The sequence below is a fragment of the Pseudomonas petrae genome, from assembly GCF_021728295.1.
Lineage (GTDB): Bacteria > Pseudomonadota > Gammaproteobacteria > Pseudomonadales > Pseudomonadaceae > Aquipseudomonas > Aquipseudomonas petrae.
In genome coordinates, this window is record NZ_JAKJXE010000001.1 from 692,060 (window position 1) to 749,730 (window position 57,671).

Annotated in this window: 46 protein-coding genes and 4 pseudogenes (2 of these 50 running past the window's edge); 20 read left to right on the forward strand and 30 right to left on the reverse strand. The window is 56.6% G+C overall.

Annotation, left to right across the window (positions count from 1 at the left end):
- Positions 1–1,891: the start of a phosphoribosylformylglycinamidine synthase gene (gene purL / locus L4G42_RS02950; protein WP_237260494.1), read on the reverse strand. The gene continues 2,009 nt to the left of window position 1, outside the view; only the first 1,891 of its 3,900 coding nucleotides appear in the window; it begins with the start codon at positions 1,889–1,891; its stop codon lies beyond the left edge, outside the window.
- A 213-nt stretch (positions 1,892–2,104) separates the two neighbouring features.
- Between purL and mltF the strand changes: the two genes are divergently transcribed.
- The gene (gene mltF / locus L4G42_RS02955) at positions 2,105–3,565 is read left to right on the forward strand and encodes a membrane-bound lytic murein transglycosylase MltF (protein ID WP_237251183.1); all 1,461 of its coding nucleotides are present in this window, start codon (positions 2,105–2,107) and stop codon (positions 3,563–3,565) included.
- A 34-nt stretch (positions 3,566–3,599) separates the two neighbouring features.
- On the opposite strand, the gene tadA is transcribed toward mltF, so the two are convergent.
- Positions 3,600–4,082, reverse strand: a complete 483-nt coding sequence (gene tadA / locus L4G42_RS02960; protein WP_237251184.1) for a tRNA adenosine(34) deaminase TadA — start codon at positions 4,080–4,082, stop codon at positions 3,600–3,602.
- Entirely contained in the window at positions 4,082–5,455 is a 1,374-nt protein-coding gene (locus L4G42_RS02965; RefSeq protein WP_237260497.1) for a multicopper oxidase family protein, read from the reverse strand. Before L4G42_RS02965 ends, tadA begins: the two co-directional genes overlap by 1 nt.
- Positions 5,456–5,735: 280 nt before the next feature.
- Between L4G42_RS02965 and L4G42_RS02975 the strand changes: the two genes are divergently transcribed.
- Positions 5,736–8,558 carry a membrane-targeted effector domain-containing toxin gene (locus L4G42_RS02975; RefSeq protein ID WP_336886402.1) on the forward strand — a complete coding sequence of 941 codons (2,823 nt, stop codon included), beginning with the start codon at positions 5,736–5,738 and terminating at the stop codon, positions 8,556–8,558.
- A gap of 229 nt (positions 8,559–8,787) precedes the next feature.
- Here the strand turns inward: L4G42_RS02975 and L4G42_RS02980 are convergent, their stop codons facing one another.
- Positions 8,788–8,940: a hypothetical protein gene (locus L4G42_RS02980; protein ID WP_237251187.1), complete on the reverse strand. Its 153-nt coding sequence runs from the start codon at positions 8,938–8,940 to the stop codon at positions 8,788–8,790.
- 45 nt (positions 8,941–8,985) lie between these two features.
- Between L4G42_RS02980 and L4G42_RS02985 the strand changes: the two genes are divergently transcribed.
- From L4G42_RS02985 to L4G42_RS03025, 10 genes and pseudogenes are all read left to right on the forward strand, one after another.
- Positions 8,986–9,627 carry a POTRA domain-containing protein gene (locus L4G42_RS02985; protein ID WP_237259172.1) on the forward strand — a complete coding sequence of 214 codons (642 nt, stop codon included), beginning with the start codon at positions 8,986–8,988 and terminating at the stop codon, positions 9,625–9,627.
- Entirely contained in the window at positions 9,614–9,862 is a 249-nt protein-coding gene (locus L4G42_RS02990; RefSeq protein ID WP_237251189.1) for a hypothetical protein, read from the forward strand. The genes L4G42_RS02985 and L4G42_RS02990 overlap by 14 nt, the downstream gene beginning before the upstream one ends.
- A gap of 81 nt (positions 9,863–9,943) precedes the next feature.
- On the forward strand, positions 9,944–10,480 hold the full coding sequence (locus L4G42_RS02995; RefSeq protein WP_237251190.1) for a hypothetical protein: 537 nt from the start codon (positions 9,944–9,946) through the stop codon (positions 10,478–10,480).
- Between the two features lie 847 nt (positions 10,481–11,327).
- Entirely contained in the window at positions 11,328–11,879 is a 552-nt protein-coding gene (locus L4G42_RS03000; RefSeq protein ID WP_237251191.1) for a DUF6990 domain-containing protein, read from the forward strand.
- 119 nt (positions 11,880–11,998) lie between these two features.
- Positions 11,999–13,447, forward strand: a pseudogene (locus tag L4G42_RS03005) (hemagglutinin repeat-containing protein); the annotation flags it as partial.
- Positions 13,448–13,687: 240 nt separating this feature from the next.
- Positions 13,688–13,914, forward strand: a pseudogene (locus L4G42_RS26190) (HNH/ENDO VII family nuclease).
- Positions 13,915–13,938: 24 nt separating this feature from the next.
- Positions 13,939–14,358, forward strand: a complete 420-nt coding sequence (locus L4G42_RS03010) for an SMI1/KNR4 family protein (protein ID WP_237255078.1) — start codon at positions 13,939–13,941, stop codon at positions 14,356–14,358.
- Positions 14,359–14,448: 90 nt separating this feature from the next.
- Positions 14,449–16,308: pseudogene (locus tag L4G42_RS03015) on the forward strand (hypothetical protein); the annotation flags it as partial.
- Positions 16,308–16,859, forward strand: a complete 552-nt coding sequence (locus L4G42_RS03020; RefSeq protein WP_237260502.1) for a DUF6990 domain-containing protein — start codon at positions 16,308–16,310, stop codon at positions 16,857–16,859. The pseudogene L4G42_RS03015 and the gene L4G42_RS03020, both read left to right, overlap by 1 nt.
- 141 nt (positions 16,860–17,000) lie before the next feature.
- Positions 17,001–17,267, forward strand: a pseudogene (locus L4G42_RS03025) (hypothetical protein); the annotation flags it as partial.
- Between the two features lie 246 nt (positions 17,268–17,513).
- Here L4G42_RS03025 and L4G42_RS03030 read toward each other — a convergent pair.
- The 6 genes from L4G42_RS03030 to L4G42_RS03055 form a co-directional block, all read right to left on the reverse strand.
- Positions 17,514–17,717: a hypothetical protein gene (locus L4G42_RS03030; protein WP_237260504.1), complete on the reverse strand. Its 204-nt coding sequence runs from the start codon at positions 17,715–17,717 to the stop codon at positions 17,514–17,516.
- 81 nt (positions 17,718–17,798) lie between these two features.
- On the reverse strand, positions 17,799–22,691 hold the full coding sequence (locus L4G42_RS03035) for a DEAD/DEAH box helicase (protein ID WP_237260506.1): 4,893 nt from the start codon (positions 22,689–22,691) through the stop codon (positions 17,799–17,801).
- A 213-nt stretch (positions 22,692–22,904) separates the two neighbouring features.
- A complete protein-coding gene (locus tag L4G42_RS03040; protein ID WP_237260508.1) occupies positions 22,905–24,740 on the reverse strand; it encodes a hypothetical protein in 1,836 nt (611 codons plus the stop codon).
- A gap of 2 nt (positions 24,741–24,742) precedes the next feature.
- Complete coding sequence (locus tag L4G42_RS03045; protein ID WP_237260510.1) at positions 24,743–25,249, reverse strand: ABC-three component system middle component 2; 507 nt, start codon at positions 25,247–25,249, stop codon at positions 24,743–24,745.
- Entirely contained in the window at positions 25,246–26,382 is a 1,137-nt protein-coding gene (locus L4G42_RS03050; RefSeq protein WP_237260512.1) for an ABC-three component system protein, read from the reverse strand. Before L4G42_RS03050 ends, L4G42_RS03045 begins: the two co-directional genes overlap by 4 nt.
- A gap of 357 nt (positions 26,383–26,739) precedes the next feature.
- Positions 26,740–27,111 (reverse strand): plasmid mobilization protein, encoded by a 372-nt coding sequence (locus L4G42_RS03055; RefSeq protein ID WP_237260514.1) that lies wholly within the window; start codon positions 27,109–27,111, stop codon positions 26,740–26,742.
- Positions 27,112–27,614: 503 nt separating this feature from the next.
- Between L4G42_RS03055 and trbJ the strand changes: the two genes are divergently transcribed.
- The 4 genes from trbJ (at position 27,615) to L4G42_RS03075 (ending at position 31,374) form a co-directional block, all read left to right on the forward strand.
- Positions 27,615–28,406 (forward strand): P-type conjugative transfer protein TrbJ, encoded by a 792-nt coding sequence (trbJ, locus tag L4G42_RS03060; protein WP_237260516.1) that lies wholly within the window; start codon positions 27,615–27,617, stop codon positions 28,404–28,406.
- Between the two features lie 181 nt (positions 28,407–28,587).
- The gene (gene trbL / locus L4G42_RS03065) at positions 28,588–30,198 is read left to right on the forward strand and encodes a P-type conjugative transfer protein TrbL (RefSeq protein ID WP_237260518.1); all 1,611 of its coding nucleotides are present in this window, start codon (positions 28,588–28,590) and stop codon (positions 30,196–30,198) included.
- Between the two features lie 2 nt (positions 30,199–30,200).
- Positions 30,201–30,494 carry a hypothetical protein gene (locus tag L4G42_RS03070; RefSeq protein WP_237260520.1) on the forward strand — a complete coding sequence of 98 codons (294 nt, stop codon included), beginning with the start codon at positions 30,201–30,203 and terminating at the stop codon, positions 30,492–30,494.
- Between the two features lie 589 nt (positions 30,495–31,083).
- Positions 31,084–31,374, forward strand: a complete 291-nt coding sequence (locus L4G42_RS03075; RefSeq protein WP_237260522.1) for an addiction module antidote protein — start codon at positions 31,084–31,086, stop codon at positions 31,372–31,374.
- A gap of 974 nt (positions 31,375–32,348) precedes the next feature.
- Here L4G42_RS03075 and L4G42_RS03080 read toward each other — a convergent pair.
- Complete coding sequence (locus L4G42_RS03080) at positions 32,349–33,605, reverse strand: helix-turn-helix domain-containing protein (protein ID WP_474001583.1); 1,257 nt, start codon at positions 33,603–33,605, stop codon at positions 32,349–32,351.
- Positions 33,606–33,809: 204 nt separating this feature from the next.
- The gene (locus tag L4G42_RS03085; RefSeq protein WP_004878789.1) at positions 33,810–34,034 is read right to left on the reverse strand and encodes a helix-turn-helix transcriptional regulator; all 225 of its coding nucleotides are present in this window, start codon (positions 34,032–34,034) and stop codon (positions 33,810–33,812) included.
- 109 nt (positions 34,035–34,143) lie between these two features.
- Between L4G42_RS03085 and L4G42_RS03090 the strand changes: the two genes are divergently transcribed.
- Entirely contained in the window at positions 34,144–34,971 is an 828-nt protein-coding gene (locus tag L4G42_RS03090; protein WP_237260524.1) for a hypothetical protein, read from the forward strand.
- Between the two features lie 10 nt (positions 34,972–34,981).
- On the opposite strand, the gene L4G42_RS03095 is transcribed toward L4G42_RS03090, so the two are convergent.
- The 4 genes from L4G42_RS03095 to L4G42_RS03110 form a co-directional block, all read right to left on the reverse strand.
- The gene (locus L4G42_RS03095) at positions 34,982–36,202 is read right to left on the reverse strand and encodes a tyrosine-type recombinase/integrase (RefSeq protein ID WP_237260548.1); all 1,221 of its coding nucleotides are present in this window, start codon (positions 36,200–36,202) and stop codon (positions 34,982–34,984) included.
- Between the two features lie 308 nt (positions 36,203–36,510).
- Positions 36,511–38,088: a glutamine-hydrolyzing GMP synthase gene (guaA, locus tag L4G42_RS03100; protein WP_237251194.1), complete on the reverse strand. Its 1,578-nt coding sequence runs from the start codon at positions 38,086–38,088 to the stop codon at positions 36,511–36,513.
- Between the two features lie 98 nt (positions 38,089–38,186).
- A complete protein-coding gene (gene guaB / locus L4G42_RS03105) occupies positions 38,187–39,656 on the reverse strand; it encodes an IMP dehydrogenase (RefSeq protein ID WP_065989989.1) in 1,470 nt (489 codons plus the stop codon).
- Between the two features lie 127 nt (positions 39,657–39,783).
- Positions 39,784–40,332, reverse strand: a complete 549-nt coding sequence (locus tag L4G42_RS03110; RefSeq protein WP_237251195.1) for a sugar ABC transporter ATPase — start codon at positions 40,330–40,332, stop codon at positions 39,784–39,786.
- A gap of 136 nt (positions 40,333–40,468) precedes the next feature.
- Between L4G42_RS03110 and xseA the strand changes: the two genes are divergently transcribed.
- The 3 genes from xseA to leuA all read left to right on the forward strand — a co-directional run bounded on the left by xseA (position 40,469) and on the right by leuA (position 44,817).
- Positions 40,469–41,848, forward strand: a complete 1,380-nt coding sequence (gene xseA / locus L4G42_RS03115) for an exodeoxyribonuclease VII large subunit (protein WP_237260526.1) — start codon at positions 40,469–40,471, stop codon at positions 41,846–41,848.
- Between the two features lie 3 nt (positions 41,849–41,851).
- A complete protein-coding gene (locus L4G42_RS03120; RefSeq protein ID WP_237259176.1) occupies positions 41,852–42,694 on the forward strand; it encodes a peptidoglycan DD-metalloendopeptidase family protein in 843 nt (280 codons plus the stop codon).
- 437 nt (positions 42,695–43,131) lie between these two features.
- The gene (gene leuA / locus L4G42_RS03125; protein WP_237251197.1) at positions 43,132–44,817 is read left to right on the forward strand and encodes a 2-isopropylmalate synthase; all 1,686 of its coding nucleotides are present in this window, start codon (positions 43,132–43,134) and stop codon (positions 44,815–44,817) included.
- Positions 44,818–44,883: 66 nt separating this feature from the next.
- On the opposite strand, the gene L4G42_RS03130 is transcribed toward leuA, so the two are convergent.
- The 14 genes from L4G42_RS03130 to iscX all read right to left on the reverse strand — a co-directional run.
- Positions 44,884–45,291, reverse strand: coding sequence for a hypothetical protein (locus tag L4G42_RS03130; protein WP_237251198.1), 408 nt, complete (start codon positions 45,289–45,291; stop codon positions 44,884–44,886).
- A gap of 282 nt (positions 45,292–45,573) precedes the next feature.
- Complete coding sequence (locus L4G42_RS03135; protein ID WP_237251199.1) at positions 45,574–46,011, reverse strand: hypothetical protein; 438 nt, start codon at positions 46,009–46,011, stop codon at positions 45,574–45,576.
- 58 nt (positions 46,012–46,069) lie between these two features.
- The gene (locus L4G42_RS03140; protein WP_237251200.1) at positions 46,070–46,861 is read right to left on the reverse strand and encodes an amidohydrolase; all 792 of its coding nucleotides are present in this window, start codon (positions 46,859–46,861) and stop codon (positions 46,070–46,072) included.
- Positions 46,849–47,997 (reverse strand): pyridoxal phosphate-dependent aminotransferase, encoded by a 1,149-nt coding sequence (locus tag L4G42_RS03145; protein WP_237251201.1) that lies wholly within the window; start codon positions 47,995–47,997, stop codon positions 46,849–46,851. The genes L4G42_RS03140 and L4G42_RS03145 overlap by 13 nt, the downstream gene beginning before the upstream one ends.
- A 119-nt stretch (positions 47,998–48,116) precedes the next feature.
- Positions 48,117–49,589 (reverse strand): ribosome biogenesis GTPase Der, encoded by a 1,473-nt coding sequence (gene der, locus L4G42_RS03150; protein WP_237259177.1) that lies wholly within the window; start codon positions 49,587–49,589, stop codon positions 48,117–48,119.
- Between the two features lie 150 nt (positions 49,590–49,739).
- Positions 49,740–50,891, reverse strand: a complete 1,152-nt coding sequence (gene bamB, locus L4G42_RS03155; protein WP_237251203.1) for an outer membrane protein assembly factor BamB — start codon at positions 50,889–50,891, stop codon at positions 49,740–49,742.
- A complete protein-coding gene (locus L4G42_RS03160; protein WP_237251204.1) occupies positions 50,884–51,525 on the reverse strand; it encodes a tetratricopeptide repeat protein in 642 nt (213 codons plus the stop codon). The genes bamB and L4G42_RS03160 overlap by 8 nt, the downstream gene beginning before the upstream one ends.
- A gap of 38 nt (positions 51,526–51,563) precedes the next feature.
- Positions 51,564–52,853, reverse strand: coding sequence for a histidine--tRNA ligase (gene hisS / locus L4G42_RS03165; protein ID WP_074886323.1), 1,290 nt, complete (start codon positions 52,851–52,853; stop codon positions 51,564–51,566).
- A gap of 21 nt (positions 52,854–52,874) precedes the next feature.
- Entirely contained in the window at positions 52,875–53,984 is a 1,110-nt protein-coding gene (ispG, locus tag L4G42_RS03170) for a flavodoxin-dependent (E)-4-hydroxy-3-methylbut-2-enyl-diphosphate synthase (protein WP_237260528.1), read from the reverse strand.
- 3 nt (positions 53,985–53,987) lie between these two features.
- Entirely contained in the window at positions 53,988–55,022 is a 1,035-nt protein-coding gene (locus L4G42_RS03175) for a RodZ domain-containing protein (protein ID WP_237251206.1), read from the reverse strand.
- Positions 55,022–55,780 carry a type IV pilus biogenesis/stability protein PilW gene (pilW, locus tag L4G42_RS03180; protein ID WP_237251207.1) on the reverse strand — a complete coding sequence of 253 codons (759 nt, stop codon included), beginning with the start codon at positions 55,778–55,780 and terminating at the stop codon, positions 55,022–55,024. The genes L4G42_RS03175 and pilW overlap by 1 nt, the downstream gene beginning before the upstream one ends.
- Positions 55,781–55,806: 26 nt before the next feature.
- Entirely contained in the window at positions 55,807–56,955 is a 1,149-nt protein-coding gene (gene rlmN / locus L4G42_RS03185; RefSeq protein ID WP_237251208.1) for a dual-specificity RNA methyltransferase RlmN, read from the reverse strand.
- A gap of 27 nt (positions 56,956–56,982) precedes the next feature.
- The gene (ndk, locus tag L4G42_RS03190) at positions 56,983–57,408 is read right to left on the reverse strand and encodes a nucleoside-diphosphate kinase (RefSeq protein WP_007916882.1); all 426 of its coding nucleotides are present in this window, start codon (positions 57,406–57,408) and stop codon (positions 56,983–56,985) included.
- Positions 57,409–57,498: 90 nt separating this feature from the next.
- On the reverse strand, positions 57,499–57,671 hold the 3' portion of the coding sequence (gene iscX / locus L4G42_RS03195) for a Fe-S cluster assembly protein IscX (protein WP_237251209.1). 28 nt of this gene lie beyond the right edge of the window; the window shows 173 of its 201 coding nt (coding positions 29–201); its start codon lies off the right edge, out of view; the stop codon is at positions 57,499–57,501.

Sequence of the window (57,671 nt, forward strand, 5' to 3'; positions counted from 1 at the left end):
TGTCGAGCGCGCTCGGGTCGAAATCGTCGCCCAGCTCGGTTTCACGCTCGGCCGAACGGTGCATGCGCGGGGCCTTGCCCAGCAGCACTTCCAGCGGCATGTCGACAGGGTTGTTGCCGAACTGGCTGTCGGTGACGGTCAGTTGCGGGTCTTCAGTCGCCTCACCGACCACCGCGAACGGACAACGCTCACGTTCACAGATGGCTTTGAAGCGTTCGAAATCAGGGGCGCTGACGGCCAGAACGTAACGTTCCTGGGACTCGTTGCTCCAGATTTCCAGCGGCGCCATGCCGGGCTCATCGTTCGGCACGTTGCGCAGCTCGAAGCGGCCGCCACGACCACCGTCGTTGACCAGTTCCGGGAAGGCGTTGGACAGACCGCCCGCGCCGACGTCATGGATGAACGCGATCGGATTGGCTTCGCCCAGCTGCCAGCAGCGGTCGATGACCTCCTGGCAACGGCGCTCCATTTCCGGGTTTTCACGCTGTACCGAGGCGAAGTCCAGGTCAGCCGAGCTGGTGCCGGTGGCCATGGAGGAAGCCGCGCCGCCACCCAGACCGATCAGCATCGCCGGGCCGCCGAGCACGATCAGCTTGGCGCCAACGGTGATTTCGGCTTTCTGCACGTGCCCTTCGCGAATGTTGCCCATGCCGCCTGCGAGCATGATCGGCTTGTGGTAGCCGCGAACTTCTTCGCCGTGGGGCGTGCTGATCGACTGCTCGAACGTACGGAAATAACCGGTCAGCGCCGGACGACCGAACTCATTGTTGAACGCCGCGCCACCCAGCGGGCCTTCGATCATGATGTCCAGCGGCGTGACGATGCGCTCGGGTTTGCCGTACGGCTTTTCCCAAGGCTGCTCGAAGCCCGGAATGTTCAGGTTGGAGACCGTGAAACCGGTCAGGCCGGCTTTCGGCTTGGCACCACGTCCGGTCGCGCCCTCGTCACGGATCTCGCCGCCGGAACCGGTGGCTGCGCCGGGGAACGGGGCGATCGCCGTCGGATGGTTATGGGTTTCGACCTTCATCAGGATGTGCACCGGCTCCTGAACCGCACCGTACTCGCGGCTTTCAGGATTCGGGAAGAAGCGACCGGCGACGCTGCCGACGATCACCGAGGCGTTGTCCTTGTAAGCGGACAGCACGCCTTCGTTGTGCATCTGATAGGTGTTCTTGATCATGCCGAACAGGCTTTTTTCCTGGCTCTGGCCGTCGATGTCCCAACTGGCGTTGAAGATCTTGTGACGGCAGTGCTCGGAGTTCGCCTGCGCGAACATCATCAGTTCGATGTCGTGGGGGTTACGCTTGAGGCCGACGAACGCGCTGACGAGGTAGTCGATTTCGTCTTCGGCCAGGGCCAGTCCCAGTTCGACGTTGGCTTTTTCCAGCGCCGCGCGGCCGCCACCCAGTACGTCAATTGCGATCAGCGGCTTGGGCTCGGCGTGGCTGAACAGGCTGGCGGCCTCTTCCAGCGCGCCCAGTACGATCTGGGTCATGCGATCGTGCAGAGCGTCGGCAATTAGCTGTGCATCGGCGTCGCTGAACTGGCCTTCTACATAAAAGGCAATGCCGCGCTCAAGACGCTGAATCTTGGTCAGGCTGCAATTGCGCGCGATGTCGGTGGCTTTGCTCGACCATGGCGAAATGGTGCCGAAACGCGGGAGGACCAGGAACAGGCGGCCCGCAGGCTCCTGAACCGGCACGCTCGGACCGTATTTCAGCAGGCGGGCAAGGACTTGCTGCTCGTCTTCGGTCAGAACGCCATTGACCTCAGCGAAGTGGGCGAATTCAGCGTACAGGCCACTGACAGCCGGAACTTTATCGTTCAGCTGCGCAAGTAATTTCTTGTGGCGGAAGGCGGAAAGGGCGGGAGCACCACGCAGGATCAACATCGTCGGGACAGCCTCGGGAAGGGGGTGTGCTTTGAGGCCGTGCATTCTAGCCTAATCAGTCTGCGTCGGCACCCGAAACCACGGCATGGAATGTACCCGAATGTCGGCTCCGGACGCTTGCCTGCGCCGGAAGGTAAAAAATCCTCTGCTCTATCAGACGCGACCCGCGCTGTCGAGATATGGCGGTATGGCTCCTTTGCGTATACTGCACCGATGTTTTCCCAATCAGATTTCCGCCCACGCTGTGCCAAGTGGCTCATCGCAACCGGAATCTTCCTGCTGCTCGGCGCGTGTGTGGAGAAACCCAACACGCTGGAACGAGTCAAGGAGGATGGCGTTTTGCGCGTCGTCACCCGCAACAGCCCGGCGACATATTTTCAGGACCGCAACGGTGAAACCGGTTTCGAGTACGAACTGGTGAAGCGCTTCGCCGACGATCTGGGCGTTGAACTGAAAATCGAAGCCGCCGACAACCTCGACGATTTGTTCGATCAGATGGGCAAGCCCGGCGGCCCGGTGCTGGCGGCAGCGGGCCTGGTGAGCAGCGAAAACCGCGCGAAGCAGGTACGTTTTTCCCACTCCTATCTTGAAGTCACCCCGCAGGTCGTTTACCGCAACGGCCAGTCGCGCCCGACCGATCCGGGCGATCTGGTCGGCAAGCGCATCCTCGTGCTTAAAGGCAGCAGCCACGCCGAGCAGCTGGCAGCGCTGAAGGTCAAGTACCCCGGCATCAACTACGAAGAATCCGATCAGGTAGAAGTCGTCGACCTGTTGCGCATGGTGGATGAGGGGCAGATCGACCTGACACTGGTGGATTCCAACGAACTGGCGATGAATCAGGTGTATTTCCCCAACGTGCGTGTCGGCTTCGACCTCGGCGATGGCCGCGATCAGCGTTGGGCTGTGGCGTTAGGCGATGACAACAGCCTGCTGAACGAGATCAACGCCTATCTCGACAAGATGCAGAAGAACGGCATGCTGCAGCGGCTCAAAGACCGCTATTACGGGCATGTTGACGTCCTCGGTTACGTCGGCGCCTACACCTTCGCCCAGCATTTGCAGGAACGCCTGCCCAAGTACGAAAAACACTTCCAGACCGCCGCAAAAGCGGAGCAGGTGGACTGGCGGCTGCTGGCGGCGATCGGCTACCAGGAATCGTTGTGGCAGCCGGGCGTTACGTCGAAGACCGGCGTGCGCGGCTTGATGATGCTGACGCAGAGCACGGCGCAGGCCATGGGCGTCTCCAATCGGCTCGACGCCAAACAGAGTATTCAGGGCGGCGCCAAGTATTTCGCTTACATCAAAGAACAGCTCGACGATTCGATTCAGGAGCCGGATCGCACGTGGCTGGCGCTGGCGTCCTACAACATCGGCAGCGGACATCTGGATGACGCGCGCAAGCTGGCGGAAAGCGAAGGGCTTAATCCGGACAAGTGGCTGGACGTGAAGAAGATGCTGCCGCGTCTGTCGCAGAAGAAGTGGTACAGCAAGACCCGCTACGGCTATGCCCGGGGTGGCGAACCGGTCAGTTTCGTCGCCAACATCCGCCGTTATTACGACATCCTGACGTGGGTGACGCAGCCGCAGATGGAAGGCGGTCAGGTCGCGGAAGGCTCGTTGCATGTGCCCGGAGTCGACAAGACCAAGCCGTCTGAAGAAAAGGCACCGCTTTAGTCAGCCGCCAGAATCCGCTCGCCGTCGCACTGAACTATCCCCTCGCCCGCCTCATCCTGAAAAACTCACTCAGCATCGTCCCGCACTCCTCCCCCAGCACCCCGCCTTCAAACAGCACGCGATGGTTCAGGAAAGGCTGTGTGAAGAATTGCCCCTGACTCTGCACCACACCCGCTTTCGGCTCAGTCGCGCCATACACCACACGGCTAATGCGCGAATGAACGATCAACCCCGCGCACATGCTGCAGGGTTCCAGCGTGACGTACAGCGTGCTGCCCGGCAGACGGTAATTGCTGACGGACTGCGCCGCCGCGCGAATGGCGACCATCTCGGCATGGGCGCTGGGATCGCTGCCCGTAATGGGGCAATTGAAGCCGCGACCCACGATTTCGCCGTCATGCACGACCACCGCGCCGACCGGCACCTCGCCCAGCAACGCACCCTCCGCCGCCAGCGCCAAAGCTTCGCGCATGAAGTGCTGATCGCGGCTGCGATCGATGATGGGCGGCTGACGCATCAGGAAACCTCGATAGCGGCCATGAGACCGGTTTCCATGTGATCGATCACATGGCAGTGGAACATCCACACGCCGGGATTATCCGCCACCAAAGCGACGCGCGCGCGCTCGTTGCGCCCCAGCAGGTAAGTGTCGGTGAAGTACGGAATCACGTCCTTGCGATTGGAGGCGATGACTTTAAAACTCATGCCGTGCAAGTGAATGGGGTGCTGATACTGCGTCATGTTCTTCAGCTCGAAGATGTAACTCTTGCCTCGTTCAAGCTTGGCGATCGGCCGGTCGGCGCAGGTCTTGTCGGTGATGTCCCACGCCTGGCCATTGATCTGCCACAAGCTGGGCGGCTTGCCGTTGTCGACATTCACCGACACCGAGCCGACCCACTCGAAATTGAAATTGAGCTTCTCGGCGTTGGCCAGATCAGGCTCGGCGACCGGATTCGCCGGCAGCTCAGGCGGCCACTCGCCCGGCGTATCGTTGCTGGCGACCGAGCGAAATGTGCCCAGCCGCACGGGGCCGTTGCGCAGGGAAATCTCTTCACCGGCGGCAGGCGCCTTGATCGCCAGACAGATGCGCATGCCCGGCCCCAGCCAGTAATCCTTGCCCAAAGGGCGCGGTTTGACCGGGTTGCCGTCCAGGGCGTAGATCATCGCCTCGGCGCCCAGCAGGTTCAGGCGATAGGTCACCGTGTTGTCGAGATTGAGAATGCGCACTCGGGTGATTTGGTCGGCAGGCAGCTCGACGACGCCTTGTGGCACGCCATTGATTGTCGACAATCGCCCGGCCGTGCCTTCGCGTGCGGCTTCGCGAATGACGCTGAATTCAGTGAAAGCGCCCTCCTCGTCAACGTGCCAGCTCTTCAGGCTGACGACGCGTTCGTGGGCAAACCCGGTCGGCTCGCGCTCCTCGACGATCAGCGGCCCGACCAGCCCGCGGCCCAGTTCTTCGCTGCTGCTGACATGGGGGTGGTACCAATAGCTGCCGGCGTCCGGCACACGGAATTTATAGTCGAAGTACTCGCCGGGCTTGACCGGCAATTGCGAGACGTAAGGCACGCCGTCCATCTCCAGCGGGAGCCGAATGCCGTGCCAGTGAATCGTGGTCTCAACGGGCAACTGATTGATGAAGCGCACCCGTAGCCACTCGCCCTGCCTGACGCGCAGTTCGGTGCCTGGCGCCGAGCCGCCGAATGCCCAGGCTGGCGTCTGGTGCCCGGTCACCAGTTCAACGTCCAGCGGCGCGGCGATCAGTTCGTAATCGTGCCCTTCGCCCGGCCCGCGTTTGCCCAGCCAATACCTTGAGGCGCCGCCCGCGCCAAGCCCGACCACGGCAAGACCGGCCAGACCTCCGAGTATCTGTCGACGGGTGAAAGACATGTACGAAAAAACCTCAACAACGACTGACCGCATCCGGGAACGATGCGAGGGCGGACACGATACACCTGCACTTACAGAAATTTAAGGCAACTGCGTACGCAATACATATTTAGTGCCAAATGAATCAGCAATCGCGCCAAGCTTGTCTTCCCATTCATCAAGGAAGACGAATATGCCCCCTGCACCCAAACACGCGCCCGCAGCAGCTCTAATCCAGGACCGAACCACGCTCATCAAAATGAGTGAGCGTCTGGTTGAGGCCTGCCCGGACATGCGCGAAATGGCCCGCAGCATCGCGCGAGAAATCCTCCTGCGTCATACCGGTCACGACACCGAGCCCGACACGGTTTACTGGCACCGCTTCCACAGGGCAGTGAACAGTCCGCGATCATTCAATGGTTGGCAGCACCGCGACGCGCCCTATCAATCGATGACCCTGCCGCAGTTGGTCATGCACCGTTTCAACCCCCACGATCAGGACAACGCCGACACCCTGCAGATGCTCAGCGGGTTCTACAGCGCCGGCGCCGATGCCACCGCGTTCGATGAGCACAACGAAATCAGAATGTTGCCCGCGCAGGTCATCAGCGACTTCTGGGCGGCGGATTTCAAATCCCGCTATCAAGAGAAGCTGAACGCGTTCTGGCGGGACTTTGCCGACGATTTCCGCACCCTGGCCAAAGCCAACTTCATCGCCAGTGCCTTTGAAGACCTACAAGCCGGCTGGCTCAGTGAAGAAGATCTGCGAACCGTCTTACGTGCAGCTAATGTTGAGCCGTCCGTTGTACCGAGCCTGCAAACCCTGCAGGCCAGTGCGCCGGCCAGTGTTGAGGCGAAAGTCTGGACCTTCGATGTGATCGGCTATGAAGCCAGCGATGTCTTGCGCATCGTGACCTCGGGCGGTCGGCAGATTCTCTACACGCCAGGCGAAGTGCAGGCTTTTCATGGGTTCGCGACATCAGAAGAATTGCACTGGTGGCTCCTCTCGCAAAACAACCGAACGGAGCGACGCGCACGTTTCATGGGCCACTTCCCGCTGTCGGCGCACGGCGAGGTGGATGAAAACGTCGGGCTGTATCACGGCCTCGATGTGCTCTACACCACATGGGGATCTGCTCATCCCGGCGTAATCAATCAACACAGCCAACCTGTGTCAGGCGACCCGTTCACACATCTGCGCGACGCGATCCGAGCGCGGATGTTTGCCGACGCTGACCTGGCGCTGCATTCCAACAGCGACCTGCGCAAACAGATGTGGATCGGCTATCTGCGGGCTTTCTCGCAACTTTCCGGTGCGCTGGCGGCGATTGACTGGCCGGTTGCGCTGGCAGCCGTGGGCGCCGGCATCGCCGACATGGGCCTCAACATCGATCAGGCCTTGAACGGCGCGAGCACGGCTCAACGCAAGGCGGGGGTCATCGGCGCCGTGACGGCAAGCATCGACGTCCTGTTTAACAGCACCTTTCTTGTCGGCGGTGAGGCGGTGCCGGAAGGCGAGATGCTGCAGCCTGAAGAGGGGGGGCCAGCAATCGATGTCGATGAGTCTGTTGACGCGTCCGTCGAAACTCCGGGCTTCGAACCCGACTCGGTTTACCCCTTCGAGCGCAACGATACGCTGGCCTCTTTCGAGACCAACATGCTGCTGGATGCCTTCGAACCCGTGCGTGAAGAAGGCCGCATGAAAGGCATCTGCCTGACTGATCAGGGCGAAACCTTTATCGAGATCGATGGCTTCGCTTATGCCGTTCGCTACATCAACGAGCTGAAATCCTGGGCCATCATCGACCCGGCAAACCCCTACTCGTTTTATCGAAGCATGCCTGTGCGCCTCAACAGCGCTGGAGTGTGGGAGCCCATCAACCGCTTGAACCTGCTAGGTGGCGGCAAGGTGCTAGGCAAGATGGGTTCTGCTCATGGGGACAGGGTTTACCCCCAAACGGCCACCCTCCCCAGCCCATACGAAGTACCGGCTGCGTTGAAGCCAGAGGTCATGGATGGCGCGCAAAATGGCGGGCGCTTTGTCAGCGACCGCTATCACAGTCAAGACTTTGACAAGCCCGATCCCTATGACGATTTCAAGCGCATCCGTCGCAATCTGCGCGACGACGCCAACGCATTCTTCAACACACTCGAACTGCCCAAGCGTCCGGAAATCCCGGAGCTGCCCGCAAATGCGCCGCTCAAAAGTTTTCTAAAGACGGTGTTTAAACGCTCAGCTGGCCTGGTCATCGGCGAAAGCCATGCGGCGATAGGGAGCAAACAGTTTCTGATCGAGCAGATGCCGTTACTCACCAAGCTCAAGGTTAAAACCCTGTACATGGAGCACGTGCTCACCGACTTCCATCAGGTGGATCTGGATGCGTTTTCGAGGACGGGCACTATGTCGCCTCAGCTCGAGGACTACATCAAGACGCTGGACAAAGGCCATCGAACTGACCCGACCGGCAAGTACACCTTCATGGCTGTGTTCAAAGCCGCGCGAGAAAACCGCGTACGCATCCGGGCTATCGACTGCATGGCGAGCTACCGCGTCGACGGCATGGACGGCGCGGAGCAAGCACTGCGCCAGAAGATGATGAATTATTACGCCAAGGGCGTCATTGAAGCAGACCAGGCGGCTCGCAGCGGTGGTAACTGGGTGGCGCTGGTGGGCAATTCCCACGCTAATACCTACCAGGGCGTTCCCGGTGTCGCAGAACTGGAAGGTGTCATCGGGCTGCGCATTGAGGACGTTCGTGTGTCTCAGTCAGCGGGAATAACGCCAGACCCCGGCGTTGAAATGACCGACACGATGGGCCGCCCTGCCGGACGCGTGCAGAGTGATCTGCGTCTGCAGGTTCTCGTCGTCGCGCCCCGGACGGAGCTCAACCTGGAAAACAAACTGCTTCGACCGGGCATGTTCACCCTCGATGAAAGTGATGGTCAGTTGACCCTCGTTCACCGCAGCAATGAAGGCGTGGCGGTTCGTACCGAGATCAAACGGGAGGGCAAGCGCGTCTATATCGATCGGCCGAAATGGCGGCGGGTCAGCGGACGTCGATTTGAGACGTTGGCGGATCTGACGACTGCGCTGGAGCTGATGGGGATGACGTTGGTGCGTTGATACTCAGTGCACAAGAAGCCTAGGGAGTCATCGGGACCTCTCTGCTTTCTGGAACGATGCGGGCTCAACAACTCGATCCGGCCCAATGCCGTGGTTGGCCATTACTGAGCCCGTTACTTCTGCGTCAGGGGCAGTCTGTCTTCCCAGCCAGGCACCAACTCATATTTGCCGCGACAAGGTGAAGGGGCTCGCCTGTTGTCTTGCGACAGGTGCATCCATGTGAAGGGCGTCACATTCCCTGACCTTTGTTATCACGCTGCCTCCCCGTCATGGAACTTTCGAACCAAGCCGCCATCGGAGCGTACGCCTGGATGTAGGAAATTTCTTTCCGTGCGTCGAGATCGTTATCTTTTTCCATTTTCTTAGTGCGGTTGTTGTTCAAGTCGGCACATTTATTACGCTTTGATTCGGTCCACAAGGATGTGAAATGCACTCGGATGCACGCTGCTCGCTGCTCAAAATTCGCGCCGCTCGACGTTTCGTGGCGGTGACCCGCTTTGCGGCATTGAATGCCAAACATCTCGTTCTGACTGCGCTGGCAACATGCACACTCTTTGTGGCTGCAGCGGCTCAGGCCGCAGGCCCTGAAGAAGAATTGCTGAAGCAGCAGGAGCGTGAGCGGGTGCTGCGTGATCAGCTGGAATCCCGGCCCGATGTGCGGCTTCAGGCACCTAAGCTGGACGAAGGCGGGGCTCGTTTGCCGGCCAAAGAAGCACCCTGCTTTGCCATCAACGACATTCGCCTCATTGGCGACGCATCCGAGCAGTTCCAATGGGCGCTGAAGGCCGCCAACCCCAAGGATGATCCTGCCGTCGGCCGATGCCTGGGTGGCGCGGGCATCAACATGACGATGAAGCGCATGCAGAATGCGATCATCGAAGCGGGCTATGTCACCACTCGCGTCCTCGCCGAAGCGCAGGACTTGAACAGCAGGATTCTGGTGCTGACGATAGTGCCGGGCCGCATCCGCGAAATTCGTTTCGCCGAAGGCACAAAACCTTACGCATCTCACCTTGGGCGCGTGATTAAGGCTTTTAAAACTAGGGAGAACAACGATGAAAAATCTTAAAAAAATCATTAACGCACACCGACAGTGGCTGTTTAAATCAAGCGACCTGGTAACAGAGGAACTTAAGTATATTCATGAAGATATTGAAAGCAATTCGCTGGCTGGATTCAACAATGTAGCTGACTCACTGGGTATTATTGCGTCATATTATGGCAACAAGGGAGAAGTCGCTATTTATGACGAAGATAATTCGGGCTGGCAAGATATTTCCAAATCAATCATGTACAGATATTAGGCTTTAAAACTTAAAGCAAAATCTTTCTCAAACACTCAGTTTCTTAAAAACGTTAAGCCTGCACCTAACTTAACTAATCAGATGAGCAATGCTGCATGCTTATTGGCGACATTCATATCAACTGATCAACGTGATTTATCTTCAAGCGTTGCCGATATTTTGACAGATATGTTAACTATTAAAGGCGCGATCGACCAAAGTTATGTTGAAGATCGACGATTTGAACCCTTCATGCTGTGGTTAAATGCCATTTACGCAGGCACTAACGCACCGCCTCAAGTGACGGATAGGGATTTTGGCGTCTATAACGAAGTAGTGAATAACTGGGGGAATGGACAAAATCTTAGCGCCGCGCTTGAAGCAATTTGCGTTTATCATTTGGCAAACTCAGAAGATAAAGGTGGGCAATGGAATCCTGAGTTCAAAAAGCCCCCCTTTGATTTGTTGCCGTTTGAATTGAGTGCCATATGTCAAGTCCGTCAAAATTCCGGACTAGAAACACCGGCAGTAATGCACAATCTATTGCCTATCAAAAAAACAGACTTGGAAAAATTAAATTTCAGCTCTGGCGATATCTTGAAAAAAGTTAACGCTGCCTACGAAGACTTCTTTGAATAGAGCACAAAGCCCTACTACAATTATAGTCGACTTGTGCAAAAGCCACATTCCGACGACGTAGAATTTCAGGATCAACCGGTTAACGTGTCCACCTGTAGGTCAGGGGAGTGGTGAGACTTCCTCAACTACAGTCACTGTTGGAATAAACAGCACAACGTTTAATAATCTTAACGCAAATAGCTATGGAAAAGCAAAAAAGCTAGAAACTTTAGCTTACTGGAAATATTGAGATAAACCAGTGAACATATCAATTAATACAGCCATTGCAATTCAAAATGATATTTTCGTACTGACGCCTGACGATTACTCCCCTCACGGTATTTTGGGGGGAATGAGTACCGACGAGAACCTTCAAAATTGGCAGCATTCAGTCGACGTCATTCATAGATTGCTTAGCATCAGGCTTATGGAGCATATTGAACAAAGAATGATGAACTATCACGAAGTAATGATTACGATTTTTCTGTAAAAAACTTTCTGATCTAAATCCTTTCAATCTACCAGACGAAGGGGAGATATTCTGGCCTGAACCTCTATCAAGCTGTACAGCATTGAGCTTGGACTTAATAAGAAAATATGGAATTAGTTGCACATCGAAAGATCTATGCACCCTATTTATTTGCTAAATTGACAATGTTTTTTCAATAAATGGCTTGTCTTGAAAAGATGGCAGCATTTATCCTATAACAGAAAAAAGAGCCTGACATCGCGGAGAGGAGATATATACAGATAAAACTGTGACTTCAGAACTCTTTCTAATCAGCCGTAGCATTACCACTCATGATTGTCGGCAAGGGTTTCCAAATGGCGTTATTGCTGAAAACATCAATTCCCCCGGTCCCTATTAATGAATGAAAAAGACATGGCTTCGATCTTGAAGGAGCAAGGCTGGGTTTGTAACAAGGACGAAGTTGGTGATTACTTTTGCGTCATCGATATAGGAGATACTGAAATTCAGGTTATCCCGTCTGTAGGCAAGCGTGCGGACCATTTTCGAGTTTCGCTTACGCCTTCCATTTCATCAAAAGAATTTTCAGAGGCCGCTTCCTTTATATCGGGGGATGGTGGTAGTCACGTTCCGATTATAGTTAGCCATGAAGGCCCGGAAAAAATTCCTAGCGTTTCTCGTGATGATATTATCAGGCTGTCTGAGAAAGCAATATCATGGGCTCGGTCCCAGAGTATCGAAGATGGGTTGACGACTTATAGAAAGCTGCCAACCTATGCTAAAGGTGCAATGCCTGTCCGACACTTAGCGGCTCTAGCAATAGCGAGAGATGCTACACGCTTGGACGAGTACAAGAAGAGTTTTGAAAAGGGTGAAAGGCTTGGATTCGTACCTTACGTTACTTTAGATCTGATCGATAGAGCACTTATCGTGGCTCAAAAAACTAAGTAACCATCCAATAAAAACCTGGTTAACAATTTAGCTTTTTTATTGAACACGATTCACCGTCGTCGCTGGCAGTACTTCTGGCGGCGAAACTCAGATCGAGTGTGCGATAGCAAGGGCAAGAAGGTCATCGCCACCCCGGCACGGACCTGGCGAAGAACGAGAACCAGATCGGCGCCAAGATGCCGATCGCCATCAGCGCCAGCGACAATGCCAGCAGCGTGACGCGCAGCGGCATCAGTGGCGGCGCCGTCGTCATCACCGACGACGCCGAACAGCAGAAACGCACCGGCAAGACCGCTGAACAAACCGTCGCCAGCCTCAACCGCGACGTGTCCAGTGATCGCGACCGCAGCAACTCGCTCAAGCCGATCTTCGACGAAGACGAAATCCGCGCCGGTTTCGAGATCGTCAGCGCCTTCTCCAACGAAGCCAGCACCTTCCTCGCCAACAAGGCCAGGGAAGCGGACCTCAAGCGCCAACAAGCCAAAGAGCTGCAGGCAGAAGCAGACAAAGTTGACGGGCGCAACGACACCGAACAGATGCTCCTGCAGAACCGTTCAAGGGAGATGTTGGCAGAAGCCAACGACATCTCGGAAAACTGGGGCGCAGGCGGCACATACCGGCAGATCACCACCGCACTGATCGGCGCCGCAGGCGGCAACATCAGCGCCGGCAACGCCGCGTTCGTGCAAGGCCTGGTGGTCAATTATGTGCAGCAACGGGGCGCGGGCTACATCGGCGACCTGGTCGCCAAAGGCGAACTCACCGAAGGCTCCCCACTGCACGCCGCCCTGCACGGCATCGTCGCCTGCGCGGGAGCCGCCGCCAGCAGCCAGAGTTGCGGCAGCGGTGCCGCAGGCGCTGCAGCCTCCAGCCTGCTGACCGGTTTGTTCTCCCAAAGCAGCCCGGACGAAAGCGAAGAACAACGCGAAGCCAAACGTAATTTGATCGTCAGCCTGGTGACGGGACTGGCAGCGACCAGCACCTCTATTGACCCGACTGCCGCCAATACGGCGGCGGGTGCGGCGGTGGATAACAACTGGCTGGCGACGCAGCAGATTGTGCAATACAAGAAGGAATATGCCGAAGCGAAGGGTACTGAAGTATTTGCCGTATTTGCGAAGTGGGCCTTCATCAGCAGTAAGCAAGATGTGCTGACCCAGTTCGGTATCGGTAAAGGCCTGGCGCAGTCAGGCTGGAGCGATGTCACGGGCATGGCTGAATTCATCGCCCATCCGATTGATGGTTTGAACGGTCTGAAAGCGTTGGTCAACGACCCAGCCGCCCGAAGTCAGTTTGGCGAAGCCCTGGTAACCAAGCTGAACGCTCAGATTGACCAGATGAAAACCGCCCTAGAGCAAGGTGGCGATCAAAATGCAGTGCTCCTCGGCGAGTCCATCGGCGAAATCGCCTGGCAGGTAGGGAGTATTGCCACGGGGGTTGGCGGTGCCGCGAGCGGTGGCGTGGCACTGGCCAAGGCCGGGATCAAGGTCGGCACTCAGCAGCTTGAAAAGATGGCTGAGATCGCTAAAATCGAGAAACTTGCTCCAAAGAATGCTAAAAATCCGAATCCGATGAGCCCGATGACGGACTCTGAGACGACCATTCTTGTTGATCGGAATGTTTTGGAGGCAGGGGCTCAGGGGACCGGTAAAGCATTAGAGCAAGACGCAAAAAGTTATTTTGGTCAGCAAAGAAAATACTGGACTCAAGAGCCTATTCAGTTCAATGGCAATAAAGTTTACCAGCGTAACGATCTCATCGACCCAGGCAGAGTTGACAGCCAAACCGGCCTTACTAATATGGAACTAATGAAAAACGGTCTTGCCCCATATGGGCCAGATGGTAAAAAAATCAACCTACATCACATACTTCAAACTCAAGATGGCCCGATCGCCGAAGTAACGCAGAACTTTCACCAACTAACAGTAGCACCATCCATATCAACTCGGGATCAAATATTCCATCCGGAATAAATAGATCTCAGTTTGAAAGGTGGAAAAAAGACTACTGGAAAAATAGAGCAAATACATTTTAAATATATTCGATACTGGAGAAAAAAATGGACATAGATCTCAATAGCGCCATTGCAGAGTTGAAGAATTCTCGCATACCTCTTCCACGCCCTCAGCAGTTACCTGATGATGAGTTACTCAATGCGTACGAACAAGAGTTAGGGGTTCCTTTTCCAAGTGCCTACAGAACTTTTGTTAAAGAAGCAAGTGATAGTATTTGCAATGGAAAAGATGCCCTTAGATTAACAGCAAACAGAGACAGTCCTAGAGAGCTTCTAGATACTGTCATTGAGGCGAGACAGCAGGGTTTGCCCAAATCTTGGATCCCTATCTGCGAGGATAACGGAAACTACTACTGTATTTTAGAAGATGGGACTGTACGGTATTGGTCACACGATGGAAGCTCAAATGAGAGCTGGCCTAATCTAGCGAGCTGGATTAAGCAAGCGTGGATAGACGGGGAGTAAAGCTCGGCTACATCCTTACGCTTAAATCGTGTGGGAGTTATCTGTAGTCACAGCATCAAGGCCGGTGATGGCGGTTTTGACATCACGTGCGAAGCAGCCAGCAGAGTAACGCGCAGCGGCATAGGTGGCGGTGCAGTCGCCATCACCGACGACGCCGAACAGCAGAAACGCACCGGTCAGACCGCTGAAAAAACCGTCGCCAGCCTCAACCGCGACGTGTCCAGTGATCGCGACGGCAGCAACTCGCTCAAGCCGATCTTCGACGAAGACGAAATCCGCGCCGGTTTCGAGATCGTCAGCGCCTTCTCCAACGAAGCCAGCACCTTCCTCGCCAACAAGGCCAGGGAAGCGGACCTCAAGCGCCAGCAAGCCAAGAAGCTGCAGGCAGAAGCCGACAAAATCGATGGGCGTAACGATACCGAGCAGATGCTCTTGCAGAACAGTTCAAGGGAACTGTTGGCAGAAGCCAACGACATCTCGGAAAACTGGGGCGCAGGCGGCACGTACCGGCCGATCACCACCGCGCTGATCGGCGCCGCAGGCGGCAACATCAGCGCCGGCAATGCCGCCTTCGTGCAAGGGCTGGTGGTCAATTACGTCCAGCAACGCGGCGCGGGCTACATCGGCGACCTGGTCGCCAAAGGCGAACTCACCGAAGGCTCTCCACTGCACGCCGCCCTGCACGGCATCGTCGCCTGCGCGGGAGCCGCCGCCAGCAGCCAGAGTTGCGGCAGTGGCGCAGCAGGCGCAGCGGCCTCCAGCCTGCTGACCGGCCTGTTCTCGCAAAGCAGCCCGGACGAAAGCGAAGAACAACGCGAAGCCAAACGTAATTTGATCGTCAGCCTGGTGACGGGACTGGCAGCGACCAGCACCTCTATTGACCCGACTACCGCCAATACGGCGGCGGGTGCGGCGGTGGATAACAACTGGTTGGCGACGCAGCAGATTGTGCAGTTCAAGAAGGAATATGACGAGGCGAAAGGCCCAATTGAAGCAGGCAAAGTGTTTGCTAAATGGGCCTTCATCAGCAGTAAGCAAGATGTGCTGACCCAGTTCGGTATCGGTAAAGGCCTGGCCCAGTCAGGCTGGAGCGATGTCACAGGCATGGCTGAGTTTATCGCCCATCCGATTGATGGTTTGAACGGTCTGAAAGCGTTGGTCAACGACCCAGCCGCCCGAAGTCAGTTTGGCGAAGCCCTGGTGACCAAGTTGAACGCTCAGATTGACCAGATGAAAACCGCCCTTGAGCAAGGTGGCGATCAAAATGCAGTGCTCCTCGGCGAGTCCATCGGCGAAATCGCCTGGCAGGTGGGGAGTATTGCCACGGGAGTTGGCGGTGCCGCGAGCGGTGGCGTGGCACTGGCCAAGGCGGGGATCAAGGTCGGCACTCAGCAGCTTGAAAAGATGGCTGAGATCGCTAAAATCGAGAAACTTGCTGCGAAGAATGCTAAAAATCCGAATCCGATGAGCCCGATGAGGGATTCTGAGACGACCACTCTTGTTGATCGGAATGTTTTGGAGGCGAAGCCTCAAGAAACAGGTAAGACCTTAGATGCAAAAGGGGCTGATGCCCCTAAAATCACTATCAGAGATCATTATGATCACCACCTGAACATGGTAGATGACATAAAGGATCAACTTTCATCTCAGGGTTATAGAGTCAGCGAAAAAGAAATATCACTTGGCAGCGCGTGTGGCATTGGTCGTTGCAGACCGGACATTGTAGCCGAAGCGCCAGATGGAACCCTTAGGATTATTGAAATTAAGACAGGGAATGCGGACTTGAGTATTCGTCAGTCTGAGATTTTCCCTCAAATAGAAAATGGGAGTTCAATTTCTAGGGGTAAGGTGGCCGAAAGCTTTGGCCTAAAGTCAGGGGTACCGTTAAAGGAGCAAGGGTATCCTAACGGCATTCCTATTGAGATCATGAATTTTCCCGGTGCAAAATGATGAATGAAAAAGATATGGCTTCGATTTTGAAGGAGCAAGGCTGGGTTTGTAACAAGGACGAAGTTGGTGATTATTTTTGCGTAATCGATATGGAGGATACTGAAATTCAGGCTATCCCGTCTGTAGGCAAGCGCGCGGACCATTTTCGAGTTTCGCTTACGCCTTCCATTTCTTCAAAAGAATTTTCAGAGGCTGTTTCCTTTATATCGGGGGATGGTGGTAGTCACGTTCCGATTATAGTTAGCCATGAAGGCCCGGAAAAAATCCCTAGCGTTTCTCGTGATGAAATTATCAGGCTGTCTGAGAAAGCGATATCATGGGCTCGTTCTCAGAGTATCGAAGATGGGTTGACGACTTACAGAAAGCTGCCAACCCATGCTAAAGGTGCAATGCCTGTCCGACACTTAGCGGCTCTAGCAATAGCGGGAGATACTACACGCTTAGACGAGTACAAGAAGAGTTTTGAAAAGGGTGAAAGGCTTGGATTCGTACCTTACGTTACTTCAGATATGATTGATAGAGCACTTATCGTGGCTCAAAAAACCAAGTAATCATCCAATAAAAACCCGCTTAACAATTTAGCTTTTTTTATTGAACACGATTCCCCGTCGTCGCTAGCACTACTTCTGGCGCCGACACTCAAATCAAGTGCACGCTAGCTAGGGAAAGAAGGTCATCGCCGACTCCGCGGCGACCTGGCGAAGAACGAGAACCAGATCGGCGCCATCAGCGACAACGCCAGCAGCGTGACGCGCAGCGGCATCAGTGGCGGTGCGGTCGTCATCACCGACGACGCCGAACAGCAAAAACGCACCGGCAAGACCGCTGAACAAACCGTCGCCAGCCTCAACCGCGACGTGTCCAGTGACCGCGACGGCAGCAACTCGCTCAAGCCGATCTTCGACGAAGACGAAATCCGCGCCGGTTTCGAGATCGTCAGCGCCTTCTCCAACGAAGCACCGATAACCAATCCATATCAGGCGCGTTAAGAGAAAGTCCTGTTGTGCTAGGAATTCGCCTTAGACCGTCAGCATGAAAGAGAGATAGCTAGATGATTAGCGTACCTATTAGTAATGAAAACTTCAGACCAAAAAAAGCCCGCAATTACGCGGGCTTTGGCATCTAGCTAAACAAATTTATTCCCACTCTATTATCAATAGTCGCGTAAAGCTCTTTAAACAGGAACCCTTAGAGAACCCACCAATTTAAAGACCATGAAAAATACCATATATTTTCAGGGGGGCAGGATCAATGTCCTCGTTAGCAAAGGCATCCGCGATCTGACGCTTAAGGGCGGTCAATTCGTCCGCATCACCACCACGGATGACTTCGGCCAGCAGTTCCGCAGCGTACGACGGATCAGCCTGAAAGAGCTCTGCCATTGCTTCATCGTGGCTACGATCTTTCATCACCTATCTCACTCGAAATTTAGCGCTGAGTACCTGCTGAGCCACCATCGAGGCTGGCATCAGCATCACAAGCGATCATGATCAGATATCCAACGTCGGTAAACCGTTTACGATGCTCATCGTCTTCAGACTGACCGTCACAACCCGTTGGAACAACTCCAGCGGATACTTGGGGTTACTCATGGTTTCGGTAGCCCAGTCGTTCGCGTCATTTACAATGCCGCTACTCTTGTCGGGACGTACCGCCTGACGCTCCATCACCCAATCTAATGCAGCCCGGCCATTAACTACGTAATTCCAAGCAGCCTCGGGGATGCTTTTGAGGGTAATGCGCTGGTTGTAGATGACCGTGGTTTTGTCGCCCTTCTTGGCTAACTTCATCTTCTCCACGCGGTAATCCGCATTGGTCAGCGCCCCCTTGGCCTCGATGGTCAACGGGTAAAGCTCGATGGTTTCATAATTCAGGTGGAGATCGGCCAAGGAGCGTCCTGCATGACTGAAAGTCCAGAAGTCGACAGCTTTCTTCACTGCCGGAATGCGCGGCAGCTCCTTGCTAAGATTATCGGCATAGCGCTCACAGTAGTCCGGGGAATGCAGGATGCCGTAGACGTAGTAGAACAAGTCTTGCTTGCTGATCTGCTCGCTAGGATACGCTGCTTGAAAGTGAGCCAGTCCTGTGTCGGTAATACCGTCGCGGCGCCGTATGCCACCTCCAGATGGCTCAACAAAGAGATCATCTTTTGAGGCTTTAGCCGCTTCATCGTATAGGTAGAGTGGGAAACATTGACCCTTCTCAAGGTTGTCAAAGTTGGGGGGTAAATTCGCAACAAATGCAGAAAAGCCCGTACGCGCTCCAATCCCAGACACACAAATCACGACGTTTTCCACTCCAACCTGAGGGAAGATACGTGGCATTTGGTACACACGTTCATTGAGAGTTCGGTTGTAATAAATCCATTGTTTAGTGAATGGGCGATAGAGTGAGGGCGTCAGGGACGTCGCCTCGAACTCAAAAGCACGATCCTTAGCCAATTCCTGCTTGACATTATGCGTCCAACTGATGCGCTGCGGGTTTGTATCAATAAAGCTATCCAGAATCGCTTCACGCCCCTTTTTGTCCAGCGTAGGATGGGCCGCATTAAAGCGTTTTAACTCCGCGTTGTAGAAGCTGATCATACTGGTGACGTTAGCTTCCAACTTGGCAACGCTGGCGTTATATGCCCAGGCATCGCGAGCGGTCAGGATGCCCTGCGAATAATTATCGAATAGCTTTGGCCCCTCACCTCTTTTGTCACCTAAGACGATGAACTGGCTAAAGCTGTTATCTCGTTGTTTGAGCCAGTCGCCATGTCCATCAGGAGAAATAGGCTGCCAGTCAGCTATGCCTGACACGCTAACGTAGCCGGCAATCCTCTCCAGTTTTTCTTCTTTGCTGAGGTCGTCACCAACATCGTGATAATAGATCTGACCATGGGCTGTAGCATCTGGGTTCTTAACCAAAATAGAAATAGCTATACCGGCCATACTGCCACTGCCGAAGATATTGCCGCCCTCTTTGGCTCTACCTTTACTCAACATGTTTTTGCGTATATCGCCGCGTAAATTAAAAACATGAATGCAGGAAAACTCCTCGGCCAGGCATTTGCGAACACCATCCATAGCAGATTTCTCTAGGAACCCCCCATTGGTCACATAGCCAATTACGCCCGCATTTCCAATACGATCACTGGCCCAGCGGATGGCGCGAATATAGCTGTCATATAACCCTTTGGTCAGAGTTGCCTTAGAACGATCCGCGTAGGTGCAGCGGATACGGGCATCAAGGGACGGGTATTCAACGTTATCGTTATTGTCGTTCTCGCTTTTCTGACCGACCGAATACGGAGGATTCCCTACTATCACCCGAATATCTAAATCTTTTTGACGCTTACGACGGGCACTGTTGTCCTCCAGCAAGGCATCTACCAGATCATCCTTTTCATACATCTGGAAGGTGTCGGTCAAACAGATACCTTCAAACGGGGTGTAACCATCAACCACTTCGCCGTGATAAGCAGCTTCGATGTTGATAGCAGCGATGTAGTAGGCAAGTAGTACGAGCTCGTTGGCGTGTATTTCATACCTATACTTGTGCGGCAGCTCGTCCGGCTTGATCAAGCCCGACTGGATGAGGCGGGCGATGAAGGTGCCTGTGCCAGTGAAGGGGTCGATGATGTGAACGCCCTTGCTGCCTAGGGTCTGACCGAATTCTTTTTGCAACAGGTAGTTCACGCTATGGAGGATGAAGTCCACCACCTGAACAGGGGTGTAAACGATGCCCAATTTGTCTCGCATTTTAGGAAAAGCATTGGCAAAGAACTTTTCGTATAGCTCGACAATGATCTTCTGCTTACCCTGAGCATTGTTGATGCCCGCTGCGCGCTGCCGCACGCTAGCGTAGAACTTTTCCAAAGTGTCGGCTTCTTTGGCAAGGTGATGCTCATGGAGCGCGTCCAGAACGCCCTGCATGGCCTTAGACATGGGGTTGTGGCTTGCAAAGCTGTACTCATCGAACAGCGCATCGAACACCGGCTTGGTTACCAGATGCTGGGCTAGCATTTCAACGATCTCACCGTCAGTGATGCTGTCGTTGAGGTCATCACGCAGCTCCGCGGCGAAGGCCGCGAAAGTGGCTTTCTCGTTGGTGTATTCTGGGTTTTCCAGAATGCCCTGAATGCGGTCGATGTGGGTGCGGGCAATCTTGGCGATGTCGTTGGCCCAGTCTTCCCAGTGGTGGCGGTTGCCACACTTCTCGACGATCTTGGCGTAGATCGCCTTCTCGATCTCTCCTACTTCATAGGCCAGCTCAGCCTGCTGGGTCATCTGGCCTGGAGCATCGCGGTCTTTATCGCGGTCTTTGCTGCCGACGCCGTACTGGCCTTTGCCAGCCTTACCGTTGCTGGTGCCGCTAGCTTTCTTCGCTTTTTTCTCGGCCTTGTCGGTGATCGCGATTACTTCCATCTTGCGAGGGTCGGAACCGATTAAGTCGAGCTTGTTGACCATGGCATCGAAGCTGTCATCGTGTGAACGCAGCGCTTGGAGTACCTGCCAAACCACTTTGTAGGTTTGATTGTCGTTGAGGGCTTCGTGGGGCTCCATCCCTGCTGGGATCACTACGGGAAGCACCACGTAGCCGCGCTTCTTGCCTGGGGCATTGCGCATGACGCGGCCTACAGACTGCACCACGTCCACCTGCGAATTGCGCGGTGTGAGGAAGAGCACAGCATCCAGCGCAGGAACGTCCACCCCCTCGGAGAGACAGCGCACGTTACTGAGGATACGACAGGTATTTGCTGGAGCTTCTGCCTTCAGCCACTTTAGCTTCGCTTCCTTCTGGCTTGCATTCATGCCGCCATCGACATGCTCAGCCTCACAAATCAGGCGGGAGGTCTCATCGATTTCCTCAGAGTCCTGATAAGCCTCCACCACCGACTGGAACATGTCAGCAATGTTGATGGAACTGACTTTGTGCTTGGTACCTTTGTAGTTGGGCGAGATAACCTGACAGAAAGCCACGGCACGTTTCATTGGCTCATCATCTCCAATGAGCTGATCGTGCAAGCCTTGCTTCGCCAGCGCCTTCCAGCAACCAACGATTTTGGCAGCGTCATCTACTTTTAGCTGGTTGTTCTCATCCTTCAGCAGCTCTTGCAGGCGCCGACTGATGGCACTTTCTTCAACGGTCAGGACCAAAACCTTGTAGTCCGTAAGCAAGCCTCGCTGAACCGCCTCGGAGAAGTTGATGACGAACAGCTCTTTGCCGTACAGCGCTTCGTCATCCATTGAGCAGAGCGTGACCTCACCGGACTCGGCTTTGACCTTCGCGCTGTCGCCGTAGATGCGTGGAGTGGCGGTCATATAAAGGCGCTTGGCAGCGCGGATATCGTCGCCGTCGTGAATCCGCACGAACTTGCTTTCGTCGTCATCACCGAAGGTCGCGCCTGTTGTGCGGTGTGCTTCGTCGCAGATAACCAGATCGAAGTTGGCCAGACCGTACTCGTGCTGAGCACGGCTTATCACGTCGATGGAGTGATAGGTGGAGAACACCACGCTCATGTGCTCAGAGTCATGCCGCTTGAGCATTTCCGCCGCGAGACGATCCGCCTTAGTCGTCGCAGGGTAGCGAAGCTCATGGGTGAACACCTGAACCGCGTCATCCTCTGCCTTGCGCTGCTTACCGACATCACTGTCGGAACAAACGGCGAAGCTGTGGAGCGGAGTTCCGCTCTCTTGCGTCCACTCGGTGAGAGTCTGCGACAGTAGCGAGAGACTGGGCACCAAGAAGAGCACACGTTTACCCTTACCCGACAAGCGCTCTGCTATTTTCAGGCTGGCGAAAGTTTTGCCGGTGCCACAAGCCATGATCAGCTTACCGCGCTCAGCATCCTTAAGGCCTGCGACCACAGCATTTAATGCCGTCTGTTGGTGCTCGCGTAGCTGCTTCTTGGTCTTGAGCACGACCGCCTTTCTGGACTGGTACTTTGACCAGTCAATCTGACTGTCCTCCAACGCTTGCAGGTCAATTTTGCTGACCGGAGGCTGCTGGCCCTGCAATGCATCCTCGGCGTGCTCGCCCCAGTTGTTGGTGGTGGTAACGATGACACGATGCGAGAACGGTGCCTTGCCCGAGGCGGTGAAGAAACTGTCGATATCCTTCTTCTGGACCTTATAATTTTCGGCGTAAAGTTTGCACTGGATGGCGTGGTACTCGCCGGTGCCTTGGGTCTTGGCCACCAGATCGATACCCGCGTCCTTGCCACTTAGCCCCCTTTCTTTGGCCCAGTCTGCGTACGTCCACACTTGGTCGTAGAGGTCGCGATAGGTCGCCTCGTTCCGCAAGTAGGTACAGATCAGCTCTTCAAAGTAGGTGCCTTTCTCGCGTTCAGTAACAGAAGCAACGCGATAAGCGTTGAGCAGCACAGCAAGGGCCGACATATGGCGCATTTCCTTATGGGAAGGCTAGCGAGAGAGGGTGAAAAGGGCGGCATTCTATCAAGTGAATTCGACGAAAGCAGGCAAGGCAGCACGACCAGCCGGAAAAATACGACCACGGACGAAAAAATCACATAACGGTATAAATACACGTTCACCCGTACTGACGCATGTGCCGCCTTTCCAGCGTGTCTAGTCGTACGTCGCGCGCATGACTCACACGACCGGGATAAAACCCTTTCGATCGTTCGAAGAACCTGTATCTCCCGCGAACCAGTAGTATGTCAGGTCATTTGCCACCGTGGCAGGCGGCTCTTTGTTCTCAACAATTATGACCTGGACACCGGGATCAATTGCCGTAAGCGAACGCCAGAAAGCGGACTCCATACCTGCATCGATTGGCCCATCTTTGGCGCCTCCGGGTTTTCCTTTTTTATAGCTCGTCAGAGGTGAGTCAATAACGACGACACCCGGATGAGGCAAATCGTTGATCTTGCAGAAGCGGAGCAGTCCGATGGTGAACGCGGTATGCAGAACCGCTCGTACACCTTTACCGTGGGATTGCCGAGACTGGCCATCTACGATGATATCGAACTCTTTCTGGTCAAACTCGACGCGTCCCTCGCCCCTCCATTCCCATTCTGAGAGGACTGCTTCGATTTCTTTGCACAGGCCTCGTAAAGCTGTAGCCGGGAGTTCTTCCCAAGTACTTTTGCCCGGCTTATCGCCAAACATACGTTCAATTTCATCTTTCATCAGCCGCAGCGTGTCCGCTTGATCCTCATCAGCTTTTTGCCTTTCAAGCTCTATCCGGCGGGCCACCAAACTTTCAAGGCGTTCCGCCGTCTCTCGAAGAACTGGAGAAATAACCTCCACAGTCCTCTGATCGGTTCGCGCCAGCGCATCGTTGGATGAGATCACTTCAGAGACTCTGGTATTACGGATACTCTCAAGACTCTTGATAGCCAAAGCGAGATCGCCACGCTGACCAAGGATTTTGGATGCTTCTGCTCTTGCAGACTCATAGATCTTTTTCACGGACTCGTGAGTAGTATGAGCGTGATCGCTTGTCATCGGCTGTTCGCACAATGGACAAGTCACCTCTTGTAGGCCATCGAAGAAATGAGCACCTTCTGTGACAAAATCGAGGCGTTGCAGATCGGAGTCATATCGCTCTTCAAGTAAATGATATCGCGCCAAGAGCTCGTCAGCAGCCACCACCTGAGACTGTGCTCGGTGTAGCGCTCGAGTTGATTCTGTCCGCTCAGCCTGCAACTTGGCGCGCTCGCCGGTTGTTTCGGACAGAGAGGAAGAAAGCTTGGCAATCGCGAGCTCGACCTTTTCGATGGTATCTTCGTCTGCAGTCGGGTTCTGTCGGATCCTATGTTCTATTGGCTCAAGGAGCCCAGTGATTAGGCCAAGCTGCGCAGTAAGTCGCGCTCGGGCGATCTCGGACTTTTCGGCGGCGATGACGCCTGTGTCGTCTTTACCTGTGAGCATATGGGCAAACATGCGCTTGCGCGGGGTGACATCAAAGCCGCCTTGTCCTAAAACCGGTGACGCTTCGTCGATAATAGCGATCTCATCGACAAGAAAGACCGGGAGATATTGCCTGATGGTTAGGCGCCGCACTTCCCCTCGATCATTTTTGCGGAGAACAGCCTCGCTCAAGCCCGCAAATTGGAACAATACCTCGGTAACATCTCGGGCCTTACTTGTGCCTTTTCGTTTCGGTTTTAGAGGTTTCCCAGCCGCTTGGATACTCTCGACAGGACAGGCATGAGATGCAAGATCACCACCAGACAAATGGCGCTCCAGCGTCAGAAAGTCTCCACCTTTATTTTCAAACTGAACAAATAACTTTGAATAAGGCTCCGCTGCGGGAATGCGCTTCTTCATCTCATCGGCGCCAAAAATGTAGTCAAGGCATCTAAGTAAATAGCTCTTACCGGTATCGGACTCACCGGCTACAATATTTCCGCCAGGAAAAAAAGTAATTGAGGCATCCTGAACACCTTCTCCTCTCAGAACGATTTTGCGAAGCTGTAACATTCTCAGAGCTCCAAGTCGTTCAGGGCAGACATTCGGTCGAACTCGCCACCCCAGCGGCCAACATTTTCATTCATATATTTTCCAAGCTCGCCGTCTGAAAGCATCCCAAAATGTTCAATAACCCAGCTAGAGCGCTCACGCAACGCCAACGCGTACGACGTTTTCATCAGTGTTAGAAAAGCCGACGTCAGCGTCGTGGCACGGTATAGGATGCCTGTAGCATCAAAAGTTTTAAGGAGTAGTTCTCGAGAGCACATTTGGTTAAGTCCCGCATGGACAAGGTCCCGTTTTACTAGGAATTCGCTACCTCGAAAAGGAACTGCGGGGTGAAGGCTTTCCGGACCACCGACAACATCACCAGAGTGTACTAGCAAGTAGTCATAGGAAATCAGACGCTGAAGGTCTGCGGCTTGCCCAGTGCCAGCCTCTAGTACAAACAATATCCGCAGGCCACATTCGAGCGGGCTATTGAATGGGCGAATCAGTGTCAACTCCGACTTGTAAGTCATGATGAGCACCATTCCACGCGACCCTCGTTTGCCATTTGATGGCACATTCCTTCACGATCATTTGGAACAACATGTGGTTTCAATACATGATCGCTGAGTTGAAGAGACTGCGCGCCCTTCACTGTGTCCACGACTCGGTCGAGGCCGACACGGCCGTCGTCAGAATAGTAATGATAAAGACCGTCGCAGAATTCGCCAAGTAGTGTGTCAAAGTAGGACATATCGGCCATCTGATCGCGAGCAAGTTCTTTTAAGCCTTCGGCCGAATAGAAGGCCATTCTGGAGCGTTCAAAGAGAGCTGATAGTTTTGCGTCATGACCAAAGTGGGCAATATTGCTCACCTCGATTCCAAGTTTCTGACTTATTGCCTTGTATAGTTGCGCAATGTAGACCGCCTCAAGAGGAGCCACTGAAGACGGCGGTTTTTGTGGTAAAGGTCGATCGATTAAAGGAGCGCCGAATACGGCAAGATGGTAACGTGTCTGTGCATGCTCTGATATTAGATCAAGTGGCTGCTTTGCGCGAAAAATACTGAAATCAAACGCTTCAATATGCGCTTTGAGCATTGGAGTGAGCTCGATCTTCTTCTTTGTAGTTATCTTATTTCGGCAATGCTTATCCCAATTTGTGAGAAGGCCTGCTCTTAATGTTTCGGGATAATCAAAAAGATCCTGCAACGACGAGGTGACACCTTTGTGAGTAACAAACCAATACTCCTCCGGTGAAGAGTAGTCATCGACGGACGTGTAATATAGAACCTTCCCAATTTCCTCGTAAGCAGAGCTTGCCCCTAGCGCGGTGCCGTAATGTTTACATTGATATAGGTGCCAACGGCGTGGAACTGCGCACGGTGGATCGAACCAAACGATGACGTCTCGCCCCTTGTCACCGGCGCCTCCTCGAAGCTGGACTTCGTACACACCCGGCACTCTCGCCTTGAGGTAGTCGTTCCCCCATTCGAGTACGAAGCGCTCGAATTGGCTATCATCGAAGCTTGCTAGTCGGTCAAGCTTGGAAACAGGCAGACCTGCGCCGAGACCTAGAAGCCGGGCGTTTGCTCCTGGCCACGGTGTTGGACTAGGGAGGGCGGCCACCTGGGTGCCTTTAGGCACAGTCGTTTTACTCTCGCTCACACTTACCTCCCTGGCGAACAACCTATCCCCTAGATTGTAGGCATGTCCTTATCCACGAATTAATCAAGGTTTGACCCCGTATGAGCGTAACAACGCATTACAACTGGCTTTTGCGCGCTGGTGCTCCTTCTTAGCCCAACCACGTAACTACGAGCAGTACTTCGTCGTTGGTCGGATGGTAGCGCCTCATATCGCATGAGGCTACTGTGACAGGTAAGGTCCGGTGCCGCCTTAGAAATTACGCTTTTCGAAGATGTCAGATGCATACTGAACTGGTTCACATTACGGGCGAGGGTCTGTCGGTAATCTCTCGTCCAAGAGCATATCGGATCGCTACAGATCTGAGCAAAAAAGGGCTCACTTATGAATTTTGACGATCAATCCCATTTTTTCTCGAACCGTGACCTGTAGTTCCCGGAAATCGACCATCAATGCATCCACATCAATGGCGCTAGCCCCTTCTCCTCGCTTCTCTGCCAGCCAGAGTTTCAGCAGGCCAGCCACCCGGCCAAGGTCACCATTGACCTTGGCCAAGTCAGCGACTGCGACCAGATCAACAACCGACCGAATCGGAGTGTTCAAACCAAGGGCGCGCAGATAGCCCGACCGGGACATTCCAGCTTCTCTGGCCTTATCTGTGATCACCGCCTTTTCCTCGTCAGTGACCCAAACCTCGATTGGCTTGCCGCGTCGGCGAGCCGTTGTTGTTCCTTTGGTGCCATCTGTCATGGGTGCTCCTGCTGTTGCTGTTCTTTTGCTCTTAGACGCGGCAGCGGCTGCACGCCTCGCAGAGCAAGATACGTTGAGCCGAAGGCGAATAAGGGTAGGTGTTGGGAGGGTGCGGGCTTGCCCGTACCCGTACAACACACATCTTGCCGTCCAATCCTGTGCGACTCTATGCGATCTGATCAATATCGTCAGCTCAAAAAAACAAAATCGCATACCTTCGCGTTGAATCGCGTTGAATCGCGTTAACTCGCATAGTGTCGCGCACTATCGCATAGATTCGCATTAAATAATGAACTTGCCGCCCGCAACTAATAATCGACGCCAACGATCAGCACTCTTGCGCCCCCCATACGAGCTAGCAAGCACACCAAGTTCTATTAGCGGACAATTTACAGACAACTCTGCCCAGCTGGAGCCGGATAGAAAATTATCCGCCTATTTGAGATTTCAGCATGGCGCGAGATAATCGATTACACGACAACTGACATAATCAGGTATTCGATATGAAGCAGGGATCGACCAAACGCGCCTACCCAATTTCTTACAAAATTGGGCGAAGTGCCATGCTGGCCATCACCATGGCAGCGACCTGCCTCGCCGGCACGGTATTTTACTCTTCCGCTGCTTACGCGATATATTGCTCCAACTGTTCAACCTTCTATCAGCAGATGTTCCAATATGCCGAGGAGGTCAATACGTCACTCAATACAGCCGAACAATTAAAAAAGCAAATCCAGCAATATCAAAACATGATTACACAGGGCAAAAGCTTGCCTAACTCTATGTTTGGGAGCATCGCGACAGACCTGAAAAGCGTGGTTAGCATCTACAATCGCTCGCAGAGCCTGGGCAGAGAACTTCAGAACATTGATACGCAGTTCAACGATAAATACCCCGGCTTTCAGTCTTATCTGAACGGCGCGGCGAATTATACGTCTCTCACTACAGAGGAGCATTATCAGAACTGGTCAGAGCAAGGTCGTGATAACGTGAGATCAGCGCTTGATGCAGCAAACCTAAATACGAGCAGCTTTGAATCTGAAGATACCAAGTTGGCTAGCATGGTCGCCCGCTCGCAATCGGCAGTCGGTCGTATGCAAGCGATCCAGGCAGGCAATGAAATAGCCTCACAAAATGTTCAGCAACTCCAAAAACTGCGAGATCTCTTAGCTACACAGATAAATATGCAAGGCAACTATATGGCGCAACAGGGCGACCGGCACGACATCAGTGACGCAACCGAACAAAAATTCAAAGACGAACCTACTATCCGCGGTGGCTCAAAGGGGTACTGATAATGGGCATATCGAAGTGGCTTTTAGTTCTGGCGTGTGCTGGCTCAGCTGTTGCCACATCAGCTACTACATTCATGATTGTGAGCAACAATGAATGCAAAGCAAGCAGTGATCAAAAAAATGCAGATTCAGCCTTAAAAAACCAGCCTACCCTCCGTGGTGGATCAAAGGGATATTAGTTATGGATCGTCGTCTCTTGTGGTTTCTTGCGTTCATAGGCATTTCCATTGCTGGTAATGCGCTAGCTGATACAAACCTTGCACAACCAGATACGTCAGTTGATGGCCTCCTAGACTTAATACTAAACCAGTCAGGTCAGTGGTCAAAACGAATGTACGGCTATGCGATTAACCTATTCTGGCTGCTGACAACTATTCAGCTTGTCTGGACATTTATGCCATTAGTTTTGAAACAATCTGATATAGGTGAGATTGCAGGCGAGCTGGTGCGCTTCATTTTGGTGACTGGCTTCTTTTTAGCAATGATGAAATATGCTGTGGAATGGGCTACCGCCATTGTCGATAGCTTTCGTGACGCGGGAGCTGCCGCGAGCGGCCTTGAACGGGCATTGCAGCCCGGAGACGTGTTCGCAATGGCAGTGGAATTTTCACGCGCAATCCTGGCAAGCATTTCGTTTTTTTCTCCAGGGCAAGCGCTCGCCATCAGCCTCGCGGCATTTTTAGTGCTGATCTGTTTCGCATTCATTGCAGCCTTCATGTTCGTGACGCTCGTTGAGTCCTACGTAATCATTAACGCATCTGTATTGTTCTTCGGCTTTGGTGGTTCCCAGTGGACACGGGAATATGCGATTGCCCCCATCCGTTTCGCCCTTGCAGTCGGCGCTAAGTTGTTCGTATTGACCCTGATTATCGGCCTGATTTTACAAGCAAGCCGTGAGTGGTCAGCTGCGTACCAGAACAATGAAGCCTCCGTGATGACTATGGCGGGTCTGGCTTTAATTTGCGCCTATCTGACCAAGACAATTCCAGACCTTATCGGTGGCATGATTAGTGGTTCGTCGATGGGTGGAGGTTCGGCCATCGGAGGAATGGCAACGGCCGGAGCGGCGGGCGCTGCCGCCGCAATCGCCACCGTCGCCACCGTCGCCACGGCGGGTGCCGCAGCACCAGCTGCAGCCGGCGCACTGGGTGCAGCCAGTAGTGGTGCAGGTGCTACCGCTGGCAGTGGGCTGGCGGGCGCGATCAACTCTAGTTTTGCCAATGCCGCAAGCTCAGCGGGCGGCGGAGCGTCAACGTCAATAAGTGGCGGAGCGTCCTCTGGATTGGGTGCCAGCACTGGCGGAGGCACTACCAAGGGCCCGATACCAGCGGCGTCAAAGACTGGAGGCAGCCCGTCTGACGCAACTTCGTCTAAACCAGCTGCGGAAAGCGGCAAATTCTCCCAGAATGCAGCCAAACAAACCGGCAAGGCCACACAAGCAGACGAAAACAAAGACCCACAGCAACCGGCACCAAAAGGGGGAGCGGTCCGGACTGGCGATGAAATTTCCCAAGCTGCTGGTGGAACTGCAAAGGTTCTCGGCGTTATGGCCTCACTGGCCGTGCCAGGTATGGAGAATGCCCACGCCTCGTCTCTTGGTTCAGGCTCTACGTTTCCTGTTGCCAATGACAACCCGGCCGTTCAGAACAAGGAAACTGAAACGCCCCCCGGCCCCGACAGCGCGGAATTTAATGTGATCCGTCCCGCCGCTGACACCAGCACGAATCACGGACGCCTCGCTTCGCTCAACGTGCCCGGTACGGCATCGAAACACGACCCTCTGGAGAAATAACCATGACAGACATTCTGATATTCGCTGGATTCGCAGTATTGGTCTTTACGCTCGGCATTGGCCTGTGGGCGCTTGGCAGATGGCTACGCAGCAAGGGCTACGGACCGCAGCTCGATAAGCTGGATCGCCATTACACAGCGTTCCAGCTCAGGGTGAACCCGCTTGCCTTATCGGCTTCATACCATCTGGTGGCGGGAGCAAATGGCATGGGTCGCCTACCTCTGCTGGGAAGCAAAAGTAACGCAGCTCTGACAAAGCAGATTCTGATGGCGATGCGCACCGAACAGCCTAAATAAAACCGAGAGGGCTAAAATTCGCTGAGCGCTCGCCCCCACTGTTACCGACACCGTCACAGTGCGGGGTTTTGTGCTTCTTTGGCAGCCCCCCTTTAGTACCGTCCTGAGTTTCCCCGTGCATCGCTTGCCTGTTTGGGTTTGTGGTCAGGAATACGCATGGACCTGCACTGTCATCGGTGACTCCCACAACGGACTGTAATACGCACGGACTTTGAACACCGCTGGCTGGATGGCGCAAAAACAGGAGCACAGGCAACACATATGGGCCGTAGAGCTAGCAAAAAACGCTCGTTACGCCTAACTTTGGTGGACCACCACGTAATTTATAAATCACTATCTAGCAATGGGTTAACGCGAACAAACCGGTACTTTCATGAACTGGGAAGCATGCTGAAGGATAAGCGGACTAAGGCTGCAATTGCCGCACGCATCCTCAGATTCGCGAATGGTCTGCTAGACGACGTTCCATCAATCGGTCACTGAGTAGCAGATCCGACTGGAAACGTCTCCCTGCGATGTGGTGGAAGCAAGAGCAGACAGACCAGCGACATAGAATTGTGGAACGCCTAGAAGATGAGTGGATGCCTCGATGATTGAGCCAGTTTATGAGTACGACCCGGCGCAAGCCCTGGACGAACCAGAGGCTATAGCTGTTTTCATCGCGGACGCCCTAGACACCGGGGACGCTGCCTATATCGCTGAGGCTATGGGAGTTGTTGCCCGCGCCAAGGGAATGAGTAGGCTGGCTAAAGAAACAGGTCTGGCCAGAGAGCACCTTTACAAGTCGTTCAGCAAACGCGGGAACCCTACATTGAAAACCATGCTGTTAGTGATGCGCGCGTTGGGGGTTGATTTGACCGCACGAGCGCGTGCGCAATAAGCGTACCTCGAGTTGGCCCATAGCTTTGCCTGACGGCAGGCGAGCCACACCTACCGCGCCAGCGCGGACCCGCTTGCTGCATTTTCTGCCGGAGGTCAGGCTATACGGCCTAAAGCTGGTAGGCAGAACGCCTAGCGTACGATTTCCGCTTTCTCTGTGCGCCCCGAGGTGAGCATGAGGTAGATTCCGTCGACGGAGCGACCTCATATCTGAAGTGACCAGACGCTGGCGACAGTAGATGATCAAATTCGGCCGGATCGCTATGCCACTTCACCTAATCGAGACAACATCGGCAGTAATCTGCTGAATCCCTGAGGGATTTCCCCTTAATGATAGTTCCTCGGCAACTTGCTCGGCAGAGCGCTTAGTTTTATATCCCTTGGCATCGCCTGGGTGGTTCGAGGCTGCCAGGCGCTTCCCGGTCTTGACGACGTACAATCGTTTCGCACCAGGCTTCAGCTCGAACCATACGATCCAATTCCCACCTGAAGCCTTGGAAGGATCTGGGACAGGTTCCCAAGACAATGAGCCATCTTCGTGCTCGATGACCGCTATAGCAGAAGCAAGCGCACTACCGCGCCGTTTCGCTGAAGCCCATGCTTGAGCTGCGGTCTCGTAGCGCACAGTGCTTTCCAAGCACGTAACCCATACGCTAGGCGATGCTTGCACGAGAAACCCACCTTCCAAGCCACTTTCCACTGCGTAACCAATTATTTTGCCCATCGAATTGCCTCTAATGGTTCTCTACTGCCGCACACCTACTCATCAACAAGGGACACGCCGAGAGCAGGTGCAATAAAGCTCAGCTAGCTTACCGTAGAATTCTTCCAGCTTTGAGACTACCCATGGACCACCATGAACGGACCACCGCCAAAAGCGCGGAGGCTTCGCCATTAGTAATACGCACGGACCTGGGACACCTTTAAGCCCGCAACGAGTGACCCTCATCCGTCGTCGGATCGACGCGACTCGGCCTACGCTAAAAGCGCTTCGCAATTAGTGATATGCACTGAAGTGGTAGGCTCGACGATATCACTGACATAACGCCCTACAGCGGTCTTGCTGACGCCCATGCGGGCTGCAATAGCCCGGATGCTCAATCCCTGAGCTCGAAGTGTTTGGGCCTCAGCTCGACGGTCGACGGTCACTTCTAGGTATATTTCCCTATCTACAGCCCCGGCGGCACGCCTACGGCCTTCCTCGCGCTTTCTGTGGCGTTCTGCGGCCTCGCACGGGCTAATTACAGTCCTAAGCTGCCGCTGCTCGTCTGGCGTGATCCTGAACAGATTGATCAGCGTGTCATTCCTGGGCGTGTACAGCGGGGCATAGTCCCTGCCCTCAAAGCTCACTTTCTCGCCTGCTTCGAACGCCTTGGCTTTGCTGAACAACGTCATCAGCTCTCTGGAGCGGCTATTCCATTGCGGGTCTAGCTCACGGGCCAGCGCGGATGCTTCGTGGTACATCTGTTTGCTGTTGGTTGCGCCCGACAGCAACAGGAAATTTAGCCGCCAGAACAGGTGCTGCATTCGGCAGCCTTCGCTGACACCACCGCGAAGGTCGGCCAGCTTGCGCAAGTCCTCCAGTCGATCCCACGCGAGCTGGCGGCCGGAGAATCCCCGTAGGTTGTTCGTCTTGCCGCCGAGTACCGATACAAGCTTGAAGGGCTTGCGCTGGATACGTTCGGCCTGCGCTTGCCGCTGCTGTTCGATTGTCCAACGCGCAGTAGGTAGCAGCGACTCGGCCAGATACTCGAAGTTGTAACGCACCGGCTGGCCGTCGATGCCGCTCTGAACATGCACCAGGCGGCACACTTCGCCGCTCTTGCTGTTGACGGTTTCCACGGTACGCAGCACGCGGCTTGCATCCTTCGCCATACGATCGGCCCCAACGTGCGCCAAGCGCTCAACAAGGTAGCGCTGGCAGGCGTTCCAGCGCGGCAATGCCTGACGCGGAATCGTGCCCTCCAAAAGCCACTTGGCTTGGATTCCGCGGCCGCTGTAAATCAGCATGGACGGGGCGGGTATGCCTTCCTCTGCGCAGAAGTACATCACATAGCTGGCCAGGGCGTCGGGCGAGAAACCAGCGAGCGCAGGAACGCGATAGGTGTCGAGATCGGCGAACAGTAACCCCAAGCGCGATAGATTCACGACGCGCCGGTTGGGGCGCATGAATTCGGCCTGTGACATCCATGTGTCGCGGGTTTTGTCTACCAGACCGAGAACGGTCGGCATATCTGCCAACAAGTGGGACGACTGGCGCTTGTCGCCACGCACATCAACAAGAAGGGAAAAAAAGCCGCTCCGGGTGCTGTCGTGGTACGTCTGCGCCTCGCCCTGTGAACTGAACAGCGCAAGCTGTGAGCGTTGATGTTGAGCATGCGTAGTCCTACGATGCTGCTGCGAAATGGGCCCTGGATCGGACCCGGTCCGCACTACTCAGGCTCCAATTCCAGGTCTGGGAGCCGGGCCAGAAGCTTTGCACGCGTCAATCCATTCTTCGACTTCAGCCAAATCCCAAGCAACATTCCGGCTGGTCAAAGCGATACGGCGTGGGAAATCACCCCTTTGTTCCATGTTGTAAATTGTGCGCTCAGCCAGCGGGATCATCGCATGCAATTTCTTACGGTTGATGAGTGTTTTGCTCTTTGGTTTCGTCTCCATGGGGTCGCTTTCCTTCGAAGTTGTCAGATGCTTGACAATGCCTTCGAGGGCCAGAACTAGGACGCAAAAAAGTTAGAATATGGTTGTCAATCGGAGCTATCATCCAAGGATGGGAAAAAACTTAAAGCCGTCGAGCACCTACGACCCGCTTCTGCAACTGCTGGTTAGGGAGAGCGATACATCGTCTGATCGCATCCGGTCGAAATTGAGTAACCACTACGACTGGTGCTTCTGCGAGCTATGCTGGCGGTCCACCGAGTATGCGATCAGCATGGCGGCGCCAAAGGTGTTCAAGCGCTTAAAGCGCGAAAATGTCAAAGTGGTGCCGCTAACAGAATCTGTTCGTACAAGGGCTCAGAAAAAAGCCGATATATTGGTTGCTCGTTACGAACAGGCATTGAGGGGGGAGTTTGGCAAATATGGGCCCTCCCGGATGCTGTTGAGATACTGTGATATGCAGGAATTGCGCGGAGACTTTTCGATAGCTGCATTCCGCGAGCATGTGGAGCGCCGAATGCTCGTTTCTATCTGGGCGGAAGACGGCGAATTACTGAGACCTGCGACCCTGCCGGGCCAGCCTGAAGGCGCAGCCAGACCGAGCAAACTCTACTGTGAAGCTCATAATCCGCGGCGTAGCGATGAAGCTCGCCGCGCCTATCAGCGCGACCGTAGGTTTGCACTTGAGTATGAGGAACTGATTGCCCAAATATGGGCACAAGGAGCTGCCGTGCTCCGTAGGTGGGATATAGAAACATGGGCAGATGTCAGGAAAAAGGCCTACGTCCAACTCCAAACACTCAAATCGCCAACAAGCTCGCTGGATGATTTGTTAAACCGAGGCGTTACGAACCAATCTGAAATCGCCCGGGAGCTTGGCGTATCGCGCCAAGCAATCTCTGCGGCCATCAGACGGCGAACTCGAAAGCTGGCAGATTGAATTTCTAACTTTATTCTTGGCCGCCATTTCTTCGACGTGGCCGGTGAAGGGTCCACTCGTCAATCATATCCGCCCAATCCTGCAACATCGCCCGACGCTGATCGCGGTATTCAGCCTTGTTATAGACGGCTCGTACGCCCTTCTGCTCGTGCGCAAGGCACTTCTCAATCCAGTCTGAGTTATAACCCGCTTCATGCAGCAGCGTGCTCGCTGTCCGCCTCAAATCATGCGGTCCGAACTTGCTCAACGGCTTCCCCTCTTTCTGCGCGAGCCGATAGGTCAGCGTCAGCACCTGATTGATCGTCGCGGTGCTCATTGGCAAATCGGAATCGTACCGAGAGGGAAAAACGTAATCCGAACCACCGGCAAACGTCTTCAGAGCAATGAAAAAATCCAGCGCCTGCTGAGATAAGAACACCAAATGGGGGTTGCGGCGCTTCATCCGCTCTTTCGGAATGGTCCACAAGGCCTCGCTGAAATTGATCTCGCTCCAAGTAGCGTTGGTCAACTCACTTTTGCGGACCATGGTCAGCAACAACAGCTTAGCGGCCACCCTAACGGAGGAGGCGGTGCCGATGCGGTCTAGGTACTGATACATCAACGCGATTTCGTCAGGCCCTAAAGCGCGGTCACGCGGCTCAAATTTCGCGATGCTTGCAGGACGTACCAGATCAGCCGGGTTCTCGACCTTCTGGCCACGCTCAATCGCCCATCGGAACACCTGCATCACAATCTCGCGGGAGTGCACCGCCGTGGCTGGAGCTCCACGCTCTACGATTGCATCAGTCAGCGTTCGCAGATCCTCATGATTGATTTCCACGAGCTTCTGATTACCGAAGTGCGGCTTTAGCTCGCGCTCGTAAACAGATCGGCGCATGTCCCGGGTCGAGTCAGCCATCTGATACCCACGCAGCCATTTCTCAGCCCACGCGTCAAACGTCTCTGCCCCTTTGGTGCGTGCCTTGGCACGGGCCTTCTCTTTGGCAGGTGACTTGCCAGCCGAAACCATCTTTTTCGCCTCGCCCAAGCGCTCTCTGGCCTCAGCAAGCGTGATGCCACCCACGCCATAACGACCGAACGTAATGGTCTCCTGACGGCCGTTGATGGAGTAGTTGTAGCGAAAAGAGATGGAACCGGCAGCGGTGACTGCCACGTACAACCCGTCACGGTCGTTCACTTTGTAGAGTTTTTCTTTCGGCTTGAGATTACGCAGCTTGGTATCGGTCAACATGGCAGTTATGGATTCCATGGAAAAAATACCATGCTCAGAAAAGCACTCATGCACCACGGTAAAGCCCAATAAAACCGGGGTTATCGTGAGATTTGATACCATGTCCATCCCTACTAAGGTGACATGGTATCGAGCACCAAGCATGGCATTTGGCTTAGTCAATGCCCCGTACCATGCCACATAAACACGGTGCTTGGCGATGCACAAAGCTGCCAGAATTTGCCAGACCCAAAAAGCCAAAAGCCCGCAATTACGCGGGCTCCAGGGTATTTCTTGCTAGATCGTGCCGGACAATGCCGGACGCCCCATCATTCCCACTCAATCGTCGCAGGCGGCTTGCTCGACACGTCATAAGTCACGCGCGAAATGCCTTCGATCTCATTGATGATCCGGCCGCTCACCGTTTCCAGCAACTCGTAAGGCAGGTGCGCCCAACGTGCGGTCATGAAGTCGATGGTTTCTACGGCACGCAGGGCAACAACCCAAGCGTAACGACGGCCATCGCCGACCACGCCAACCGATTTCACCGGCTGGAACACAACGAATGCCTGGCTGACCTTGTGGTACCAGTCGGCTTTGCGCAGTTCTTCGATGAAGATGTGGTCGGCGCGACGCAGCAGGTCGGCGTATTCCTTCTTCACTTCACCGAGGATCCGCACGCCCAGGCCTGGACCCGGGAATGGGTGGCGGTAGACCATGTCGTACGGCAGGCCAAGTTCGAGGCCCAGACGACGGACTTCGTCCTTGAACAGTTCGCGCAGTGGCTCGACCAGCTTCAGGTTCATCTCTTCCGGCAGGCCGCCCACATTGTGGTGCGACTTGATGACGTGGGCCTTGCCGCTTTTGGCGCCAGCGGACTCGATCACGTCAGGGTAGATGGTGCCCTGGGCCAGGTACTTGATGTTGTCGAGCTTGGTCGACTCGGCGTCGAACACGTCGATGAAGGTGCGCCCGATGATCTTGCGCTTCTTCTCCGGATCGCTTTCGCCGGCAAGGTTGTTGAGGAACTGGTCCTCGGCGTTGGCGCGGATCACCTTGACGCCCATGTTCTCGGCGAACATGGCCATGACTTGCTCGCCTTCGTGCAAACGCAGCAGGCCGTTGTCGACGAAGACGCAGGTCAGTTGGTCGCCGATGGCTTTGTGCAGCAGCGCCGCGACCACCGAGGAGTCAACACCGCCGGACAGGCCCAGCAGGACGTTGTCGGTGCCGACCTGGGCGCGAACCTGAGCGATGGCGTCTTCAGCGATCTTGGACGGGGTCCACAGCGCTTCGCAGCCGCAGATATCGAGGATGAAGCGCGACAGGATGCGACCGCCCTGCTTGGTGTGGGTCACTTCCGGGTGGAACTGCACGCCGTAGTAACCGCGGGTGTCGTCGGCCATGCCGGCGATCGGGCAGCTTGGGGTGCTGGCCAGTACGTGGAAGCCTTCCGGGATCTCGGTGACTTTGTCGCCGTGGCTCATCCACACGTCGAGACCGAAAACGCCATCGGCGTCGACGTGGTCTTCGATGCCATCCAGCACGCGGCTCTTGCCGACGACGTCGACACGGGCATAACCGAATTCACGCAATTCAGAGCCGGCTACGCGGCCGCCGAGCTGCTCGGCCATGGTTTGCATGCCGTAGCAGATCCCGAAGATAGGCACGTTCAGGTCGAACACGGCCTGCGGCGCGCGCGGGCTGTCGGCAACGTGGACGGACTCGGGGCCGCCGGCGAGGATGATGCCTTTCGGGGCGAATTCGCGGATCGCTTTGTCCGACATGTCGAACGGGTGCAGTTCGCAGTAAACGCCGATTTCGCGAACGCGACGGGCGATCAGCTGGGTGTACTGGGAACCGAAGTCCAGGATCAGGATGCGGTGGGCGTGAATGTCGAGGGCCATAGTCATTCTCGTCGAAAATCAGAAACAAGACGGGGCTGTCATGAACAGCCCCGGTACACAATTCGTGAAACGCGCCTGAGTCATCAGGCGCGTTTCGATCAACCTACGCGGTAGTTCGGCGCTTCCTTGGTGATCTGTACGTCGTGAACGTGGGACTCAGCCATGCCGGCACCGGTGATGCGCACGAATTCAGGCTTGGTGCGCATTTCGTGGATGTCGGCGCTGCCGGTGTAACCCATTGAAGAGCGCAGGCCGCCCATCAACTGGTGAACGATGGCAGTCAGCGAACCCTTGTACGCAACGCGGCCTTCAATACCTTCCGGTACGAGTTTTTCCGCGCCGTCGGACGAGTCCTGGAAGTACCGGTCCGAGGAGCCCTGGGCCTGGGACATTGCGCCCAGCGAACCCATGCCGCGATAGGCCTTGTACGAACGGCCCTGGAACAGCTCGATCTCGCCCGGAGCTTCTTCGGTACCGGCAAACATCGAGCCCATCATCACGCAGTAGGCGCCGGCAACGATGGCCTTGGACAGGTCACCCGAGAAGCGGATGCCGCCGTCGGCGATCAGCGGAACGTCAGTGCCTTCCAGCGCCGAAGCCACGTTGGCGATGGCGCTGATTTGCGGGACGCCCACGCCAGCGACGATACGGGTGGTGCAGATGGAGCCAGGACCGATGCCGACCTTCACGCCGTCAGCGCCGGCTTCGACCAGTGCGAGTGCAGCGGCGCCGGTGGCGATGTTGCCGCCGATGACTTGTACATCAGGGAAGTTCTGTTTGACCCAGCGAACGCGGTCGATCACGCCTTTGGAGTGGCCGTGGGCGGTGTCGACAACGATGACGTCCACGCCCGCAGCAACCAGCGCGCTGACGCGTTCGCCGGTGTCTTTACCGGTGCCGACTGCAGCGCCGACGCGCAGACGACCCTGGTCGTCTTTGCTCGCGAGAGGCCAGGCTTTGGATTTCTCGATGTCCTTGACGGTCATCATGCCCTTGAGGGCGAACTTGTCGTCGACGATCAGGACTTTTTCCAGACGGTGCTTGTGCAGCAGATCACGCACTTCGTACTTGTCGGCGCCTTCACGGACGGTGACCAGACGCTCTTTCGGCGTCATCACTTCGCGAACAGGAACATCGAGACGGGTTTCAAAACGGACGTCGCGGGAGGTCACGATGCCGACGAGCTCGCCGTCATGCAGGACCGGAACGCCGGATATGTTGTGTTGACGGGTCAGTTCGAACAGATCGCGAACAGTGGCGTCAGCCTCGATGGTGATCGGATCCTTGACCACACCCGCTTCGAACTTCTTGACCTTGCGCACTTCGGCAGCTTGCTGCTCGACGGTCATGTTCTTGTGGATGATGCCGATGCCGCCTTCCTGAGCCATGGCGATTGCCAGACGGGCTTCAGTGACGGTGTCCATAGCGGCGGAAACGAGGGGGATGTTGAGTTCGATGCCACGGGTCAATCGTGTTTTCAGACTGACTTCGTTAGGAAGCACCTCGGAATAACCGGGCACAAGGAGAATGTCGTCGAATGTAAGGGCTTCTTGGCTTATACGCAGCATCGCTGGGCTCCCGAGCGGGAAAATGGAAGCGCGCCATTGTACCCAGACACCTGCACTATCTCAATGTAAAGATCAGGCTATTTACCTTATGAGCGAGATTAATGCGGTCTATCGCTGCACAGGACTTCTACAGCCTGACTTTGACGTGGGACACCGGACGGTCCATGCGTTCGGCAAACGCCTCGACAAAGCTGCTTTTGAAGCCGGCATCCAGCCAGTTGTTGAAAATGAACCCCAGATTCGAGAACCCGCACGGCTCCAGAAACAGAAAGCCGTTGATGTCGTCTTCATGGCGGCATTCGGGGCACATGAAGTTGTCGGTGTGGCCCGGCATCCATTCTTCGAGGCTGTCGAACAGGGCTTCGCCGATCTCACGCCGACACTCCGGGCAACCGGCCTCCTCTTTGAAACCCTGCTGCGGCGTATAGATGCAGCGCTTGAGGACGATCTCCAGACCGTTGACCGGCTGACCGAACGGCAAGGCATCAGGGTTTTCAACGATGCGTCGCGCGCCCCGGGCAACCGCATAGGCCATGCGGTTGAAGCTGCGCCCGCAGGTGGTCAGCGATTCCTCGACGACGTTCAGCTTCACCAGCCAGCGCAGAATCGCCCGCGCCTTCGCTTCGTGCGCAGGAAAGCTGGAGATTTGCGGGACGATGATGCTTTGGGTGTCCATGACGGGCCTGTCTGACGAGTAATCGGGGGGCGGCAGCTTAATCGCGCTGTCGGTGACGTCAAGTAGGGCGGTTGGGGAGCGCGCCGTCCGCGATCTCATCTGGTGACCCGTACCCCAATGCCTTTATGATGCCGCCATGATCAAAGACCCCTTCGCAAGACTCGGCCTTGACCGGGACGTCCTCACTGTCAGCCAGCTCAACGGCCGCGCACGCGTGCTGCTGGAGGATGTGTTTTCCAGCATCTGGGTGGAGGGCGAGATTTCCAACCTCTCGCGTCCCGCCTCCGGGCACGTTTACTTCACGCTGAAGGACTCCGGCGCCCAGGTGCGTTGCGCACTGTTTCGCAGCAACGCGGCGCGGGTGCGTCAGGCGTTGAAGGACGGCCTGGCGGTCAAGGTGCGCGGCAAGGTCTCGCTGTTTGAAGGTCGCGGTGACTACCAGCTGATTCTCGACACCGTCGAGCCTGCTGGCGATGGCGCGCTGCGTCTGGCCTTCGATGCGTTGAAGGAGAAGCTCAGCGCCGAAGGGATGTTCAGCGCCGAGCGCAAGGTCGCCCTGCCGCTGCACCCCAAGCGCATCGGCATCATCAGCTCCCCGACCGGCGCGGTGATTCGCGACATCATCAGCGTGTTTCGCCGTCGCGCCCCACAGGTCGAACTCACTCTGATCCCGACCGCCGTGCAGGGCCGCGAAGCCATCGGCCAGATTGTTCGCGCCCTGAAGCTCGCTGACGGCCGCGGCTTTGATGCGTTGATCCTGGCCCGGGGCGGCGGTTCGCTGGAGGACCTGTGGTGCTTCAACGAAGAGGCCGTCGCCCGGGCCATCGACGCCTGCGTAACGCCGATCGTCAGCGCGGTCGGGCATGAAACAGATGTTTCGATCAGTGACTTCGTCGCCGACGTGCGCGCCCCGACGCCCTCCGCCGCCGCTGAACTGCTGGCGCCGGATTCAAGCGATCTGCACCGCCGGGTCGACAGCCTGGAGCGCCGACTGATCAGCCGCATGCAGGACCGGCTGATGCGCGAGCAATTGCGTCTGGACGGTATTTCCCGCCACTTGCGTCACCCCGGCGAGCGTCTGCGCCAGCGCGCCCAGCGCCTCGACGATCTGGACATGCGCATGCGCCGGGCCTTTGAGCAGCAGATGCACAAGCGCCAGGTGCGCATGAGCCATCTGGAAAGCCGCCTGGCCGCGCAACATCCGGGACGCACGCTGATGTTTCTGCGTCAGCGCCTGGCGGTGCTGGCCGAGCGGCTGCCCCGTGCGATCAAGGAAAACCTCAAGAGCCGTCGCTTGCAGCTGCAAAGTCAGGTGCAGACGCTCAACGTGGTCAGCCCGCTGGCGACCCTTGGCCGCGGTTACAGTATTTTGCTGGATGAACGCGGCAGGGCCATTCGCGCTGCCGAGCAGACCCACCAGGGTCAGCGCCTGACGGCAAAGCTGGCGGACGGCGAGCTGCAAGTGCGCGTCGAAGACAACCATCTGACGCCTGTCACCCTTTCACTTCTGGATTGATCAATGCTGCCTCTTCTATCCCGCTCGTTGGCAACTGCTGCCTTGGTCTTTTGCGCTGCTCTGCCCGCCTACGCTGACAGCTACATTTCCCGCCTGCTCAACAAGCCGGTGCCGGGCGGCGTGGCGGTGGTCGATCTCGGCCCCGCCGCGCAAGCGCCGAAAGCCACGTGGCAGGGCAAGCCGGTGCTGGTGGTCAAGGATCAGGACGCGCGCTGGCTGGCCATTGTCGGCATTCCGCTGAGCATCAAGCCGGGCAGTCCCCAGCAGGTCAGCAGCGATGGCCGCAACCTGCCTTTCGTGGTGGGCAACAAGAAGTACCCGGAACAGCGCATCACGCTGAAGAATCAGCGTCAGGTCAATCCGAACCCGGACGACCTGAAGCGCATCGAGCAGGAACTCGATGTGCAGGTTCGCGCCTACCGTACGTTCAGTCCCGTGACGCCGAGCAACCTGCTGCTGGACAAACCGGTAGACGGGCCGCTCTCGAGCAAATTCGGCGTGCGGCGCTTTTTCAACGGTGAGGAGCGTAATCCTCACGCCGGACTGGACTTCGCGGTCCCTGCTGGCACGCCTATCAAGTCGCCGGCGGCGGGCAAGGTGATTCTGATCGGCAATTACTTTTTTAACGGCAACACAGTGTTCGTCGATCACGGGCAGGGCTTCATCAGCATGTTCTGCCATATGTCGAAGATCGACGTGAAAGTCGGCGATGCCGTGCCGCGCGGTGGCGTGGTTGGGCGCGTGGGTTCGACCGGTCGCGCGACCGGGCCGCACATGCACTGGAACGTCAGCCTGAATGACGCGCGGGTTGATCCGGCGATTTTCATTAATGCGTTTCAGCCCTAATGCTCAGCATGCCGCCCAGCCCCGTGAAGCCCGTTTGCCCACGGCAGCGTCGGGTCAACTGACATGGATGTCACTTGTTGCTCAGCATCGCGGGCAAGCGCGCTCCTACACTGGCCGAGTTGCTAACACGGAATCCGACCGGCAATTAAATCTCGCCGAAACTACGTTAACGGCAATAAAATCCTGCCGCCCAGCATTATCCAGTAACTTCTCTCAATGTTTCCCGACCCCTTGCCAGCTTTCACCCCATTGATTACGTTTGGCGACATGAAAACCTCTCACACCCTCATTCTGATGCGTCAACATCGCTGCCTTTGCCTCGTCAGTGCACGACTGCAAAGCTGAACGCGGTGCCTCGACGCTCACCCGCAGTGCTACTATCGCATCAACCGGCTGGCCGCCTTTTTTCGGCCCTGAGTACAACAAGGATTATTCACATGACCATGCTCAAAGATCCCTCGACGAAGTACCGCGCCTTTCCTGTCATCGACCTGCCTGATCGCACCTGGCCTTCCAAGACCATCACTGCGGCGCCGATCTGGTGCAGTTCCGACTTGCGTGACGGTAACCAGTCCCTGATCGAGCCCATGGATGCGGTCAAAAAGCTGCGTTTCTGGAAGACCCTCGTGCAAGTCGGCGTGAAGGAAATCGAAGCCTCCTTCCCGTCCGCGTCGCAGACCGATTTCGACTTCGTGCGCACGCTCATCGAAGACGGCCACATCCCGGACGACACCACGATTCAGGTGCTGACGCAGGCACGCGAAGACCTGATCGCGCGGACGTTCGAATCGCTGCGCGGTGCAAAAAAAGCCATCGTCCATCTGTACAACGCCACCTGCCCGTCCTTCCGCCGCATCGTCTTCAACCAGGACAAAGCGGGCGTCAAAGCCATCGCAGTCAATGCCGCTCAGTTGTTCGTCAAATACGCCGCCCAGCAGCCGGAAACCCAATGGCAGTTCGAGTACTCGCCTGAGACGTTCAGCGCCACCGAGCTGGAGTTCGCCAAGGAAGTCTGCGACGCCGTCATCGAAGTGTGGAACGCAACCCCGCAGAACAAGGTGATCCTCAATCTGCCAGCGACCGTCGAAGTCGCAACCCCGAACAACTACGCCGACCAGATCGAATGGTTCTGCCGCAACATTTCCCGTCGTGACAGCGTGATCATCAGCCTGCACACCCACAACGACCGTGGCACCGGCGTCGCCGCGACCGAGCTGGGCCTGATGGCCGGCGCGGATCGCGTTGAGGGTTGCCTGTTCGGCAATGGCGAGCGCACCGGGAACGTCGACCTCGTGACCGTCGCACTGAACATGTACACCCAGGGCCTGAACCCACAGCTGGACTTCTCCGATATCGACGGCGTGCGCAAGGTTGTCGAGGAGTGCAACCAGATTCCGGTGCACCCGCGTCATCCGTACGTTGGCGATCTGGTACATACCGCGTTTTCCGGCTCTCACCAGGACGCGATCCGCAAGGGCTTCACCCAGCAGAAGGAAGGCACGTTGTGGGAAGTGCCTTACTTGCCAATCGACCCGGCTGACATTGGCCGCAGCTACGAGGCGGTCATCCGCGTCAACAGCCAGTCCGGCAAGGGTGGGATCACCTACCTGCTCGAACAGGAATACGGTATTTCCCTGCCGCGTCGCATGCAGATCGAATTCAGCCAGGTGGTTCAGGGCGAGACCGATCGTCTGGGCCTGGAAATGACCGCTCAGCAGATTTACTCGCTGTTCAAACGTGAATACCTGCAGGCCAACAAGCCGTATGCGCTGGTCAGCCACCGCTTGCAGGAAGAGAACGGCAACAGCGCCGTGGAAGTGGAAGTGACCGGCAAGGGTGACAGCGAGAGCAACCTGCGCTGGAAAGGCACAGGCAACGGCGCGCTGGAAGCATTGGTTGCAGGTCTGCCGGTGCCGGTCGAGATCATGGACTACAACGAGCACGCCATTGGCGCAGGCACCACGGCCAAAGCCGCTGCCTACATCGAATTGCGCGTGAATGGCGACCGCGCGGTGCATGGCGTCGGTATCGACGAGAACATCACCACGGCCAGCTTCAAGGCCCTGTTCAGCGCGCTCAATCGTGGCGTGCAGCAGGCCGAGGAAGCCACAAAAGCGGCGTAATCCGATGCGATGCAAATAGGCCCTGAAGCGCAATCTTCAGGGCCTTTTGTTTTTACAGCCGAAAAATCATGCCGTCGTGCTGACAGTGCCTTTCATCAAGTTCAGCAGCGCGCCCTGCTGAGCGTTCAACTGAGCCATGGTCCCGGAAATCTGCTGCTGGATAGCCATGACCTGGGCGGCTTTCTCCTCATCCGGCGCCTTGCTGTTCTGAGCAGCGGCCAACTGAGCCTGCTGCTGTTGCAGGATCTTCTGGGTCTCCTTGATCTGCTCTTGCAGCTGCTGGATCGCCTGCTCTTGCGGGCTCGACGCCTCACCTGACTTGCTGGCGCCCGCGGCTTTGGGGTCGCCATAGACGTTGCCACGCAACTCGACGCTGGCGGTCTTGGCGTCGCTCTTGGTGGAGTCGTCCGTTTTGACGGCAGCCGTGAACACGCTGGAGTAAGCACCCAACGAACTGGTGTTGATGGTGGTCATGATGAACTCCTTATGAGGTGCACTTTGTATCGGCCAGCGTACAAACATCTGAAGTCGAATTCTTTTCCGGCTGACCGTGCCCCACCTCCTCACTCGTAGGAGCCGGCTTGCTGGCGAACCCGCGTTTTAGGCAAAGCATGGGCAACTGACCTGACGCTTTCGCCAGCAAGCCGACTCCTACGATCTGATGTCACACGCGACACCTCCCCATCCACCCTATGTCACGCACAAGAACGCCCCACGACCGAGGTCATGGAGCGGTTTTGTCTCTAAATCAGTGAATCAGGCGGTGGTATTGATACTGCCGGACTTCTGCAGCTGCAAGAGTGCCGCCTGCTCCGTGGCCAGGCTGGCGGTAGACGACGAGATCTGTCCCTGAATGGCCATCACCCGCGCCGACTTTTCCTCGTCGGAGCCGGAACTTGCCTGAGCCGCAGCGAGTTGCTGTTGCTGCTCCTGCAAGCGCTTCTGGGTTTCCTTGATCTGCTCTTCCAGCTTCGCGATCGCCTGCTCGCTGGTGCTGGAGGAATCAGACGCGCCGCCTGCCCCACCGGCACCGCCAGCGCCACCCGCAGCAGTCGTCGTCGATGCAGACGCTGAAGCAGCGTCCGTTGTGGTAGAGGTGTCGCTGTCAGCTACTTCAGTCGTGGGGTCTTTCTTGACCGCAACAGTGAAGCTGCTGGAGTAGGAACTCAATGAGGATGCGTTAATGGTGGTCATACGGGTCTCCTGTCTGGGTACAACCGCTATCGACCACCCATCCCTTAACTCTATGACGTTACTGTATCTCGAATGTATCCGCGTCGAGACAGGCCGGGAATTTCTCGCGATACGCGGCCAGGCTCTGCGCTGACAAGCTGACCTGAAACACGCCGTCTGCCTCGCCAATGTTCAGCAGGCTCTCGCCCTGGAAGTCCAGCACCTGGCTGTCGCCCGTATAAGCGAAGCCCTTGCCATCGATGCCAACGCGATTCACCGCCGCGACGTAGCACAGGTTCTCGATCGCCCGCGCCGGCAGCAAGCGGTTCCAGTGCAGACGGCGAGCGCCCGGCCAGTTGGCGGTGTAGAGGAGCAGATCGGTATTGTGGGCGTCACGGCTCCACACCGGAAAACGCAGGTCGTAGCAGATCAGCGGACGAATTCGCCAGCCCTTGAGTTCAAACTGCACCTGGCGCTCGCCCGGGCTGTAATGCTCGTGCTCCCCGGCCATTCTGAACAGATGGCGTTTGTCGTAATGCAGCAGCTCGCCATCCGGCCGCGCCCACAGCAGGCGGTTGCGATGGCTACCGTCGCCAGCGCGAATGATCACGCTGCCGGTCACCACAGCATCCAGCTGCCTGGCCTGCTCCAGCATCCACCTGGCAGTCGGCCCGTCTTCGGGCTCGGCCAGCGCCTCGGACTCCATGGAAAACCCGGTGGTAAACATCTCCGGCAGGATCACCAGATCCGCGCCCCTGGCCTGGGCCAGCAGCTCTTCGAAGTGGGCGTGGTTCGCCGGGGCGTTGTGCCAGACCAGCGTGGTCTGGACCAACGCTATGTTCAGATTGGGCAGCGTGCTCAGATCGCGCATAATTTTTCCGCTGCCTGACGCAGCGTCTCCTCACGCTTGGGAAAGCACAGCCGGATCAGGCGCTGGCCTTCGGGCGGATTCTGATAGAAAACCGAAATGGGGATGCTTGCCACGCCATGCTCGCGGGTCATCCACAGCGACATGTCGACGTCGTTGAGGTCCGGACGGATCTGCGAATAATCAACGAGCTGAAAGTAGGTGCCGCTGGCCCGCGTGAAGGTGAAACGCGAGGCTTCCAGGCGATCGCAGAAATAGTCGCGCTTGGCCTGATAGAACGCGGGCAGTTCGTCGACGTGCTCAGGGTGCGCCGCCATGAAATCGGCCAGGGCCCATTGCAGCGGTGTGACGCCGCAGAACGCGACGAACTGGTGGATCTTCCGAGCTTCGGCGGTCAGTGCCGGCGGCGCTACGAGGTAGCCGGTTTTCCAGCCGGTGACGTGGTAGGTCTTGCCGAACGAACTGACCACAAAAGCGCGCTGATAGAGTTCGTCATGGGCCAGTACGCTGGCGTGCTGCAGGCCGTCGAACACCAAGTGTTCATAGACCTCGTCGCTGAGCACATAAATATCCCGGTCACGGATCAATGCCGCCAGGCGATCCAGTTCGTCACAGGTGATCAGCGCGCCGCTGGGGTTGTGCGGCGTGTTGATGACGATCATTCGGGTGCGAGGGCTCAACGCGGCGCTGAGTTTTTCCCAGTCGATGGCGAAGTCGCCGTCTTTCAGCTGCACATGCACGGTGCGCCCGCCGGCCAGTTCTACCGAAGGCGCATAACTGTCGTAGCACGGGTCGAAAACGATGACTTCATCACCAGCGCTCACGACGGTCTGAATGGCGCAGAAGATGGCATGGGTGGCGCCGGGGGTGATGGTAATTTCGCTGTCGATGCCGACCTGACGGCCGTAGCACCGGGCAATCTTGGCGGCGACTTGCTCGCGCAATGCCGGCAGGCCGGCCATCGGCGCATATTGATTGTTGCCGTCCATAACGCGGCGGCAAAGGGCTTCACGCAGTGCGTCAGGCCCATCGAAATCGGGAAAACCCTGAGACAGATTGATCGCCCCGGTTTCGGCGGCAAGCTGAGACATCACAGTAAAAATGGTGGTGCCAACGTTCGGCAGTTTGCTGGTGATCATGGGGGTTTTCCTGCTCCACTCCCGACACCTGAAGGGCTCGGGGACCCGCAGGATAGCCCAGATGTCGCGCACAAAAAAAGGCGCCACTGGCGCCTTTTCCGAGAAAGACCGTTACACGATCAGCGCTTGTCGCGGCGCTTCTTGTCGGCCTTCTTGTGGTGCGACATCATCCGACGCTTCTTGTTGACCTGGCGGTCGGTCAGCGTGTTCTTGTTGCCTTCGTACGGGTTCTCGCCGCCCTTGAACTCGATGCGGATCGGCGTACCGACCAGCTTGAGCACGCGGCGGTAGGTGTTCTCGAGATACCGGACGTACGACTTCGGCACTTTCTCGACCTGGTTACCGTGGATCACGATCAACGGCGGGTTCGCGCCACCCAAGTGGGCGTAACGCAGCTTGATGCGGCGGCTGCCCACCATCGGCGGAGCGTGCTCGCTGACCGCGTCTTCGAGGATCTGGGTCAGGCGGCTGGTCGGCCAACGGGTCACAGCGGATTTGAACGAGTTCTGCACCGACTGATACAGATTACCCACGCCCGTGCCGTGCAGCGCCGAGATGAAGTGGATGTCTGCGAAGTCGACGAAGAACAACCGACGCTCCAGCTCGACTTTCACGTAGTCGCGCTCGCTCGGCACCATGCCATCCCACTTGTTCAGCGCGATGACCAGGGCCCGACCGGACTCAAGGGCAAAGCCCAGCAGGTTGAGGTCGTGGTCGACGACGCCTTCGCGGGCGTCCATCACGAAGATCACCACGTTGGCGTCTTTGATCGCCTGCAGGGTTTTGACCACGGAGAACTTTTCGACTTCTTCGTGAATCTTGCCGCGCTTGCGCACACCGGCGGTGTCGATCAGCGTGTACTTTTCGTCGTTGCGTTCGAACGGGATATAGATGCTGTCGCGGGTGGTGCCGGGCTCGTCGTAGACGATAACGCGGTCTTCACCGAGCATGCGGTTGACCAGCGTCGACTTGCCGACGTTGGGGCGACCGATGATCGCGATCTTGATGCCGTCCTTCTCGCTCGGACCAGGAATGCGCTTGGCTTCCTGACCTTCGGCGACGACTTCCTCTTCTTCGCCTTCTTCAACTTCGTCAGCGTCTTTCGGGAAATCGCGCAGGGCGATTTCCAGCATCTGCGTGATGCCGCGACCGTGAGCGCCGGCAACCGGAATGGCATCACCCATGCCCAGCGGTGAAAACTCGGCGCGGGCCATGTCAGGGTCGATGTTGTCGACCTTGTTGGCAACGACGTAGGACGTCTTGTTGCGCTTGCGCAGGTGCTCGCCAATCATCTGGTCGGCGGCAGTGAAGCCTGCTTTGGCGTCAACGAGGAACAACACGACATCGGCTTCTTCGATGGCCAGCAGCGACTGCTCGGCCATTTTTTCGTCCATGCCGTGTTCGTCACCGGAGATACCGCCGGTGTCGATCAGGATGTAGGAGCGCCCTTGCCACTTGGCCTCACCGTATTGGCGATCACGGGTCAGACCGGACAAGTCGCCGACGATGGCGTCGCGAGTCCTGGTCAGGCGGTTGAACAAGGTGGACTTGCCGACGTTCGGTCGACCCACCAGGGCGATTACGGGAACCATGCGGCTCTCCACTTCGTTATTTCAGAAAATACAAAAGCCGCTGCAAGGCAGCGGCCGGAGTTCGGAGCGACGCCCAAGCGTCGCAGGCCCCATGAAAGCGGGGCCGCCTGGGGAAGCCGAAAACACGGCCTCCTCAAGCATAGACAGCCACTACTTGATCGTCAGCGCTTCCAGCTTGCCGCTGTTACCAAAGACGTAAAGGGTGTTGCCGGAGACCAGCGGGCGAGCACGCAGGCCATCGCTGTCAATCTTTTCACGGGCGACAAAATGGCCATCGACCTGGCTCAGCAGGTGCAGATAGCCTTCCATGTCACCGACCGCGACGTAGCTGGAGAACACTTCCGGCGCGCCGAGTTGGCGACGGGCCAGCGAGTCGTTGCTCCACAAACCGGTGGAAGAGCGCTCATCGATGCCCTCCACGGTGCCGTTGGCCAGCGAGACGTAAACGCTGCCGAAGCCCTGCGCCACACCCGAATAGCTCGACGCATCACGCTGCCACAGCACACGGCCGCTTTGCAGTTCCAGACCGGCTACGCGGCCCTGATAGGTCGCTACATACAGCGTGTTGCCGGAAAGCAGCAGGCCGCCGTCGATGTCGACCACGCGATCAAGCTCGGAGCGACCTGTCGGAACGGCAACGCGCTGCTCCCAGGCCGGGACGCCGTTGTTGATGTCCAGCGCCACGACCTTGCCGGTCGACAGCCCTGCAATGGCCAGCGAAGGGGTGGCAATCGGTGCACCGGTGCCACGTAGCGTTAGAACCGCAGGACCGCTCTCGTAGATCCAGCGCTGATCGCCAGTGACGGCGTCATAACCGATAACCCGGTCATCCTGAGTCTGGGCAACCACGACACTGCCATTGGTAGCCGGCGCGGACAGCACTTCGCTGGTCGCCTTGGCTTTCCACTTCTGCTCGCCAGTCGCTTCGTCGAGGACGATGACTTCGCCACGCAAGGTGCCGACCATGACCAGACCGAAACCTACGCCGACGGCGCCGGAAACCGGTTGCTCAAGCTCTTTTTTCCAGACCACGTCGCCGTTGCTGCGATTGATCGCCATGACCAGACCGTTCGCATCGGCAGCGTAGATGTTCTCGCCGTCGATGGCCGGAACCAGCATGTTGTAGATGTCGCCCTGACCGTCACCGACGGAACGGCTCCACAACTTCTGAAGGGTCACTTCTTCCTTGAAGTCGACGAGCTCTGCCGGAGGCAGCTCTTTTTTGCTGTTGCTGCTGCAACCCGCGGCCAGAATGGCCAGAGCCAGCAATGCTGCATGTTTCCAACGAATCACGTCACGCATCCCCTTTCGCCAGATCGTCGAGCTTCATTTGCAGACCGCCAACAGCCGCTTCTTCGGAAAGCGCCGCCTTGGCCTTTTTGTATGCAGCATAGGCATCATCGGTGCGACCCAGCTGGACCAGCAGGTCACCGCGCAGCTCTTCACGGCTGGCCGCGAAAGACTTGTCGGCCTGACCGTCGAGCAGCTTCAGCGCGTCTTCGGCCTTGCTCTGTGCAGCGAGCACGCGAGCCAGACGCTGACGGGCGATCTCACCCAAGGGCGGGTTGGCCGGCTTGTCGGTCACGGATTTCAGTTCGTTCGCGGCATCATCCAGCTTGCCCGTGTCCACGGCCACCTTGGCCACGAACAGGCTGCCGTACTGAGCGTAAGCAGTGCCGCCGAATTCGCTCTTCAGCTTGCCGGCGATCTCGGCCACACGGCCTGCATCAGCCTGGCCGCTCGGCGTCAGTGCGGTTTCCAGCAATTGCTGATACAGCGCCGAAGCACCTTGCGCCTGGTTGGTCTGATAGCGCTGCCAGCCTTGCCAGCCCAACACCACGATCACCGCCAGCAGGCCGCCGGTCACCAGAGGCTTGCCGTTACGCTGCCACCAGTCCTTTACGGCAACCAGCTCATCATCATCGGTACTCGACACCCCAATACTCCTATTCGCTAAATCGGCTTTTATCAGCTTCAACCCTGCGAGATGCAGGTGGCCAGGTGCTCGGACAGAGCATCCCAGGCAATATTTTGTTGCTCGCCCTGACCACGCAGCGGCTTGACGCCCACTTCCTTGCGCGCCAGCTCTTCGTCGCCAAGGATCAGCGCGTACAGCGCGCCGCTCTTGTCGGCCTTCTTGAACTGGCTCTTGAAGCTGCCAGCCCCGGCATTGACTTGCAGACGCAGGTTCGGCGCCTGATCGCGCAAGCGCTCGGACAACGTCAGCGCTGCCAGCTCGGCGGCCTCGCCGAATGCGCAGACGTAAACGTCGACAGTACGGGCGATCTCTTCTGGAATCTGCTCAAGGGTTTCCAACAGCAGCACAAGACGTTCGATGCCCATGGCAAAGCCCACGCCCGATGTCGGCTTGCCGCCCATCTGCTCGACCAGACCGTCGTAACGGCCACCCGCGCAGACAGTGCCCTGAGCGCCGAGCTGGTCAGTGACCCACTCGAAGACGGTTTTGCTGTAGTAGTCCAGGCCGCGAACCAGCTTCGGGTTGATCACGTAAGGGATGCCCGCCGCGTCGAGACGCGCCTTCAGGCCTTCAAAGTGAACCCGGGATTCGTCGTCCAGGTAATCTGCCAGCTTGGGTGCATCAACCAGCACAGCCTGGGTTTCAGGGTGTTTGGTATCGAGCACACGCAGCGGGTTGGTCTTCAGACGGCGCTGGCTGTCTTCGTCCAGTTGCTCGTGACGCGCCGAGAGATACTCGACCAGCGCTTCACGATAACGGCCGCGCGCTTCACTGGTGCCCAGGCTGTTGAGTTCCAGTTTGACGGCATTGCGGATACCCAGCAGGCCCCACAGGCGCCAGGTCAACACGATCAGCTCGGCATCGATGTCCGGACCATCGAGGTTGAACACCTCGACGCCGATCTGGTGAAACTGACGATAACGGCCTTTTTGTGGACGCTCGTGGCGGAACATCGGGCCGATGTACCAGAGTTTCTGCACCTGACCGCCGCCGGTGATGCCGTGTTCGAGGACCGCACGCACACAGGCCGCTGTGCCTTCAGGGCGCAGGGTCAGAGAGTCGCCATTGCGGTCGGCGAAGGTGTACATCTCTTTCTCGACAATGTCAGTGACTTCGCCGATGGAGCGTTTGAACAGGTCGGTGAACTCGACGATCGGCATGCGGATCTGGCGATAACCATAGTTATCCAGCAAACGCGAAACGGTTCCTTCGAAGTAGCGCCACAGCGGCGTCTGATCCGGCAGAATGTCGTTCATGCCACGAATGGCTTGCAGAGACTTACTCACAAATATTCCTTGGAAACTGGGTTAGCCGCGCGCGATCAACGCTGCGTCGGCCTCGACCTTTTCGGCCGCTCTCTGACGGATCAAGCGTTCAAGCTGATCCACCAGATTGTCATTTGTCAGCTTTTGCGCCGGCTTGCCATCGATGTAGATCAGGTTCGGCGTGCCACCGGCCAGACCGACGTGGGCTTCTTTCGCCTCGCCGGGACCGTTCACCACGCAACCGATCACCGCAACATCCAGCGGGACCAGCAAATCTTCAAGGCGCCCTTCAAGCTCGTTCATGGTTTTGACCACATCGAAATTCTGCCGCGAGCAGCTCGGGCAGGCGATGAAGTTGATGCCACGGGAACGCAGGCGCAGCGACTTGAGGATGTCGTAACCGACCTTCACCTCTTCAACCGGATCGGCAGCCAGCGAAATCCGAATGGTATCGCCGATCCCTTCGGCGAGCAGCATACCTAGGCCGACGGCCGATTTCACTGTGCCTGAACGCAAACCGCCCGCTTCAGTGATACCCAGGTGCAACGGCTGGACGATTTGCTTGGCCAGGAGGCGATAAGCCTCAACCGCCATGAACACATCGGAGGCCTTGACGCTGACCTTGAAGTCCTGGAAATCCAGACGGTCCAGATGCTCGACATGACGCAGCGCGGACTCGACCAAGGCAGCAGGCGTTGGCTCGCCGTACTTCTTCTGCAGGTCTTTTTCCAGCGAACCGGCGTTGACGCCGATGCGGATCGGAATTCCGCGATCACGGGCCGCCTCGACCACCGCACGGACGCGGTCTTCACGGCCGATATTGCCCGGGTTGATCCGCAGGCAATCGACGCCCAACTCGGCAACGCGCAGGGCGATTTTATAATCGAAGTGGATGTCGGCAACCAGCGGGACCTTGACCAACTGCTTGATACGGCCGAAGGCCTCGGCAGCGTCCATGTCCGGCACCGAGATGCGCACGATGTCGACGCCAGCAGCTTCCAGGCGGTTGATCTGTGCCACGGTGGCCGCGACGTCATTGGTGTCGCTGTTGGTCATGCTCTGCACTGCGATCGGGGCATCGCCACCGACCGGCACCGAGCCGACCCAGATTTTACGAGATTCGCGACGTTTGATCGGAGATTCGCCGTGCATGACTTATTGCCCTAGCTTCAGGCGAGCAGTTTCGCCACTGGTGAAAGGTGCCACATCAACCGGCTGACCGTTGTAGCTCACCTGCGCGCCGCGAGCGAAGCCCAGGCGCAGGGTCAGAGGCGGCTTGCCGTTGACATCGAGGGTGTCGCCTTTTTTCTTGAGACCGCTCATCAGCACTTTGCCGTTGCCATCGGTGACCTGAGTCCAGCAATCATTCACAAACTGCACCTGCACGCGACCGGCACCTGCCGGAACGGGCGCAGAGTCGGCCGTCGTGCTCGGGGCGGTGTTGACGGGTGCGGTGGTCGCCGGTGTTGGCGCTACGGTGGTGACCGGCGCGGTTGGCGTCGACGCGGTATGCGCAGGCGTTACCGGTGCGGTGGTTGATGTGCTGTGGGGAACAACAGCGGCTGCAACGGTGCCCGTGCTGCTGGACGCGCTGCTGGATGAAGCAGGGGCTTCAGGTGCGGAAGCAGGCTCGGCGTTATTCAACGGCAGCGCGGTCTGGCCTTGAGCGACAGCTTGATCTTCAGGCTCGTCGAGCGGATGGATCTGGGTGGTGCCGTCGGCGCTTTCGACTTCGACGTGCTCCATCCCCAGATTGGTCGGTTCCTTGCCGCGCAGCGTGGCCTGATCCTGCCACCACACGAAGCCGCCGCCGATCAATGCGATGAGCAGCAAGAGGCTGACAATGCGCAGAATATTGTGAGACAGACGTACGGGCTCTTCGATTCGGCCCAGCGCATGAACGCTGCTGCCCTTGCCGTCGGTGCCGGTGTACTGATCGAACGCACTGACCAATGCAGCTTGATCAAGGTCCAGCAGCTTGGCGTAGGCGCGGACATAGCCGCGGGCAAAGGTATGGCCGGGGAGCTTGTCGAAATCGCCCGCTTCCAGGTTAGTCAGGGAGGTCACGGTGAGGTTGAGCCTCAACGCCACATCTGGCAGCGACCAGTTCTTGCTTTCGCGGGCCTGTCGCAATGTTTCGCCTGGGTTCGTGCGAGTGGCTGCTACAACTTCGGGATGCGCCGCTTTCATCATTGCTCCGACAGGTATTGCTGATATTCCGGCGTACCGGGATAGAGTCTTTTTAGAAGCAACCCGTAACTGGCTGCCTTGTTGCGATCATCAAAAACCTTCGCCAGCCGCGTGCCGAGCAACAGGCTCCGCGCATTCTGCTCGCTCAACTGGCTGAAACGCTCGTAGTAATCGCGCGCCGGCACATAATGCCTGTCTTCGTACGACAACTCAGCCATTTCCAGCAACGCACGTGGCTGCTGACGGTCAAGACGCAGCGCTTTGTCGAAGTGCTCACGGGCGGTGACGCGATCACCCAGCATCAGCGCGGTCATGCCGAGGTTTTCGAACACCCGGGCGCGCTCGGCGTAGAGGTTATCCTCGGCGGCCTGCTCGAAGCGCTCGTAAGCTTCCTTGTAACGCTTTTGCTGGTAGAGAAAGCTGCCGTAATTATTGAGGATTCGCGCGTCTTTGGAACGTGCCGACAACGCTTTTTCGTAATACTGGTTCGCCAGTTCCGGTTCCATCTCGGCCTGAAACACCAGGGCCAGCGCGGCATTGGCGTCCGCATCGGAGCTGTTCAGCTCAAGCGCTTTTTTCAGAGGTGCCTTCGCACGCTCCATCTGGCCTTGCTGAAGATAACCCAACCCCAATTGCACGTAAGCCTGACGAGCTTCCTCACGCCCCTTGCTGGTACTCAGCGGATCGACGTTGCCGGTGGACACACAACCGACCAGCAGCGTGGCAAAACAGAGCTGCAGCGCAACGCGCAGGGACATAGAGATCCTCTCAGTCAAATTCGCATTCAATTGCGAGCGGAAGCGACCTGCACCACGTCGGCATCGGCACTCAGCTCCCGCACAGCAATATAACGCTCGCTGCGACGGGTGCGGTCCATTACCTGCCCGACCAACTGGCCGCAGGCAGCATCGATGTCCTCACCGCGCGTCGTACGCACGGTGACGTTGAAGCCGGCTTGATGCAGCAGATCCTGGAAACGACGGATTGCGTTGTTGCTGGGGCGTTCATAACCCGAATGCGGGAACGGATTGAACGGGATCAGGTTGACCTTGCAAGGCGTGTCCTTGAGCAGCTCGATCATCTCGATCGCGTGCTCAGGCTTGTCGTTGATGTCCTTGAGCAGCGTGTACTCGATAGTCAGCACGCGCTTTTCGCCCAACGCAGACATGTAATTGCGGCAGGACTCGAGGAGCATCTTCAGGGGGTACTTTTTATTGATCGGCACCAGCTGGTTTCGCAGCGCGTCATTGGGCGCGTGCAGCGAAAGAGCCAGCGAGACGTCGATGTGCTTGGACAGCTCATCGATCATCGGCACCACGCCGGAGGTGGACAGCGTCACCCGGCGCTTGGAAATGCCATACCCCAGGTCATCCATCATCAGATGCATGGCGGCAATGACATTGTCGAAGTTCAGCAATGGCTCGCCCATCCCCATCATCACCACATTGGTGATGGCACGGTCGACGGTAGCAGGGACACTGCCGAAAGATTTGTTGGCAATCCACACCTGCCCGATGACTTCGGCGGCGGTGAGGTTGCTGTTGAAGCCTTGTTTGCCGGTGGAACAGAAACTGCAATCCAGCGCACAACCCGCCTGGGACGAGACACAGAGCGTGCCGCGCTTGCCTTGCGGAATATAGACGGTCTCGACGCAGCTGCCGGACTCGACACGGACGACCCACTTGCGGGTGCCGTCGGTGGAGATGTCCTCGCTGACGACTTCAGGACCCCGAATTTCGGCCCGGCTCTGCAGCTTCTCGCGCAGGGCCTTGCCGACGTTCGTCATGGCGTCGAAGTTATCGACGCCAAAATGGTGAATCCACTTCATGACCTGACCGGCGCGGAAGCGTTTCTCCTCGATAGACTCGAAGAATTTTTCCATTTCCAGCCGGGTCAGACCCAACAGGTTGATTTTGCCAGTTGATTCAGTCATGGATTCACCCTCACTCGCAGCGATAGCTTAGCGAGTGGTTACCTCGGTAGCAGCGAAGAAGTACGAGATTTCACGAGCAGCAGCGGCTTCGGAGTCGGAGCCATGAACAGCGTTGGCATCGATGGAATCAGCGAAGTCAGCACGGATGGTGCCGGCAGCAGCTTCTTTAGGGTTGGTAGCGCCCATCAGCTCGCGGTTCAGAGCGATAGCGTTTTCGCCTTCCAGAACCTGCACGACAACCGGGCCGGAGATCATGAATGCGACCAGATCACCGAAGAAACCACGGGCGCTGTGCTCAGCGTAGAAACCTTCTGCTTCGGCTTTGGACAGTTGCTTCAGTTTCGAAGCGACAACGCGCAGACCGGCTTTTTCGAAACGGGTGGTGATCTCGCCGATGACGTTTTTGGCAACAGCATCAGGCTTGATGATCGAGAAAGTACGTTGAACAGCCATGGTGTAACTCCAGAAGCAGTGATTATTGCGAAAAATTAAACCCGCGAATTATACGCGGGTTTGATGTTATTGCCTAACGTGCAAATTTGATCAGTCGATTTCGTCGGCCCAGAGCGTCTGGACTGCCTCGAGGACTTTCTCGCCGACGCGGCCAGAGGTGTCGTCGAAATCCGGGAGCAGCTTGATCATCTGTTGCAGCTTGGTAAACCCTACTGAATAAGGGTCAACGCCGGGATGAGTCTCGGCGAGTTCTTCAGCGATGC

Coding starts and splice junctions, on each gene's coding strand:
- mltF (WP_237251183.1), top strand. CDS start 2,105: ATGTTTTCCCAATCAGATTTCCGCCCACGCTGTGCCAAGTGGCTCATC.
- tadA (WP_237251184.1), bottom strand. CDS start 4,082: ATGCGTCAGCCGCCCATCATCGATCGCAGCCGCGATCAGCACTTCATG.
- L4G42_RS02965 (WP_237260497.1), bottom strand. CDS start 5,455: ATGTCTTTCACCCGTCGACAGATACTCGGAGGTCTGGCCGGTCTTGCC.
- L4G42_RS02975 (WP_336886402.1), top strand. CDS start 5,736: ATGGCCCGCAGCATCGCGCGAGAAATCCTCCTGCGTCATACCGGTCAC.
- L4G42_RS02985 (WP_237259172.1), top strand. CDS start 8,986: ATGCACTCGGATGCACGCTGCTCGCTGCTCAAAATTCGCGCCGCTCGA.
- L4G42_RS02990 (WP_237251189.1), top strand. CDS start 9,614: ATGAAAAATCTTAAAAAAATCATTAACGCACACCGACAGTGGCTGTTT.
- L4G42_RS02995 (WP_237251190.1), top strand. CDS start 9,944: ATGAGCAATGCTGCATGCTTATTGGCGACATTCATATCAACTGATCAA.
- L4G42_RS03000 (WP_237251191.1), top strand. CDS start 11,328: ATGAATGAAAAAGACATGGCTTCGATCTTGAAGGAGCAAGGCTGGGTT.
- L4G42_RS03010 (WP_237255078.1), top strand. CDS start 13,939: ATGGACATAGATCTCAATAGCGCCATTGCAGAGTTGAAGAATTCTCGC.
- L4G42_RS03020 (WP_237260502.1), top strand. CDS start 16,308: ATGAATGAAAAAGATATGGCTTCGATTTTGAAGGAGCAAGGCTGGGTT.
- L4G42_RS03030 (WP_237260504.1), bottom strand. CDS start 17,717: ATGAAAGATCGTAGCCACGATGAAGCAATGGCAGAGCTCTTTCAGGCT.
- L4G42_RS03035 (WP_237260506.1), bottom strand. CDS start 22,691: ATGTCGGCCCTTGCTGTGCTGCTCAACGCTTATCGCGTTGCTTCTGTT.
- L4G42_RS03040 (WP_237260508.1), bottom strand. CDS start 24,740: ATGTTACAGCTTCGCAAAATCGTTCTGAGAGGAGAAGGTGTTCAGGAT.
- L4G42_RS03045 (WP_237260510.1), bottom strand. CDS start 25,249: ATGACTTACAAGTCGGAGTTGACACTGATTCGCCCATTCAATAGCCCG.
- L4G42_RS03055 (WP_237260514.1), bottom strand. CDS start 27,111: ATGACAGATGGCACCAAAGGAACAACAACGGCTCGCCGACGCGGCAAG.
- trbJ (WP_237260516.1), top strand. CDS start 27,615: ATGAAGCAGGGATCGACCAAACGCGCCTACCCAATTTCTTACAAAATT.
- trbL (WP_237260518.1), top strand. CDS start 28,588: ATGGATCGTCGTCTCTTGTGGTTTCTTGCGTTCATAGGCATTTCCATT.
- L4G42_RS03070 (WP_237260520.1), top strand. CDS start 30,201: ATGACAGACATTCTGATATTCGCTGGATTCGCAGTATTGGTCTTTACG.
- L4G42_RS03075 (WP_237260522.1), top strand. CDS start 31,084: ATGATTGAGCCAGTTTATGAGTACGACCCGGCGCAAGCCCTGGACGAA.
- L4G42_RS03080 (WP_474001583.1), bottom strand. CDS start 33,605: ATGCCGACCGTTCTCGGTCTGGTAGACAAAACCCGCGACACATGGATG.
- L4G42_RS03085 (WP_004878789.1), bottom strand. CDS start 34,034: ATGGAGACGAAACCAAAGAGCAAAACACTCATCAACCGTAAGAAATTG.
- L4G42_RS03090 (WP_237260524.1), top strand. CDS start 34,144: ATGGGAAAAAACTTAAAGCCGTCGAGCACCTACGACCCGCTTCTGCAA.
- L4G42_RS03095 (WP_237260548.1), bottom strand. CDS start 36,202: ATGTTGACCGATACCAAGCTGCGTAATCTCAAGCCGAAAGAAAAACTC.
- guaA (WP_237251194.1), bottom strand. CDS start 38,088: ATGGCCCTCGACATTCACGCCCACCGCATCCTGATCCTGGACTTCGGT.
- guaB (WP_065989989.1), bottom strand. CDS start 39,656: ATGCTGCGTATAAGCCAAGAAGCCCTTACATTCGACGACATTCTCCTT.
- L4G42_RS03110 (WP_237251195.1), bottom strand. CDS start 40,332: ATGGACACCCAAAGCATCATCGTCCCGCAAATCTCCAGCTTTCCTGCG.
- xseA (WP_237260526.1), top strand. CDS start 40,469: ATGATCAAAGACCCCTTCGCAAGACTCGGCCTTGACCGGGACGTCCTC.
- L4G42_RS03120 (WP_237259176.1), top strand. CDS start 41,852: ATGCTGCCTCTTCTATCCCGCTCGTTGGCAACTGCTGCCTTGGTCTTT.
- leuA (WP_237251197.1), top strand. CDS start 43,132: ATGACCATGCTCAAAGATCCCTCGACGAAGTACCGCGCCTTTCCTGTC.
- L4G42_RS03130 (WP_237251198.1), bottom strand. CDS start 45,291: ATGACCACCATCAACACCAGTTCGTTGGGTGCTTACTCCAGCGTGTTC.
- L4G42_RS03135 (WP_237251199.1), bottom strand. CDS start 46,011: ATGACCACCATTAACGCATCCTCATTGAGTTCCTACTCCAGCAGCTTC.
- L4G42_RS03140 (WP_237251200.1), bottom strand. CDS start 46,861: ATGCGCGATCTGAGCACGCTGCCCAATCTGAACATAGCGTTGGTCCAG.
- L4G42_RS03145 (WP_237251201.1), bottom strand. CDS start 47,997: ATGATCACCAGCAAACTGCCGAACGTTGGCACCACCATTTTTACTGTG.
- der (WP_237259177.1), bottom strand. CDS start 49,589: ATGGTTCCCGTAATCGCCCTGGTGGGTCGACCGAACGTCGGCAAGTCC.
- bamB (WP_237251203.1), bottom strand. CDS start 50,891: ATGCGTGACGTGATTCGTTGGAAACATGCAGCATTGCTGGCTCTGGCC.
- ispG (WP_237260528.1), bottom strand. CDS start 53,984: ATGCACGGCGAATCTCCGATCAAACGTCGCGAATCTCGTAAAATCTGG.
- L4G42_RS03175 (WP_237251206.1), bottom strand. CDS start 55,022: ATGAAAGCGGCGCATCCCGAAGTTGTAGCAGCCACTCGCACGAACCCA.
- pilW (WP_237251207.1), bottom strand. CDS start 55,780: ATGTCCCTGCGCGTTGCGCTGCAGCTCTGTTTTGCCACGCTGCTGGTC.
- rlmN (WP_237251208.1), bottom strand. CDS start 56,955: ATGACTGAATCAACTGGCAAAATCAACCTGTTGGGTCTGACCCGGCTG.
- ndk (WP_007916882.1), bottom strand. CDS start 57,408: ATGGCTGTTCAACGTACTTTCTCGATCATCAAGCCTGATGCTGTTGCC.